This window comes from Nocardiopsis synnemataformans, assembly GCF_965343085.1.
GTDB lineage: Bacteria > Actinomycetota > Actinomycetes > Streptosporangiales > Streptosporangiaceae > Nocardiopsis > Nocardiopsis alborubida.
Genome location: NZ_CBDRFA010000061.1, coordinates 1 through 51676 on the forward strand (window position 1 = coordinate 1; position 51676 = coordinate 51676).

The 51676-nt window shown below is 73.6% G+C and carries 46 protein-coding genes and 1 pseudogene; 16 read left to right on the plus strand and 31 right to left on the minus strand.

Features of this window, described 5'->3' with window-relative positions; genetic code table 11:
• Positions 1-1398, minus strand: a 1398-nt coding sequence (locus tag ACSIH6_RS28195) for an ATP-binding protein (protein WP_435111368.1), incomplete at its 3' end; no start/stop codon positions are given.
• On the minus strand, positions 1395-2069 hold the full coding sequence (locus tag ACSIH6_RS28200) for a response regulator (RefSeq protein ID WP_435111369.1): 675 nt from the start codon (positions 2067-2069) through the stop codon (positions 1395-1397). The genes ACSIH6_RS28200 and ACSIH6_RS28195, both read right to left, overlap by 4 nt.
• Before the next feature lie 113 nt (positions 2070-2182).
• On the opposite strand from ACSIH6_RS28200, the gene ACSIH6_RS28205 reads away from it, so the two are divergent.
• From ACSIH6_RS28205 to ACSIH6_RS28230, 6 genes are all read left to right on the plus strand, one after another.
• A complete protein-coding gene (locus ACSIH6_RS28205; RefSeq protein WP_435111370.1) occupies positions 2183-2971 on the plus strand; it encodes an SGNH/GDSL hydrolase family protein in 789 nt (262 codons plus the stop codon).
• A gap of 503 nt (positions 2972-3474) precedes the next feature.
• On the plus strand, positions 3475-5163 hold the full coding sequence (locus ACSIH6_RS28210; protein WP_435111371.1) for a pyridoxal phosphate-dependent decarboxylase family protein: 1689 nt from the start codon (positions 3475-3477) through the stop codon (positions 5161-5163).
• The gene (locus ACSIH6_RS28215; RefSeq protein WP_435111372.1) at positions 5160-6653 is read left to right on the plus strand and encodes a lysine N(6)-hydroxylase/L-ornithine N(5)-oxygenase family protein; all 1494 of its coding nucleotides are present in this window, start codon (positions 5160-5162) and stop codon (positions 6651-6653) included. The genes ACSIH6_RS28210 and ACSIH6_RS28215 overlap by 4 nt, the downstream gene beginning before the upstream one ends.
• Positions 6650-7282 carry a GNAT family N-acetyltransferase gene (locus tag ACSIH6_RS28220; RefSeq protein WP_435111373.1) on the plus strand — a complete coding sequence of 211 codons (633 nt, stop codon included), beginning with the start codon at positions 6650-6652 and terminating at the stop codon, positions 7280-7282. Before ACSIH6_RS28215 ends, ACSIH6_RS28220 begins: the two co-directional genes overlap by 4 nt.
• Positions 7279-9120, plus strand: a complete 1842-nt coding sequence (locus ACSIH6_RS28225) for an IucA/IucC family protein (protein WP_435111374.1) — start codon at positions 7279-7281, stop codon at positions 9118-9120. Before ACSIH6_RS28220 ends, ACSIH6_RS28225 begins: the two co-directional genes overlap by 4 nt.
• A gap of 208 nt (positions 9121-9328) precedes the next feature.
• Complete coding sequence (locus ACSIH6_RS28230; RefSeq protein ID WP_435111375.1) at positions 9329-9868, plus strand: hypothetical protein; 540 nt, start codon at positions 9329-9331, stop codon at positions 9866-9868.
• A gap of 69 nt (positions 9869-9937) precedes the next feature.
• Here the strand turns inward: ACSIH6_RS28230 and ACSIH6_RS28235 are convergent, their stop codons facing one another.
• The 3 genes from ACSIH6_RS28235 to ACSIH6_RS28245 all read right to left on the minus strand — a co-directional run bounded on the left by ACSIH6_RS28235 (position 9938) and on the right by ACSIH6_RS28245 (position 12630).
• Positions 9938-10564 (minus strand): TetR/AcrR family transcriptional regulator, encoded by a 627-nt coding sequence (locus ACSIH6_RS28235; protein WP_435111376.1) that lies wholly within the window; start codon positions 10562-10564, stop codon positions 9938-9940.
• Positions 10565-10579: 15 nt separating this feature from the next.
• Positions 10580-12070, minus strand: a complete 1491-nt coding sequence (locus ACSIH6_RS28240) for an MFS transporter (RefSeq protein WP_435111408.1) — start codon at positions 12068-12070, stop codon at positions 10580-10582.
• Between the two features lie 368 nt (positions 12071-12438).
• A complete protein-coding gene (locus tag ACSIH6_RS28245) occupies positions 12439-12630 on the minus strand; it encodes a DUF2795 domain-containing protein (protein WP_019610892.1) in 192 nt (63 codons plus the stop codon).
• 269 nt (positions 12631-12899) lie between these two features.
• Between ACSIH6_RS28245 and ACSIH6_RS28250 the strand changes: the two genes are divergently transcribed.
• Positions 12900-13907, plus strand: coding sequence for an NAD(P)/FAD-dependent oxidoreductase (locus tag ACSIH6_RS28250; RefSeq protein ID WP_435111377.1), 1008 nt, complete (start codon positions 12900-12902; stop codon positions 13905-13907).
• Between the two features lie 59 nt (positions 13908-13966).
• Here ACSIH6_RS28250 and ACSIH6_RS28255 read toward each other — a convergent pair whose 3' ends face one another.
• Positions 13967-14389 carry an ArsR/SmtB family transcription factor gene (locus ACSIH6_RS28255; RefSeq protein WP_435111378.1) on the minus strand — a complete coding sequence of 141 codons (423 nt, stop codon included), beginning with the start codon at positions 14387-14389 and terminating at the stop codon, positions 13967-13969.
• Positions 14390-14577: 188 nt separating this feature from the next.
• Here ACSIH6_RS28255 and ACSIH6_RS28260 point away from each other — a divergent pair, with 188 nt between their 5' ends.
• The gene (locus ACSIH6_RS28260; protein WP_435111379.1) at positions 14578-15699 is read left to right on the plus strand and encodes an NADH:flavin oxidoreductase/NADH oxidase; all 1122 of its coding nucleotides are present in this window, start codon (positions 14578-14580) and stop codon (positions 15697-15699) included.
• 176 nt (positions 15700-15875) lie between these two features.
• Here the strand turns inward: ACSIH6_RS28260 and ACSIH6_RS28265 are convergent, their stop codons facing one another.
• The 3 genes from ACSIH6_RS28265 to ACSIH6_RS28275 form a co-directional block, all read right to left on the minus strand.
• Complete coding sequence (locus ACSIH6_RS28265) at positions 15876-16226, minus strand: hypothetical protein (RefSeq protein WP_435111380.1); 351 nt, start codon at positions 16224-16226, stop codon at positions 15876-15878.
• A gap of 133 nt (positions 16227-16359) precedes the next feature.
• Complete coding sequence (locus ACSIH6_RS28270; protein ID WP_435111381.1) at positions 16360-16599, minus strand: hypothetical protein; 240 nt, start codon at positions 16597-16599, stop codon at positions 16360-16362.
• Between the two features lie 10 nt (positions 16600-16609).
• Entirely contained in the window at positions 16610-17044 is a 435-nt protein-coding gene (locus ACSIH6_RS28275) for an ATP-binding protein (RefSeq protein WP_435111382.1), read from the minus strand.
• A 344-nt stretch (positions 17045-17388) separates the two neighbouring features.
• Here ACSIH6_RS28275 and ACSIH6_RS28280 point away from each other — a divergent pair, with 344 nt between their 5' ends.
• The 4 genes from ACSIH6_RS28280 to ACSIH6_RS28295 are packed head-to-tail and all read left to right on the plus strand — an operon-like array spanning position 17389 to position 18850.
• Entirely contained in the window at positions 17389-18210 is an 822-nt protein-coding gene (locus ACSIH6_RS28280) for a helix-turn-helix domain-containing protein (RefSeq protein ID WP_435111383.1), read from the plus strand.
• A complete protein-coding gene (locus tag ACSIH6_RS28285) occupies positions 18197-18382 on the plus strand; it encodes a DUF397 domain-containing protein (protein ID WP_435111384.1) in 186 nt (61 codons plus the stop codon). Before ACSIH6_RS28280 ends, ACSIH6_RS28285 begins: the two co-directional genes overlap by 14 nt.
• Positions 18383-18439: 57 nt before the next feature.
• The gene (locus ACSIH6_RS28290; RefSeq protein WP_435111385.1) at positions 18440-18616 is read left to right on the plus strand and encodes a DUF397 domain-containing protein; all 177 of its coding nucleotides are present in this window, start codon (positions 18440-18442) and stop codon (positions 18614-18616) included.
• A gap of 57 nt (positions 18617-18673) precedes the next feature.
• Positions 18674-18850, plus strand: a complete 177-nt coding sequence (locus tag ACSIH6_RS28295) for a DUF397 domain-containing protein (protein WP_435111386.1) — start codon at positions 18674-18676, stop codon at positions 18848-18850.
• 46 nt (positions 18851-18896) lie between these two features.
• Here ACSIH6_RS28295 and ACSIH6_RS28300 read toward each other — a convergent pair whose 3' ends face one another.
• A complete protein-coding gene (locus ACSIH6_RS28300) occupies positions 18897-20600 on the minus strand; it encodes a RelA/SpoT family protein (RefSeq protein ID WP_435111387.1) in 1704 nt (567 codons plus the stop codon).
• A gap of 82 nt (positions 20601-20682) precedes the next feature.
• Positions 20683-21450, minus strand: coding sequence for an enoyl-CoA hydratase/isomerase family protein (locus ACSIH6_RS28305; RefSeq protein ID WP_435111388.1), 768 nt, complete (start codon positions 21448-21450; stop codon positions 20683-20685).
• A gap of 320 nt (positions 21451-21770) precedes the next feature.
• On the opposite strand from ACSIH6_RS28305, the gene gcvH reads away from it, so the two are divergent.
• Entirely contained in the window at positions 21771-22169 is a 399-nt protein-coding gene (gene gcvH, locus ACSIH6_RS28310; RefSeq protein WP_435111389.1) for a glycine cleavage system protein GcvH, read from the plus strand.
• Between the two features lie 80 nt (positions 22170-22249).
• Here gcvH and ACSIH6_RS28315 read toward each other — a convergent pair whose 3' ends face one another.
• From ACSIH6_RS28315 to ACSIH6_RS28330, 4 genes and pseudogenes are all read right to left on the minus strand, one after another.
• A complete protein-coding gene (locus ACSIH6_RS28315) occupies positions 22250-24217 on the minus strand; it encodes a M3 family metallopeptidase (RefSeq protein WP_435111390.1) in 1968 nt (655 codons plus the stop codon).
• 138 nt (positions 24218-24355) lie between these two features.
• Positions 24356-24808: pseudogene (locus tag ACSIH6_RS28320) on the minus strand (TetR/AcrR family transcriptional regulator C-terminal domain-containing protein); the annotation flags it as partial.
• 127 nt (positions 24809-24935) lie between these two features.
• Positions 24936-25226, minus strand: a complete 291-nt coding sequence (locus ACSIH6_RS28325; protein ID WP_435111412.1) for a hypothetical protein — start codon at positions 25224-25226, stop codon at positions 24936-24938.
• Between the two features lie 91 nt (positions 25227-25317).
• Positions 25318-25974, minus strand: a complete 657-nt coding sequence (locus tag ACSIH6_RS28330; RefSeq protein WP_435111391.1) for a flavin reductase family protein — start codon at positions 25972-25974, stop codon at positions 25318-25320.
• Between the two features lie 147 nt (positions 25975-26121).
• Here ACSIH6_RS28330 and ACSIH6_RS28335 point away from each other — a divergent pair, with 147 nt between their 5' ends.
• Genes ACSIH6_RS28335 through ACSIH6_RS28345 form a run of 3 tightly spaced genes read left to right on the plus strand, consistent with a single transcriptional unit; the run spans position 26122 to position 28634 of the window.
• Positions 26122-26670 (plus strand): hypothetical protein, encoded by a 549-nt coding sequence (locus ACSIH6_RS28335; protein WP_435111392.1) that lies wholly within the window; start codon positions 26122-26124, stop codon positions 26668-26670.
• A gap of 60 nt (positions 26671-26730) precedes the next feature.
• Positions 26731-27345, plus strand: a complete 615-nt coding sequence (locus ACSIH6_RS28340; RefSeq protein ID WP_435111393.1) for a TetR/AcrR family transcriptional regulator — start codon at positions 26731-26733, stop codon at positions 27343-27345.
• The gene (locus ACSIH6_RS28345) at positions 27342-28634 is read left to right on the plus strand and encodes a nucleotide disphospho-sugar-binding domain-containing protein (protein WP_435111394.1); all 1293 of its coding nucleotides are present in this window, start codon (positions 27342-27344) and stop codon (positions 28632-28634) included. The genes ACSIH6_RS28340 and ACSIH6_RS28345 overlap by 4 nt, the downstream gene beginning before the upstream one ends.
• Positions 28635-28801: 167 nt before the next feature.
• Here ACSIH6_RS28345 and ACSIH6_RS28350 read toward each other — a convergent pair whose 3' ends face one another.
• From ACSIH6_RS28350 to ACSIH6_RS28425, 16 genes are all read right to left on the minus strand, one after another.
• Positions 28802-29947, minus strand: a complete 1146-nt coding sequence (locus tag ACSIH6_RS28350; protein ID WP_435111395.1) for an L-talarate/galactarate dehydratase — start codon at positions 29945-29947, stop codon at positions 28802-28804.
• 239 nt (positions 29948-30186) lie between these two features.
• Positions 30187-31500, minus strand: a complete 1314-nt coding sequence (locus tag ACSIH6_RS28355) for an ABC transporter substrate-binding protein (protein WP_435111396.1) — start codon at positions 31498-31500, stop codon at positions 30187-30189.
• 564 nt (positions 31501-32064) lie between these two features.
• Entirely contained in the window at positions 32065-33264 is a 1200-nt protein-coding gene (locus ACSIH6_RS28360; RefSeq protein WP_435111397.1) for an MFS transporter, read from the minus strand.
• 119 nt (positions 33265-33383) lie between these two features.
• Positions 33384-34202 carry an ATP-binding cassette domain-containing protein gene (locus tag ACSIH6_RS28365; protein WP_435111398.1) on the minus strand — a complete coding sequence of 273 codons (819 nt, stop codon included), beginning with the start codon at positions 34200-34202 and terminating at the stop codon, positions 33384-33386.
• Positions 34199-35236 (minus strand): ABC transporter ATP-binding protein, encoded by a 1038-nt coding sequence (locus ACSIH6_RS28370; RefSeq protein WP_435111409.1) that lies wholly within the window; start codon positions 35234-35236, stop codon positions 34199-34201. Before ACSIH6_RS28370 ends, ACSIH6_RS28365 begins: the two co-directional genes overlap by 4 nt.
• A gap of 80 nt (positions 35237-35316) precedes the next feature.
• The gene (locus ACSIH6_RS28375) at positions 35317-37146 is read right to left on the minus strand and encodes an ABC transporter permease subunit (protein ID WP_435111399.1); all 1830 of its coding nucleotides are present in this window, start codon (positions 37144-37146) and stop codon (positions 35317-35319) included.
• Positions 37146-38639, minus strand: coding sequence for an ABC transporter substrate-binding protein (locus tag ACSIH6_RS28380; protein ID WP_435111400.1), 1494 nt, complete (start codon positions 38637-38639; stop codon positions 37146-37148). The genes ACSIH6_RS28375 and ACSIH6_RS28380 overlap by 1 nt, the downstream gene beginning before the upstream one ends.
• Before the next feature lie 728 nt (positions 38640-39367).
• Positions 39368-40681, minus strand: a complete 1314-nt coding sequence (locus ACSIH6_RS28385) for an HNH endonuclease signature motif containing protein (RefSeq protein ID WP_435111410.1) — start codon at positions 40679-40681, stop codon at positions 39368-39370.
• A 494-nt stretch (positions 40682-41175) separates the two neighbouring features.
• Positions 41176-42696: an ABC transporter ATP-binding protein gene (locus ACSIH6_RS28390; protein WP_435111401.1), complete on the minus strand. Its 1521-nt coding sequence runs from the start codon at positions 42694-42696 to the stop codon at positions 41176-41178.
• The gene (locus ACSIH6_RS28395; RefSeq protein ID WP_435111402.1) at positions 42689-43573 is read right to left on the minus strand and encodes an ABC transporter permease; all 885 of its coding nucleotides are present in this window, start codon (positions 43571-43573) and stop codon (positions 42689-42691) included. The genes ACSIH6_RS28390 and ACSIH6_RS28395 overlap by 8 nt, the downstream gene beginning before the upstream one ends.
• The gene (locus tag ACSIH6_RS28400; protein WP_435111403.1) at positions 43570-44601 is read right to left on the minus strand and encodes an ABC transporter permease; all 1032 of its coding nucleotides are present in this window, start codon (positions 44599-44601) and stop codon (positions 43570-43572) included. The genes ACSIH6_RS28395 and ACSIH6_RS28400 overlap by 4 nt, the downstream gene beginning before the upstream one ends.
• Entirely contained in the window at positions 44601-46112 is a 1512-nt protein-coding gene (locus ACSIH6_RS28405; protein WP_435111404.1) for an ABC transporter substrate-binding protein, read from the minus strand. The genes ACSIH6_RS28400 and ACSIH6_RS28405 overlap by 1 nt, the downstream gene beginning before the upstream one ends.
• A gap of 103 nt (positions 46113-46215) precedes the next feature.
• On the minus strand, positions 46216-46536 hold the full coding sequence (locus tag ACSIH6_RS28410) for a ferredoxin (protein ID WP_435111405.1): 321 nt from the start codon (positions 46534-46536) through the stop codon (positions 46216-46218).
• Positions 46530-47759, minus strand: a complete 1230-nt coding sequence (locus tag ACSIH6_RS28415) for a cytochrome P450 (RefSeq protein WP_435111406.1) — start codon at positions 47757-47759, stop codon at positions 46530-46532. The genes ACSIH6_RS28410 and ACSIH6_RS28415 overlap by 7 nt, the downstream gene beginning before the upstream one ends.
• A gap of 233 nt (positions 47760-47992) precedes the next feature.
• Positions 47993-49732: an ABC transporter ATP-binding protein gene (locus tag ACSIH6_RS28420; protein ID WP_435111407.1), complete on the minus strand. Its 1740-nt coding sequence runs from the start codon at positions 49730-49732 to the stop codon at positions 47993-47995.
• Positions 49729-51633, minus strand: a complete 1905-nt coding sequence (locus tag ACSIH6_RS28425; protein WP_435111411.1) for an ABC transporter ATP-binding protein — start codon at positions 51631-51633, stop codon at positions 49729-49731. The genes ACSIH6_RS28420 and ACSIH6_RS28425 overlap by 4 nt, the downstream gene beginning before the upstream one ends.
• Positions 51634-51676: the final 43 nt, after the last annotated feature.

Genomic DNA, 51676 nt, shown 5'->3' on the forward strand with positions numbered 1-51676 from the left:
TTCCCTGGGCAGTCGCAGCACGAACCGCGCGCCGCCACGGTCGGTGTTGTCCGCGGTGAGGTCACCGCCGTGCAGACGGGCGTTCTCCAGCGCGATCGCCAGCCCCAGCCCGCTGCCCGGAGTGCGGGTACGGGCGGCGTCGGCCTTGTAGAAGCGGTCGAACACGTGCGGCAACACGTGCTCGGGCACCCCCGCCCCGCCGTCGGTGACGGTGATCCACACCTGTGCGGGGGACGCGCGGACGCGCACGCGCACCGGCGGCGCGCCGTGCCGCAGCGCGTTGCCCACCAGGTTGGCCACGACCACGTCCAGTCTGCGCCGGTCCGCCCGCAGCAGCACACCGTCCGGCGCCGCCAGTTCGACCCGCTCCAGCCAGTCACGGACGCGCAGGGAGTCCCGCACCGCAGCGGCCGCGTCGACCTCCTCCACCCGCAGCGGGGCGGTTCCGGCGTCGAAGCGGGACACCTCCATCAGGTCCTCGACGAGCCGGACCAGCCGCTGGGTCTCGGTGATCGCCATCCGCGCGGACTCCCGGGCGTCCGGCTCCATCCCCTCGGTCGTGTCCGCCAGGACCTCCACCACCGCCGTCAGCGTGCTCAACGGGGTGCGCAGCTCGTGGGAGACGTCCGCGGCGAACCGCCGGGCGTCGGCCTGCATCCGCTCCATCTCCGCCATCGACGCCTGTACCGACGCGGCCATCCCGTTGACGGTCACGGTCAGCTCGGCCAGCTCGTCGGCGCCCTGGGGCGGGGAGCGCGCGTCCAGGTCACCGGCGGCCAGCCGGTCGGCGGTGTCGCGCAGCTCGCGCACCGGGCGCAGCACGCTGCCCGCGGCCAGCAGCGCCGCCAGCACGGCCAGCGGCAGGACCAGCGCGGCGGTGGTGATCGCGGACCTGGTGAGGCCGTCGATCTCCCGTTCCACGTCGGCGAGGTCGCGCACGGCGTACACCTCGATGCCGGAGGGGGTGCGCGTACCGTCGGGCGCGGTGATCATGACGGGGGTGCCGACCAGGAGCCAGGATCCGCCCTCGGCGCTGATCCGCTGGGTGACGAGCCGGTGCCGGGTACGCACGGCCGAGCGCAGCTCGTCGGTGACCAGGGCGGTGTCGGCGCCGTCCGCCGACCACAGGTCGTCGTAGACCACCAGCGTGTTCGCACCCACCACCGCGCGCAGCCGGTCGAGCGCCCCCTGGTCGGGCGGATAGGTCAGCTCCGGGGCGACCGCGCCGACCTGCCCGGCGATGGTCCCGGAGAGCTGGCGTTGGTAGGAGGTGACCAGCGCGGTGCTCGCCGACCCGGCGCTCGACCAGACCGCCGCCGCGGCCCCGAGCACGGTGACCAGCGCGAAAGCGACCAGCAGCCGGGCACGCAGGCCGCGCAGCCACAGCCGCCCGGTCATACCGGCCCGAACCGGTAGCCGAACCCGCGCACGGTCTGCACGTACTCGGGGGCGGCCGGATCGGCCTCGACCTTCGCCCGCAGCCGCTGCACGCAGTTGTCGACCAGCCGGGAGTCGCCGATGTAGCTCTGCTCCCACACCTCCTCCAGCAGTTGCTGGCGGCTGAACACCCGGCCGGGGGCACGTGACAGGGTCAGCAGCAGACGCAGCTCGGTCGGGGTGAGCCCCACCGGCTCGCCGCGCAGCGACACCATCAGCGACGCGGTGTCGATACGCAGGTCGCGGTGCACGCGCACCCCCTCGTGGGTTCCGGCGCCGCGCCGCAGCACCGCGCGGATCCGCGCGTCGAGCACGGTGGGCCGTGCCGGTTTGACCACGTAGTCGTCCGCGCCCGCCTCCAGGCCGCCGACGACGTCGAAGTCGTCGCCGCGCGCGGTGAGCATGATCACGGGCACCTCTCCGGCCCTGCGGATACGGCGGCACACCGTGAACCCGTCCACGTCCGGCAGCATCAGGTCGAGCACCACCAGGTCGGGGGCCGAGGCGTGGAACGCACGCAGCCCCTCCTCGCCGCCGTCCGCGGTGCGCACGTCGTGGCCGTGCCGGTGCAGCGCGAGTTCGAGCCCGCGCCGGACCAGGGGGTCGTCTTCGATGAGCAGGATCGCCGCCATCGCGCCAGTATGGGCCATGCCGGTCCGCCACGTCGGCGGCCGCGGTCCGTCTGCGACACAACCGCGACACGGCGGCGGCGGGACCGGGAAGCGGCGGCGGCACGATCGGGGCCATGATCACCAGACACCGACCCCTCCTCGCCCTGACCGGCCTGCTGGCCCTGCCGGTCGCCGCCTGCTCCGCCCCCTCAGCCGACACCGACGCCTCCGAGCACCCCGACACGGCCGACACGTCGGCGGCACCCGACACGTCGGCGTCGGAACTGTCCACGGTGCTCCTGCTCGGCGACTCGATCGCCCAGGGCCAGGCACAGCCCCTGGAGGCCGCCTTCGAGGCCGGTGGCGTCGACTTCCGGTCGCTGGCCTCCGCGGGCGGCGGGAACGTGGTCGGACCGACCTCCGAGGAGCGGTGGGAGACACTGCCCGACCAGATCGCCTCAGCCGAACCCGACGCGGTCATCTACCAGATCACCACCTACGACTGGGGCGGCGAACAGGAGCAGAGGGACGCCTACGAGCGACTGCTGACCACGGTGACCGAGGCCGACGCCAGGCTGGTCTTCGTCACCATGCCCCCGATCAAGCCCGACGACTTCTACGAGCCGCACATGGAGGAGCTGGACCGGGCGCCCGACGTCGCGCGGGCGGTCGTCGAGGACGCCCCGGAGCACGCCGTCGTGCTCGACGCCGGTGAGGTGTGGGGGGAGACCTACCAGCGCGAGCGCGAGGGTGTGGCGGACCGCAGCTCCGACGGCATCCACACCTGCCCGCAGGGGGCCGCCCGCTTCACGAGCTGGCTGCTCACCGAGCTCACGACGCTCTACCCCGACTTCTCCCCGCCCGCCGCCGACGAGTGGGCCAACACCGGCTGGTCCGCGAGCGAGCAGTTCACGGGCTGCTGACACCAGGACCGCCGAGGCGGCGCGACGGCGCGGTCCCGGGCCCCGTCCGGGCGCGCCGCCCCGTCGCGGGCCGGGCGTGGGGAGGACCGGGGCGCGGCGAGGACCGGAACGCGGGAAGGGAAGGGCCGGTCAGGACGCCGACCGCTCCCCCGGGCCGGGCGGGGCTGCCCAGACGTCGACCTCTCCCGAAGCGCCGCGAGAGTCCCGGGAGAGGACAAACGTCATTCCCACCGAAAACGCCCGACGCCTCGGGCGTTCGGTTTTCGCGAAGACCACACCACTCCGCTCCACCGGCGTTCCTGCTGGTCAGCGGACTTTGGTTACTCCAAGAAACCACCAGGGTCGCTGCTGTAACTCTCCTCACACTGTACGGACTCGAACACTTAGGCTAGCCTCCCCTTAGTTAGGACGCCCTACATAAGAGTGTTCGCGAAGTTCCTCACCCCATGCCCACATCCGGCTCGCGGATGCTGTCGGCATGCCCGTTTCCAGGAGGATGATCCATGAGCTCCCTCGCGCGGTCCGCACCGGGCCCGCTGCACGGGAACGCCGGTGCCCTCGGCACCAGGCCCGAGCCGACACCCCCTGCCGACCAGGACCCCGACGACCCCCGGACACAGCTGTTCGACGCCGGCAGCGCCGAACGCTACCGCGACCTGACCGGCGAGGCCGCAGGCCGGGTCGCCCGGCGGATCGCGGGGGTCGACCGGCCGCTCACCGGAGCCACGGCCGAGGACCTGCGCCCCCGGATCGACAAGGTCGACCTCGACCAGCCGCTCCACGACCCCACCGCGGCACTGGACGAACTCGAACGCGTCTACCTCGACGACGCCGTCTACTTCCACCACCCCCGCTACATGGGACACCTCAACTGCCCCGTGGTCCTGCCCGCCCTGCTCGGCGAGACCGTCCTGTCCGCCGTCAACTCCTCCCTCGACACCTGGGACCAGAGCGCCGGGGGCACCCTGATCGAACAGCGGCTCGTCGACTGGACGTGCGAGCGCATCGGCTTCGGCGAGACCGCGGACGGCGTCTTCACCAGCGGCGGCAGCCAGTCCAACCTCCAGGCCCTGCTCATGGCACGCGACGAGGCCCACCAACGCGCCAAGGCGGACGGCGGCCAGGACACGCGCCTGGCCGAACTCCTGCCCAGGATGCGCGTCCTGACCTCCGAGGCCGGACACTTCAGCGTCGCCAAGTCGGCCGCCCTCCTCGGACTGGGCTACGAATCCGTCATCACCGTGGCCTGCGACGACAGACGGCGCATGCGCCCCGACGCCCTCGCCGCCCAGCTGCGCGGATGCCGCGCCGAAGGGCTCCTGCCCATCGCCGTCGTCGCCACCGCCGGAACCACCGACTTCGGCAGCATCGACCCCCTGCCCCGCATCGCCGACCTGTGCGAACAGCGCGGCGTGTGGATGCACGTCGACGCCGCCTACGGCTGCGGCCTGCTGGTCTCGCGCCACCGCCACCTGCTGGAGGGCGTCGAACGCGCCGACTCGGTCACCGTGGACTTCCACAAGTCCTTCTTCCAGCCGGTCAGCTCCAGCGCGATCGTGGTCCGCGACCGCGCCGTCCTGCGCCACGTCACCTACCACGCCGACTACCTCAACTCGCGCTCGGACGGCAGCACCCCGCTGCTCTCCCCCAACCAGGTCGACAAGAGCCTCCAGACCACGCGCCGCTTCGACGCCCTCAAACTGTGGCTCACCCTGCGCGTCATGGGAGCCGACGGCGTGGGCGCCCTCTTCGACAGCGTGCTGGACCTGGCCGACACCGCCTGGACCCTGCTCGACGCCGACCCGCGCTTCACCGTGGTCACCCGGCCCAGTCTGAGCACCCTGGTCTTCCGCTGCGCCGCGCCCGGCACCGACCCCGACACCGCCGACGCCGCCAACCGGTACGCACGCGAGGCACTGCTCGCCTCGGGCCGCGCCTTCGTCGCACGCACCACGGTCGACGGCAGGCCCCACCTCAAACTCACCCTGCTCAACCCCAGGGCCACCCGGGAGGACGTCGCCGAGGTACTGGACCTGATCGCCGAACACGTCGACCGCTTCACCGCCGGACGCGGGTTCCACGACCACCCGGCCCCGCCCGACCAGCCCACCCCGGCCGTGGCCCACGCGGGCCACGCGGAGCCCGCGGCCCACGCAGCCCTGCCGACCACCGCCACCGGGAGGTCCCGTTGACCGCCAGCCCCCGCCCCGCCCCGGCCGCCGACCCCGACCGGATCCACGACTTCGCCGCCGTCGGCATCGGCCCCTTCAACCTCGGCCTGGCCTGCCTGACCGCGCCCATCCCCGGCCTGGACGGCCTCTTCCTCGACGAGAAACCCGAGTTCTCCTGGCACACCGGCATGCTCCTGGAGGAGGCCGAACTCCAGACCCCGTTCATGTCCGACCTGGTCACCCTCGCCGACCCCACCTCGCCCTTCTCCTTCCTCAACTACCTCAAGGAGTCCGGCAGGCTCTACCCCTTCTACATCCGCGAGCGCTTCTACCCCCTGCGCGCCGAGTACGACGACTACTGCCGCTGGGCGGCCCGGCGCCTCGGCGACGCCGTCCGCTTCGGCCAGCGCGTGGAGTCCGTGGAGTACGACCCCGACCAGTCCCTCTACCTGCTGCGCAGCACCGAGACCGCGACCGGCACCCGGCACACCCACCGCGCACGGCGCCTGGTGCTCGGCACCGGCACACCCCCCTACCTGCCCGAACCGTGCCGCGACCTGCCCGGCGACGCCGTGCACAGCTCCGGCTACCTGCCCGCCAGGCAGCGCCTCCGCGGCAAACAGAGCGTGACGGTCGTCGGCAGCGGACAGAGCGCCGCGGAGATCTTCCACGACCTGCTCCAGAACCTGGACGGCCACGGGTACCAGCTGAACTGGGTCACCCGCTCCCCGCGCTTCTTCCCGCTGGAGTACACCAAGCTCACCCTGGAGATGACCTCCCCCGAGTACGCCGACCACTTCCACGCGCTGCCCGGCCCCACCCGCGACCGGCTCGTGGCCTCACAGAAGAACCTGTACAAGGGCATCGACTCCGACCTCATCAACGCCATCTACGACCTGCTCTACGTCAAGAGCCGCCTCGGCCCGCCGCCCGTACGCCTGATGACCGGCACCGAGGTCACCGGCGCACGCCACGACGCGGCGCGCGGCGCGTACACCCTGGACCTGCGCAACACCGACCAGGGGCGCGACTTCACCCTCGACACCGAGGGCCTGGTGCTCGCCACCGGCTACCAGTACCGGATGCCGGACTTCCTGGAACCCATCGCCGACCGGCTGGCCTGGGACGACTCCGGGCGCTTCGCGGTGCGCCGCGACTACCGCGTCGACCGCGAGGCGCCCACCTCCGGGGAGGACGCGCCCGGCGCGGGAGGCTCCCCCGACGACGGCCGCGGACCGGAGTCCGCCCACGGCGCCGTCTTCGTGCAGAACGCCGAACTGCACACGCACGGCTTCGTCGCCCCCGACCTGGGCATGGGCGCCTACCGCAACTCCTGCATCCTGCGCGCGATGCTGGGCCGCGAGCCCTACGCCGTCGAACGCTCGATCGCCTTCCAGGAGTTCGGCGCACCCCAGCAGGGCACACCGGGCACCGGCGCGCGGGACGGGGGCGGCGCGGCGGAGGAGGCGGTCCCGGCCTCCGGCCCGGCGCGGAAGGCGGCGCGGAGATGAGAGGCCAGGCACCGGAGCAGGCCCCCGCAGCGGACCAGGCCCCCGCACCCGTCTTCACCCGCACCGACCCCGAACTCGGCGAGTTCCGCGTCCGGCCCGTGGACCCCGGCACCGACGTCCCCCTCCTACACCGCTGGCTCACCCACCCCAAGTCCCGTTTCTGGCTCATGTCCGAGGCCACCGAGGACGACGTCGCCCACGACTACCGCGCCATGGCCGCCTCCGAACACGAACACGCCTACGTCGGGGAGTGGCGCGGGTCCCCCCGCTTCCTGGTGGAGCGCTACGACCCCGGGCACAGCGAACTCGCCGCCCACTACCCCGTGCTCCCCGGCGACACCGGCATGCACTTCCTGGTGGCGCCCACGGACACGCCCGTACACGGCTTCTCCCGCGCCGTGATCACCACCGTCATGGAGCTGGTGTTCTCCGACCCCGCCACCGAACGCGTCGTCGTCGAACCGGACGTGCGCAACACCGCCGTCCACACGCTCAACGCCGCCATGGGGTTCCGGGTCCTCACCACCGTGACGCTCAGGGACAAGGACGCCCGCCTGAGCACCTGCACCCGCGCCCAGTTCCGCGCCACCGTCGCCGCGGCCCCGACCACAGGAGGCATCGCCAGATGACCGCGCCCGCCACCGGACCCGACACCCGCCAGCCCCACCTCCAGGACCCCCGCGACGCGGCCGCCCACCTGTCCCCCGGGACATGGGACCGCGCCAACCGGCTGCTCGTGCGCAAGGCCCTGGCCGAGTTCGCCCACGAGCGGCTGATCGGCCCCGAGCCCGGCCCCGACGGCCTGTTCTCGGTTACCAGCGACGACGGAACCGTCGAGTACCGGTTCGCGGCCCGCGTCATGGCCCTGGACCACTGGCGGATCGAGGCCGACAGCATCGTCCGCCGCGACCTGCGGCGCGACGGCGCGCGCCTGCCCCTGGACGCGCTCGACCTGGTCCTGGACCTGCGCAAGACGCTCGCGCTCGACGAGGACGTCCTACCCGTCTACCTGGAGGAGATCACCAGCACCCTGGCCAGCAGCGCCTACCGCATGTCGGGCGCGCAGCCGAGCGCCGCCGAGCTGGCGCGCGCCGGGTTCCAGGAGATCGAGGCGGGGATGACCGAGGGCCACCCGTGCTTCGTCGCCAACAACGGGCGCCTGGGCTTCGACGCCGCGGAGTACCGGGCCTACGCCCCCGAGGCCGCCGCCCCGGTGCGGCTGGTGTGGGTCGCCGCGCGGCGCGAGCGCACGACGTTCAGCTGCTCGGCCGACCTGGACCGCGAGGAACTGCTGCGGGGCGAACTCGGCGCCGAGACCCTGGCCGTCTTCGACGCGCAGCTGACCGGCATGGGCCTGGACCCCGGCGACTACCACCTGATCCCGGTCCATCCGTGGCAGTGGTGGAACCGGCTGGCGGTCACCTTCGCCGCCGACCTCGCCCGCCGCGACCTGGTGTGCCTGGGGCACGGTCCCGACGAGTACCGCGCGCAGCAGTCCATCCGGACCTTCTTCAACACCTCGGCGCCCGAGCGCCACTACGTCAAGACGGCGCTGTCGGTGCTGAACATGGGCTTCCTGCGCGGGCTCTCCGCCAAGTACATGGAGGCCACCCCCGCCATCAACGACTGGGTCGCCGCGCTCGTGGCCGACGACCCCGTCCTGCGCGGAACGCGCGTGGAGATCCTGCGCGAGCGGGCCGCGGTGGGCTACCGCACCACCCACTACGCGCAGGCCTCCACGGAGGGGTCGCCCTACCTGAAGATGACCGCCGCGCTGTGGCGCGAGAGCCCGGTGGGGCGGCTGCGGTCGGGCGAGCGGCTGGCCACGATGGCCTCGCTGCTGCACACCGACGCCCGGGGGAGGTCCCTCGCGGGAGAGCTCATCGCCGAGTCGGGCCTGGAGCCCGCGGACTGGCTGCGCCGCTACCTCGACGCCTACCTCGTCCCCCTGCTGCACTCCTTCTACTCCCACGACCTGGTGTTCATGCCGCACGGGGAGAACGTCATCCTCGTCCTGCGCGACGGGGTGCCCCAGCGGGTCCTGCTCAAGGACATCGCCGAGGAGATCGCGGTGATGAGCCCGGACGCCGAGCTGCCCGCCGAGGTCGAGCGCGTCCGCGCCGAGGTGCCCGAGGACATGCGGGTGCTGTCGCTGTTCACCGACGTCTTCGACTGCTTCCTGCGCTTCCTCAACGGCGTCCTCGCCGGTGAGGGCGTCCTGTCCGAGGCCGACTTCTGGCGCACCGTGGCCGCCTGCGTGGCCGACTACCAGGCGTCCGTCCCCCATCTGGCCGACCGTTTCGCGCGCGACGACCTGTTCGCGGAACGCTTCGCGCTCTCGTGCCTGAACCGGCTGCAACTGCGGAACAACCGTCAGATGGTCGACCTCCAGGATCCGTCCGGGGCCCTGCAACTGGTCGGCACGCTGGAGAACCCCATCGCCGGGTTCCGTCCCGCGCCCCGGTAGGCAGCGCGGTTCGGTGGACGCCGCATTCCGATGGGTGCTGGGATCCGGTGGGCCTCGCGGTCCGGTGTGTCCCGCGCACGTCACGTCCGTCCCGGGGGAAGGGGTCGCGAGCCCCCTCCCCCGGCGGTCCGCGCCGCCGGACCACCCGGGTGTCGTGGTGGCGCGGTACGTTCTTCGGGCCCGCAGACCGTACCGCCCAGGAGGCGACGTGGCCCACTACTCACCCGTGCCGGAGCTGAACCTGCTCAAGGAGCTGGAGGAGCGGGCCGCCGGTGACTTCGTCGCGGACGGCTTCGAGATGCTCGACTACGACGACCCCGAGCTGCTGTCCGGCTGGCCGGAGGATCCGGCGTTCCGGTCCCGCCTCGTCCCCTTCGCCCTGGCCAACGGCTCCGGCTCCGTCTACGCCCTGTGGCGCTGCGACGACCGCGAGGACCCCGCCGCCCTGCCCGTCGTCGTCCTCGGTGACGAGGGCGCTCTGGCGGTGGCGGCCGAGGACCCCTGCGGACTGGTCCTGCTCCTGGGGGCGGACTCCGAGATCGGCGCCGACCACGGCTACCCGCCCTACCTGCGCGGCGATCCCCAGGACGAGGACGGGCCCCGTCGCGCCCGGTACCGCGCCTGGCTCCGGGAGCACTTCGGACGCGGCCTGCCCACGGATTCCGAGGTCGCCGCCGTGCTGGACGGCGCGCAGGACCGCTACGGCGAGCGGTTCGCACGATGGACAAAACGCTATCTGGTCCCGTGATGTCCACATCACGTCACTCGTCTAGTCCGAAACGCCGCTCCTTTACGGCGTAGATTCACTTTTGTCCGTTTATGCCGGCGGGCCCGGGTTCCCGTCTGGAGCGTCCGGGTGGGGAACCGGTTCGTCCCGGTCCGGCCCCGGGTCCGGGCTCCGGTCCTGCTCAAGCGCGATGGCGCGGGCCAGGTGTTCGGCGACCTGTCGGCGCAGCGGGGGCGGGAGCGTGCCGCTGGACAGCGACTCGTACATCCACAGGCCGTCCGCGGCCAGACGCAGGACGAACAGCTCCATCTCCTCCGGCGTCATCGGCGCGGCGGACGGTTCGGACGTCCAGCGCCTCATGACCTCCTCCCAGGGGGCGCGCGTGGCCGGTTCGTTCGCGGTCTCCAGCAGGAGCAGCAGCTCGGCGCGCGTGGAGCTGTGCGCGGCCACCCGGGCGTAGGCCGCCAGGCGCTCGCGGGGCGTGGCCCGCTCCGCGCTCCTCCCGGCGGCCTCCGCCAGGTGGTCGTCCCACCCCTGGGCCAGGTGTTCGTGCAGGGCCTGGAGCAGGGCCTCGCGCGAGGGGAAGTGGTAGAGCAGCCCTCCCTTGGTCAGACCCGTCTCGGCCGCCACCGACTCGTAGGTCAGGGCCGTGACGCCGTCGCGCTGGACGACGCGGAAGGCCGCGTCCAGGATCTGTGTCCGGTTGCTCTTGCGCATGCTCTCCCCCCGGTGTCAGTGGTCCGCGTACGCCGACGAGGGCGTGCCGGGACCGTGGTGGCGCAGCAGCCGCCAGGTGAGGGCGGCACCGCACGCCAGGACCGCCGCGACCACGACCATGACCACCAGGTAGCCGGTGTCGAAGGCGGCGTGGGCCGCCCCGACCACCGCGCCGTCGTTCCCGGCCGAGGCCAGGGCGTCGGCCAGGCTCCTCCCGGCGGCGGCCGGGGCGCCCTGCGGCAGCTGGACGGCGGCCGCGTAGACGAACGTGACCAGGCTGCCCATCAGCGCCACCGCGGTCAGGTTGCCGAACTCGTAGGAGACCTCCTCCACCGAGGAGGCCATCCCGGCGCGGCTGGCGGGCGCGTTGCCGATGATCGCGGTGGAGGCCACCGACATCGCCGCCCCCAGTCCGGCACCGGTCAGCAGCAGCCCCGCGACGAGCCAGCCGATGCCCGCCTGGAAGCCCAGGACCGAGACGACCACACCCGCCACACCCGTGGCGAGTCCTCCGGCGATCAGGGGCAGCAGGCCGGTCCGGTGCAGGAACGCGCCGCCCAGCAGCGCGGTCGGCAGCGAACCCGCCGCCACGGCGGCCACCAGCAGCCCGGCCTCCAGCGGCGTGAAGCCCACGACCAGCTGGAAGCGCTGGGTGGTGACGAGCTGGATGCCGCCGATGGCGAACATCGAGAACGCCGCGGCCAGCACGCCGGAGGTGAAGGCGGGGTTGCGGAAGACCGCGAAGTCCAGCAGCGGGTCCTCCAGGCGGCGCTGGCGGCGCGTGAACAGGACGAAGGCCACCGCGGCGACGACCACGGCGACGGCGAAGAGCGGCCAGCGCGGCGGCGTGTGCGCCAGCTCCTTGATCGCCAGCACCGAGGCGACCAGCCCGGCCATGGCCTGGAGGGAGGAGAGCAGGTCCCAGCGCTTGTCGGGGTCGGGGACGTTGGGCGGCGCGATCAGCGCGGTCGCGACCAGCGCCGCGAGGACCACGGGCACGTTGAGGAGGAAGACCGACCCCCACCAGAAGAACTCCAGCAGGGCCCCGCCCACGATCGGTCCCAGCGCGCCGCCGACCACCGAGACGCTGCCCCAGACCGCGATGGCGATGTTGCGTTCGCGCTCGATGGGGAAGGCGATCCGGATCAGCGCCAGGGTGGCGGGCATCATCGCCGCCGCGCCCACCGCGAGCAGCGCACGCGAGGCGATGAGGATCCAGGCCGTGGGGGAGAACGCGGCGACCAGCGAGGCCAGACCGAAGACCACCAGTCCGACCACGAACATGCGCACGTGGCCGATCCGGTCGCCCAGCGTGCCGCTGCCCAGCAGCAGACCGGCCATGACCACCGGGTAGGCGTTGATGATCCACAGGCTCTGCGCGCCCGTCGCCCCCAGCTGCGCGGTCAGGGTCGGCAGGGCGGTGTACAGGATCGTGTTGTCCACGGTGACGAGCAGCAGTCCGGCCGCCACGGTCACCAGCAGCATCCACCGGCGTGTCGCCGTCATGGTCGCCGCGTGCGTCTGTTGTGAGCCCATGGGAAAAATGTACCTTACATCCGGTACAGTTTCGCGTCCGCTCCCCTGACGCGGGCGGGCCTCCTTCCCTTGCCACACAGTCGTTTGCGCGCACGCGCCGCGCGTCGTCCGGAGGTCGTCCGGTGGCCGGGACCCGTGAAACGACGCCGCGCGACCGCTCTGGAGAAGCCTCTGCACGAACGCTCCGGCAGGACCGCCGCGACCCGGTCCGCGACGCGCCGACGGTGGAGGGGGGTGGAGCATGGCGGGAGCGGTGGGGGCGGGCTCCTGGGGCTGCTGACGGGCCGTGGGGAGCCGCCCAGGTCGGCGGCTCCCCGTGCCCCGTTCGTCGGCCGCCGCTACTTGCCGAAGAGGGCCTTCTGCACGTCGTCGGGGCCGTCGAACCGGCTCGTACCGGCGTTGGAGAGCTTCTGGACCAGGTCGTCGCCCGCACCGTTGCCCTTCGCCAGCGACACCAGGTCGTCGCGGCTGGCGGGGTAGTCGGCTCCCTTGAGCGCCTTCTGTAGTTCGATGGGGTTGAGGTCGGCCATGGGTTTCTCCCGGTTTCGCGTGCTGGTGCAACGGACTCCCGTCGGCTACCCGGACGGCGCGCGCGAAATACCACCGGAGGGCAAAGAGGAGGCGTCCCGGGGCGGGGTCCGCGCCCGGGGGCCGCCCTCAGTGGCGGGGCCTGACGACAGGGAGGGACCGCCGGGCGGCGAGGAGGACCGGGCGGCTCCGGTACGGGTTCGCCGATGCGGGTTTTGCCGGAACGGCAAAGAAGTTTGTCAACGCTGCGCCGGGGTCGCATCGTGGCGGTATGAACGAGAACGAGTTGGTACGGGCATCCGGTGAGCCGTGGGACGTCGTGGTGGTCGGGGGCGGCGTGGCGGGCCTGTCGGCCGCGCTGACGCTGGCCCGGGTCCGCCGTTCGGTCCTGGTCGTCGACGCCGGGGAGCCGCGCAACGCCCCGGCCGCCGGTGCGCACGGCCTGCTGTCCCGGGACGGGATCCCGCCGCTGGAACTGCTCGGGCTGGGGCGCGAGGAGGTCGCCTCCTACGGCGGGCGGACCGTGTCCGGTCGCGTCGCGGGCGTGCGCCGGGAGGACGGGAACCTGGTGGTGGGCACCGAGGACGGGGGTCGCGCGGTGGCCCGGCGGCTGCTGTTGACCACGGGGCTGGTGGACGAACTGCCCGACGTCCCCGGCCTCGCGGAGCTGTGGGGGCGGGACGTGGTGCACTGCGTGTACTGCCACGGCTGGGAGGTGCGCGACACGGCCGTCGGCGTGCTGGGGACCGGCCCGGGGGCGTTCCACCAGGCGCTGATGTTCCGGCAGCTGTCGTCACGGGTGACGCTGTTCCTGCACACCGGCGCCGACCTGACCGACGAGCAGTGGGAGCGGCTGGCCGCGCTGGGCGTCGGGGTGGTCGACGGTAAGGTCGGCGGCTTGGAGGTCGACGGCCGGGACAGGCTGGCGGGCGTGCGCCTGGCCTCCGGGAAGGAGTTCGCGGTGGACACGCTGGCGGTGGCACCGCGCTTCGCGGCCCGCGCGGACTTCCTCGCCGACCTGGGGCTGGAGTTGACGGAGCACCCGACGGGGATGGGTGTGCAGTTGGCTGTCGAGGCGGGCGGGTTCACCGGCGTCGAGGGGGTGTGGGCGGCGGGCAACGTCGCCGACGTGATGGCGAACGTCCCGACCGCGGCCGCGTCGGGGACGCAGGCGGGGGCCGCGCTCAACGCGGACCTGATCGCCGCCGACGCGGGGGCCGCGGCGGCCGCGCGCGCAGCCCTCGGCGCCCCGGACGCGCGACGGCGCGTCGCGGGCTGAGCCCTTCCCGCGTGGCCTGGGACCGGTACCGCCTTCCCTCCGACCCCTCCGGCCCGGCCTCAGGACACCGCGCCGGAGGGGTTCCTCCCAGCCGTGGCTTCGGAGGGGACGTCATCGTCGGGCACGCTGACGGCGTCGCCCTCGGCGATGCGCGCGGCGCGTAGGACCGCCTCCAGGAGCCCGGGCATGCGTGCGCGGAGGTCCTCCTCGCGCAGACAGCTCATGCGCGAGGTGCCCTCGTAGTACTGGCGGATGACGCCCGCCTCGCGCAGCACGCGGAAGTGGTGGGTGGAGGTGGACTTGCTCACCGGCAGCTCGAAGGCGATGCAGGCCATGTCGTCGTGGCCCCGGGCCAGTTCGCGCACGATGCGCAGGCGCACGGGGTCGGCCAGGGCGTGCATGACCGTCTCCACCCGGATCTCCTCCGCGGGCGGGTGTTCCAGTTGCCGACCGCTTCCGGTCCTTCGTTCCCTGTCGGGCATGCCGTGACCTCCGCTGCCGTGCGCCGTGCGACTTCCACCACAAAGTACGAGAGCGTTCGTAGTTTGACAATCTTCGTAGTACGTTTCTTACCGTAGTACGTCATTCATCGTAGTAGAACCCGGCCACCGTGCGCCGGACCCGCTCCCCGATGGACGCCGACCACATGCCGCCGACGGAAGGACATCCCTTGAGCACGCTGTTCACCCCCTTGAAGCTGAGGTCGCTGGAGATCCCCAACCGCGTGTGGATGTCCCCGATGTGCATGTACTCGGCCGCCTCCGAGGGACCCGACACCGGCGCCCCGACCGACTTCCACCTCGCGCACCTGGCCGACCGGGCCGCGGGCGGGGCCGGTCTGGTCATGGTCGAGGCCACTGGTGTGCGGCCCGACGGGCGGATCAGCCCCTGGGACCTGGGTCTGTGGAACAGCCGCCAACAGGAGGCCTTCACACGCGTGACCGCGGCGATCAGCGCCCACGGCGCGGTACCGGCCATCCAGCTCGCGCACGCCGGGCGCAAGGCCTCGGTGGACAAGCCCTGGCGGGGCGACCGGCCCGTCCCCGAGTCCGAGGGGGGCTGGCCGGCGGTGGGCCCCGGCACCGAGGCCTACCCCGGCTACCCCGCGCCGGTCGAGCTGACCGCCGACGGGATCCGGCAGCTGGTCCGCGACTTCGCGGCCTCGGCCGAGCGGGCGCTGACCGCCGGGTTCCAGGTGGTCGAGGTGCACGGCGCGCACGGTTACCTGCTGCACTCCTTCCTGTCGCCCGCCACCAACCACCGCACCGACGAGTACGGCGGCAGCCCCGAGAACCGGATGCGCTTCGCGCTGGAGGTCGTCGAGGCCGTGCGCGAGGTGTGGCCCGAGCACCTGCCCGTGCTCTTCCGCACCTCGGCCACCGACTGGCTGTCGGAGAACGAGGCCGACGAGCGCGAGGGCTGGACCGGCGAGGACACCGTCCTGCTCGCCAAGGAGCTCCAGGCCCGGGGCGTGGACCTGCTGGACGTGTCCACCGGCGGCCTGGTCGCCGACGCCCGCATCCCCGTGGGCCCGAACTACCAGGTGCCCTTCGCCGAGCAGGTCCGCGGTGCCACCGGCCTGCCCACCGGCGCGGTCGGAGCGATCACCGAACCCGCCCAGGCCGAGGAGATCGTCGCCTCGGGCCGCGCCGACGCGGTGTTCCTGGGACGGCAGCTGCTGCGCGAGCCCTACTGGGCCCACCGCGCGGCCCAGGAGCTGGGCGCGGAGTCGCACTGGCCCGAGCAGTACGGTTACGCCGTCGGCCGCCCGCGCGTCACCGGCGGGGCCTGAGCCGTTCGGCACCCGGTGTCCCCCGGAGTCGGGAGCGTTCTTCCCCTGCGCTCCCGGCTGCGGGGAACACGATCGTGGGCGGCGCCTGTCACGGGCGCCGCCCACGGCGGTCAGGGGCCGGAATCGGCACCGGTCAGCCCGTCAGCACGGGTCTTTGCGACCCGGGGGCGTGCGCGTCACGGTGTTCGTCCGACCCGGTCGAGGTAGACGCGGATGACGGCGGCCAGATCGCCCATGTCGTCGGCGACCGCCCGGACCGGGATCGGGGTCGGGGTCGGGAGTGGGACCGGTTCGGCCAACAGGTCACCGATGGGCACACGCGGGGCCGGGACAACGGGCCGCCTGGGTACGGGCGGCAGCTCCCGGCTGCGGGGCGGCGGCGTGATCGCGACCCGCTCGCGCCGGGGGCGTTCGGGAACGAACACGTAGGCCAGGGCCATGGCCAGCACGGTCGCGGCCAGCGCCCACACGCGCCCGGCCAGGCTCCGGCAGGGCCTGCGGTGCCTGCCGCCGGTAGGGTGTTGCACGGTCTTCCTCCTGGTGTTGTCAGGTGGTGGATCGCGCCCCGGTCCGGTGGTCCTCACACCGGTCGGGGCACCTTGTTTTTTGCCGCGTTCGCACGCGGGTGTCATTGGCCCTGGTAGGGGCCGCGCTTCCCTCTCACGCTCGCGGCCGGAAGGGCCGGAAGGATCGGAGTTCGCGCTCGGTGGCGCGGATGGCCGCGTCGAGCAGTTGCGGTGTGGTCGCTCGCAGCGGCGCGACGCGGTGCGGGCCGAGATGGAAGGCCCAGAAACGGCGTGAGGCCGGTCCCCACAGCACCCACCACGACGGACTGTGCAGTTGTTCCAGGAGGCGGGCGGCCTCGTACTGGGCGGCGTCCTGGTTGCGGTCCCATGCCATCCCGGAGCGCTCAGGCCGTGACCGCGCCGGGTTCGGGAACGGGCGCGTAGGGGTCGACGCGGGCCCACACCGTCAGCGGCTCTCCGGGGTGGCCGTTCCAGCCCCATTCCACGGACAGGCGGTCCACGAGGTGGAGGCCCCGCCCGCCGATGCGAAGGTCGTCGTCCTGCGGTGACAGGCGGGGCAGCTGAACGGGCTGGCCCGGCCGGGGCCCGTCGTCGGTGACCGCCAGGTGGATGACGCGGTTCGGTAGGTGCCGCATCTGGATCCTCACCCGGCCGCCCCGATCGCCGGAGGCGGTGTGCGCCCAGGCGTTGGTCACCAGTTCGCTCGCCACGAGTACCAGGGAGAAGGCTCGGTGCGCCTGAACCCGTGCGCCCCGCTGGCACCAGCTGCGGATCTGTGCCACCTGATTCACCTGGGACCCGAAGAACGCCGTGCGCACCCCGGTTCCCGTCCTTCCCCGGCGCGGCAGCCCGTTCCCGGTGTCGCGCCTGCCGTCCTCCCCCGCCCGCCTCGGTCGCGGTATGCCAAAACCGTGCACACTACTCAACACCTTTCACTTCATCACCGGGAGCACTCAGCACTCCATGGATGAATTGCCCGATTTCTCGGAATTTGAGAGCTATATCGCCGGACGCTCAAACCACCGGCGCGGAACAACCTTGACCCCGCCAGCAAAGCAAGCGCCATAGGTGCCAACTCTTTCTCGCGAACTCTCACCCACAATGGCCCCACATGGCAGTACGCTCAATGAGAATCGAATCCGCTTGATTCCTTTGGAGAATCATGCCCAAGGAGCCCAACCCCGCTTACCATAAATTCGCCTCTGAGCTGCGCAAACACCGCAAGGCCAGGTCCTGGACCCAGGGACGGGTGGCTGAGCAGCTGAGCTGCTCCACATCTCTCGTCTCTTACTGGGAGCTGGCCATCTACGCCCCGCAACTCAAGGAATGCCAGTCTCTGGACCGGATCTTCGAGACCTCCGGGATCTTCGAGAGGTCATGGAGCAGCTTCAACAGTGAGAGCATCTACCCCGCAGGCGCGCAGACGGCTGTGGATTTTGAGCGGGCCGCGACCGAGATCCGTCAATACCACGCCATGCTCATTCCCGGACTGGTGCAGACGCCGGACTACGCCCGTGCCACCTACATGGCGATGCAGCCGTTCGCCGACGAGGACGCCCTCAACCGGCTGGTCGAGTCACGGATGAAACGGCAGGCCATCCTCGGCGGTGCCGACCGGCCGCTATTGTGGATGGTGCTGGACGAAGGTGTCATCCGACGGGTTCTCGGCAGCAAGGCCACCATGAGGGAGCAACTGGGCCGCCTCCTCAAGATGTCTGATCAGCGAGTCCTCAAGCTCCAGATCGTGCCGGGACGGTGCGCGCTTCCCCCCGGCCTCTCCGGTCCCTTCAAGATCCACGCCTTCCCCGACCGCCCGATGGTCGTCACGGCCGAGTACGTGGTCGATGACCTGATCATCGATGATGTGGAGCAGGTGCGTTACTGTGCCAGCCTCTTCGGGGCCATCCAATCGGAAGCGCTGTCGACCAGCGACAGCTGTGAGCTGGTTCGACAGATACAGGGAGAACTTGATGAGCAACCGTGAATGGCATAAGAGCAGCTACAGCAGCGGGGTGAACAACGACTGTGTAGAAGTCGCCGAAGGTCGGACCGGAACCTGGGTGCGTGACACCCAGAACCGCGAACTCGGCCACCTCACCTTCACCACCCCAGAATGGACCAGCCTCCTCAACACGCTGAAGACGCGTCAGCCATAGCCGCACCGGGTACCCCGCAACCACCGGGGTACCCGGAACAACGCGGAAGGACAGCACATGAGGTGGCGCAAGTCCAGTTACAGCAACCCTGACGGCCCCCAGTGCGTCGAGGTGGCGGACCTCCCCGGCGAAACGGCCGTACGCGACACCCAGAACCGCGAACTCGGCCACCTCACCTTCACCACCCCAGAATGGACCAGCCTCCTCAACACGCTGAAGACGCGTCAGCCGTAACCGCACCGGGTACCCCGCAACCACCGGGGTACCCGGAACAACGCGGAAGGACAGCACATGAGGTGGCGCAAGTCCAGTTACAGCAGTCCTGACGGCCCCCAGTGCGTCGAGGTGGCGGACCTCCCCGGCGAAACGGCCGTACGCGACACCCAGAACCGCCGACTCGGCCACCTCACCTTCACCACCCCTGAGTGGACCGGCCTCCTCAACACCCTCAAAACGCGTCAGCCGTAACCGCGCCGGATCACCGCCAGGCCGGTGGTACTCAGACCAGTCGTGCTCAGGCCGACGCGGGCAGGTGGGCGGCCACGTCCTCGGAGCTGACCTGCTCGTACCCCAGGGCCACGTAGAGCTCCTCCAGGGACGGGTACCCCGAACGGCGCGCCACCCCGGTCATCGCCCCCGACGACTCGGCCTCGATGAGCCGGTCCGCCCCCACCAGGGCGATCATCCTCTCCCGGCCAGTGCGCTCCGCCTGCTCGTGGGCGCGCGTGCGGTGCCAGGCGGCGATCGCGACCCGCGCCCTGCCGGTCCTGACCGAATCCAGCCACGCGCGGTCCGGCGCGGGTTCGGCCTTGGTGATCACGTGCACCGTGTCCCCCTCGCGGACCCGGGTCGCGGGGCTGACCAGGCGGCCGTCGATGGCCGCCGCCGAGTAGCGGTCGCCGGTGTCGGCGCCGAGCGCGTAGGCCACGTCGACCGGTGTGGCGCCCTCGGGCAGGGTGAGCACCTCGCCCTGCCCGGTGAGCACGGTGATGCTGTCGGCCAGGTCGGTGCGCACGCCCTCCAGGAGTTCCTCGGCCGTGGCCTGCTCCTGCCACCCGAGCAGCCGGGTCAGCCACTCCGGGTCGGTGGTGCGCTCGGTCGTCAGGCGGCCGTCCCTGCCGGTGGCCTGGCGGATGTCGGCGATGATGCCGTACTCGGAGACCCGCTGGGCGTGGGAGTCGCAGATGATGATCTGCACGCGGCGGCCGGACTCGGTGAGGACGGTGGTGTGCAGCGCCCGGTACAGGTTGTACCGGGGGGTGGCGATGAAGTCGCGGAACTTCGCCGGGTAGGGCTTCCACCTCCCGTGGACAGCCCCCAGGGCCAGGTAGGCGTTGCGCTCGTCCCCCTTGACCACGACCACGTACCGGACGGTGTCCAGCGGGTCGGGGTCGGCGGCCAGGCCGGTGCCGGAGGTGAACACCGAGTACGGGTGGCGGGCGCGCACCTCCACCCGCGCCTTGACGCGGAAGGAGGCCAGGCCGTCGCGCAGGGAGACGCGGAGCGCGTCGATCTCGTGGGCGGAGTTCTCACGGACCCTGCCCACCCGGGTACTGACCCGCTCGAAGTCCTCCCCCTCCAGGTACTCGAAGCACAGGTCCTCCAGGTCGCGCTTGAGCCGGTACACGCCCAGCCGCTCCGCGAGGGGGATGAGGAGTTCCCGGGTGCCCTGGGCGATCTTGACGCGCTTGTGCGGGGGCTGGAACTGGAGGGTGCGCAGGTTGTGCAGCCGGTCGGCGAGCTTGATCAGCAGCACGCGCAGGTCGTCGCGGGCGGCCACCACCATCTTGCGGAAGGTCTCCCCCGCCGCCGCGCTGCCGTACATGGACCGGTCCACCTTGGTGACGCCGTCCACCATGACGCCGACCTCGGTCCCGAACTCCGCCGCGAGATGGGCCAGGCTGAACGGGGTGTCCTCCACCGTGTCGTGCAGGAGCGCGGCGACCAGCGTCGCGGTGTCCAGGCCCATCTCGGCGAGGATGGTGGCCACGGCCACCGGGTGGATGATGAACGGCTCGCCGCTCTTGCGCTTCTGCTCCTTGTGCAGGTGCTCGGCGACGGCGTAGGCCCGGCTCAGCAGCGCCACGTCGGCCTTGGGGTACCAGCGCTGGTGTTCCCTGACCAGGGCACGGACCCGGTCGGCGGGGGTGGATGTGGCCTTGGCCGCGTTGAGTCCCTGCCACCACTGGGTGGACGCCGTCACATCGGGTGCGCCCATCGGGACCCCCTGTCCGCACGCTGTTCCGGAGCGATCAGTGTACTGACCGGCGGCCGCCGTGGGGCCGGAAATCCGAAGTCGGCTACTCGCCGGTGAAGGCGGGCCAGACCCGGGCGAGGGAGGCGCTGACCCCGGCCTCGTGGTCCTTGGTGCCGAGCTGCTTGTTCTGCTCCACGATCTCCCGGTCCAGGGCGGCGGGCAGCGCGGCGAGCAGGTCGGCGCGGAGCGTGGCCTTCATCGAGCGCACGGCCAGCGGGGCGGAGGCGGCGATGCGGTGGGCGTGGTCCACTGCCGCCCGCCGCAGGGTGTCCTCGTCCGCCAGCAGGTCGGCCAGGCCGATGGCGTGGGCCTCGGTGCCGGTCACCCGGCGGGCGCTGTAGAACATGTCGGCGGCCTTCTGGCGACCGACGATCGCGGGCAGGGACACGCTCAGCCCGAAGCCCTGGTGCAGGCCCAGGAGTCCGAAGTTGGCGTGGAAGCGGGTGGAGGGCGCGGCCACCCGGAAGTCCGCCGCGCAGGCCAGGCCCAGGCCCCCGCCCACCGCCGCGCCCTGGACGGCGGCGACCACGGGCACCGGCAGGGAGAACAGGCGCAGCGCCTCGCCGTAGATGGCGCCGAGGGTGCGGACCGGGGTGTCGCCGACCCCGCCCGCCGCGAAGTCCACCCCGGCGCAGAAGTTCTTTCCCTCCGAGCACACCACGAGGGCGCGGCGGTCCCCGGTGGCGACCAGCTCCTCGGCGGTGTCCGCCAGTTCCTTGAGGACGACGTGGTCGAAGTGGTTGTTGGGCGGCCGGTGGATCTCCAGGACGGCGACGTGGCCGTCGAGGCGGACGGACAGTTCCTCGCTCAACGGACGCCTTCCCGTGTGTTCGGTGTGACCGGCAACGAGGTTACCGCCCAGTACACCGCTCGCGGACGGCCGCCCCTCCCCCAGGGCTCCCGGGCTCCCGCGCACCCCGGCCGGACGAACCAGACGAAACAGACGAACCCGGCTCGGGAGTCCGCCCGCGCCGCGCCTTTGGCGTGTGCCGGGGACCGCCGGGCCGACACCCCTCCACCGGTTGCGTCAAAGGCGCCCCTGGGCGCCCGCCGGTCCAGCACACTGGCCTTGCCGGTCTCCCACCAGGGGGGATCGCGCTTGGCACACGTCAAGACACGAAGGGTTCTGCCATGGCCAGCATCCCGGGCGACCTGCTCTACACCACGTCCCACGAATGGGTCCGCCGCGAGTCCGGCGGCACGGTCGCCGTCGGGCTGACCGACTACGCCCAGCGGCAGCTGGGCGACGTGGTCTTCCTGGAGCTGCCCGAGGTCGGAGCGCGGGTCGACGCGGAGGAGGCGGTGGGAACGGTGGAGTCGGTCAAGGCCGTGTCGGAGTTCTACGCGCCGTTCAGGGGTGAGGTCACCGAGGTCAACACCGAACTCGCGGAGGAGCCCGAACAGGTCAACGACGACCCCTACGACTGCTGGCTCTTCCTGGTCAGGCCCGCGGACCCGGAAGCGGTGGACGCGCTGCTCGACGCCGAGGCCTACGGGAAGCTGATCCGCGAGGAGGAGGACGAGGGGTAGGACCCGCCCCCAGAGCGGCCGCGCGGGGCGCGAACGGCCGCTGCCCGGGCACACCGCTTCCCGGTGCGCCCGGGCCCGGGTCAGGCCAGCCCGCGGCGGGCCAGCAGGGGCTCCATCCGGGGCTCGCGACCCAGGAAGTCGCGGACCGCCTCCATGGGGTCCACGCCGCCGCCCACGGACAGCACCCTCTCCCGGAAGCGGTCCCCGCCCTCCCTGGTGAGGCCGCCGTTCTCGGTGAACCACTCCACGCTCTCGGCGTCCAGGACCTCGCTCCACACGTAGGAGTAGTAGCCCGCGCTGTAGCCGTTGGCGAACACGTGCATGAAGTACGCGGACCGGTAGCGCGGGCGGACCAGGGGGTGCAGGGCTCCCGCCGCTTCCAGGGCGCGCGCCTCGAAGGAGGCGGGGTCCTCCACGGCCTCGCCCGGGGCCAGGCGGTGCCACGACCAGTCCAGGAGCGCCGCGGCCAGGTACTCGAAGGTCGCGAAGCCCTGGTTGAACTGGCGGGCGGCCGTCAGGCGCTCCACGAGTTCCGCGGGCACCGGCTCACCGGTCTCGTGGTGGCGGGCGTAGTGGGCCAGGACCTCCGGCCAGGTCGCCCACATCTCGTTGACCTGGGAGGGGAACTCCACGAAGTCGCGCGGCACGCTCGTGCCCTGCACGCGCGGGAACCGCACGGCCGACAGCAGCCCGTGCAGGGCGTGGCCGAACTCGTGGAAGGCCGTCTCGACCTCGTCGAAGGTGAGCAGGGTGGGGCCCGAGGCGGGCTTGGTGATGTTGAGGTTGTTCACCACCACCGGCCGCTCGTCCAGCAGGAAGGACTGGTCGACCAGGTTGTGCATCCACGCGCCGCCGCGCTTGATCGGCCTGGCGTAGGGGTCCAGCAGGAACAGCCCCAGGGGCGAGCCGTCCCGGTCGAACACCTCCCACACCCGCACGTCCTCGTGGTAGCCCCGCAGGTCGGCCCGCTCGGCGAAGGTGATCCCGTACAGCAGCGTCGCGGCGTGGAAGACGCCGTCCTCGACCACCCTGCCCAGCTCGAAGTAGGGGCGCAGGACGCTGTCGTCGAAGTCGTAGCGCTCCCTGCGCACCTGCTCGGCGTAGAAGGGCCAGTCCCAGGGCTCGATGTCGTGCCCGGCGTGCTCGGCCAGGGCACGGGCCTCCTTCTCGACGTTGCGCCGGGCGGGCCCGACCAGTTGGCCGAGCCGTTCCTCGACCGCGTCGACGGTCCTGGCGGTCTGGTCGGCGACGGTGTAGGCCGCGTGGTCGGGGTAGCCGAGCAGCGCGGCCCGCTCGGCGCGCAGGACGGCCGTGCGCGCGGCGATGTCGAGGTTCTCGGGGGCGCGCTCGGCGCTCAGGGTGTAGAGACGCTCGCGGGTGGCGCGGTCGGTGAGTTGGGCCAGCGCGGGCTGCACGGTGGTGTTGAGCAGGGGCAGGACGTACTTCCCGTCCCGCTCGATCGCGCTGATGTGCGCCTCGTCCAGGCCGTCGAGGTCGGAGACGTCGCCGGTGACGAGGGAGGCCTCGCGGGTGGCCCGGACCACGTTGCGGGAGAACTCGGTGCTCAGCCCGGCGAGTTCGGTGTTGAGCTCGCGCAGCCGGGCCTGCTGGTCGTCGTCCAGGTCGGCGCCCGCCTTGACGAAGTCGAGGCGGTACCGCTCCAGCAGCCAGGCCTCCTGCGGGTCGGAGGTGGTGACCTGCCGAACGCGCTCCCACAGGTCCCGGTTCAGCGAGACGGCGTCCCTGTGCTGCGCGGCCCTGGGGGCGACCTCCCGCTCGATCTCCTCGATGCCGTCGGTGGCGTCGGAACCGGCCAGGGTGTGCAGGACGGTCTCCACCCTGGCCAGGAGCGCGCCGGAGCGCTCCAGCGCCGCGATGGTGTTGTCGAAGGTCGGGGGCCGCGGGTCGCGGACGATCGCGTCCACCTCGGCGAGGTGCTCGGCCACGCCCTTGTCGAAGGCGGGCAGGAAGTGCTCCTCGCGGATGGCCGCGAAGTCGGGGAGCCGGTAGGGAAGCTCGCTCGGGGACAGGAACGGGTTGTCGGTCAAGGATCGTGCTCCTCGTTCGTCGGTACCGCCCCGCTCCCCCGCGGTCGTGTGCGGCGGAGCTCCGGGTGACGCGCCGGACTCCCCGGCGTCAGGGTTCTCGGCCGGGCGGGCTCCGGCGCTCGGGGCGCTCGTGCTGTTCTACCGTGCTCCCCGCCCCGTGTCACCCGCGCGCCCGGGGGCGTCGTCCGCGCGTTCTCCCGCCGACCTCTCGACCACCTCCAGCAGTCGGCCCAGCCCCTCCTCGAACTCGGCGTCCCAGTCGACCGGGCGGTCCAGCACCTCGCCGAGCCGGTGGTGCGCGGGCACCTGCCGGGAGTCCGCCAGCTCGCGGCGCCCGCGCGTGCCGAGGTTGCCCTCCCCGAAGCGGCCGTTGACCTCCGAGACCGCGAAGCCCAGGACGAACGTGCTGATCATCCGCTCCAGGGCCGCCACCCGCGCGTCCGGCACACCCGCGTCCAGCAGCGCCGCGTAGAGCGCGTCCACGACCCGCATCGCCTCCGGGAGTTCGGCGGGCCGGTCCAGCAGCAGGGGGAACGTCCGCGGGTACCGGTGCGCCAGCGCGCGGGCCCCGCGGGCGCAGGCCAGCAGCCGGTCGCGCCAGTCGGACGCGAGGGCGGTGGCGGTGGCAGGGGAGGGAGCGCGGTCGTGATCGTGGTCGGTCCGGGATCCGGAGTCGGGCGCGGAGCCGTGGTCGGGGTCGCGCTGGCGGGCCTCGTCCTCACCGCCGTCGGGGTGGTCGCGGGCGCCCTGGCCTGCGTCCGCGTCGGCCGTGGCCTCGGGGGACTCCGGGGGTAGTGGCGCCGGGTGCGGGGCGGGCGAGGTACTCGTCGTAGAGGCGCACGGCCCAGTCGGCCAGGTCCTCGGCGTCGATGGGGGCGACGTTGGTGATGCGCTCCGGCGAGGCGAAGAAGACCGCGTCGAAGAGCCGTTCCCTGCCGACATCGAACTGCTGCCGTCGTCCCAGGTGAACACGGCCCTCGAACGCCCGGAGCGCAACGACGTCCGCCACCGCTTCGTGCTCGACATGTCCGACCTGGACTGAGCGCGGGCCCGGCCGGGCCGGTCGGCTGACACCCCCGTGGCCGTCGGCAGCCGTCCACTCAGGAGCCGGGCGTCTCCGAGCGGTGGGAGTGCCCGTACTGCCGCCCCAACCCGAAGTAGTGGCGGAAGCTGTAGATCATCGGGTTCCAGCGCGCGGGGTCGACGTGGTCGGTGCCGGGCACCACCAGGCGCTCGTCCGCGTGCACCCGCAGCACCTCGGCCTGGACCACGGTGAGCTCACCCGAGGCGTCGGCGTCCACGCGCACCGCGCGGGCCTCCAGCTGCAACGGGCACTCGGCCACGCGGGGCGGCGCGACCCGCTGTGACTCCTGCGGGGTCAGGCCCGCGGCGGCGAACTTGTCGGCCTCGAAGCGGCAGCCCGGCGGCTTGCCCGGGGGCACGGGATCGCGCCCGGTCAGGGGTGCCAGCCGCTCGACGCTCGCCCAGTCCTCGGCGGCGGGGAAGCTGGCCACGAGTTCGGGGCGCGCCGCCAGGTTGCGCGCGGTCTGCCCGGTGGCCCCCAGTCCCAGTACCAGCAGGTACCCCAGGGCCCAGGCCGAGGAGATCGGGGCGAGGTTGGGGGTGCCGTCGTCGTTGACGGTGGAGATCAGCACCACGGGGGTGCCGAAGTAGAGGATGCGCGGTCGGATGGTGCGGTGGGCGAGAGGCGCGGCCGGGACGGCGTGCCCCGGGTCCGTTCGCTGGTCGGTGGTCATGACCGGGACTCTAGGAGGCCGACACTTCGGTCGCGGCCGAACTGTTCCCGGCCCCGGCGCGGAGGTCGCGGCGCCCGCTCCCGCCCTCTTGAAAACAAAAATCCAAAGTGTTTTCATGGTTCCAAGCAATCATCGAACGGAACCCCCATGGACCTGCTCACCGACTTCCTCTCCTGGGCCTGGCCGCGCCACCTCAACCCGCTGAGCTGGTACGTCCGACCGCTGTTCTTCCTGCCCATCGCCTACTTCTGCTGGACGCGCAGGCCCGTGCCGCTGGCGCTGACCATGGTGGCCATGCTCACCAGCTTCTTCTGGTTCCCCGCGCCCGAGGAGATCGACCCGGCCATGGCCGGGGTGCTGGAGATGGAGAGGGAACTGTTCACGGACCCCACCTGGGTCACCTGGGCCACCCTGCCGCTGGTGCCCGCACTGCTCGGCTCGCTGTGCGCGGCGTTCTGGTACCGCTCCCTGGGCTGGGGCCTGGTCGTCGTCAACGGCGGCCTGGTCGTCAAGATCGCCTGGACCGTCGCCAACTCCGGCGCGGACGGGCTGGCCACCGTGCTCCCCCTGGGCCTGGCCATGGCGCTGGTCACCGCGGTCGTGGTCGCCGTGGCACGCTGGCGTTCGCTCCCCCTGTCCCTGACCGGCCACCGGCGCGGCGGGCAGGACGGGCGCGCACCGGCCGCCGCACGCTGACCGGGAACCACCGTTCGCGGGCGCCGCCCGCGAACACCGCCGACCGAGGGAGGAACCACCGTGCCACCCGCGTTCTCCGCGCAGGAGAAGGAACGCATCACCGACCTGCTGCTGGAGTCCGGACGCGCCCTGTTCACCACCCGGGGGCTGCGCAAGACCTCCCTGGAGGAGCTGGTCGCGCCCGCCGGTATCGCCAAGAGCAGCTTCTACGCCTTCTTCGACTCCAAGGAGGCCCTCTACCTGGAGCTGATGCTGCGCCAGATGGCCGAGGTCAGGGAGCGCGTCATCGACGAGGCCCTGACCAGCACCGACGACACCCGCGAGGGACTGCGGCGGTTCCTGCGCGCCAGTCTGGACGAGCTGACCAGCAACCCCCTGTACGGACGGCTCGTGACCCACCCCGAGGAGATGGACGCGGTCGCGCGCAGGGTCGCCCCGTCCCGGGCCGCCTCCTCCCCCGACAACCCCGCCGTCGCGCTGGGCGCGTTCGTGGACGCCCGGCGCGCAACGGGCGAACTGGTGGACGCCCACCCGGCCGCCATCGTCGGCGTCCTCCAGGCCGTCCTGCTCCTGCCCGTGAACGCCGACCGGCTGGCGGCACCGGAGCACTACCACCAGACCCTCGACCTGCTGATCGACATCGTCGCGCGGGGTCTCACCCCCCGGAAGGAATGACCGGCGTGCACGCCCTCCTGCTCACCCACGGCACCCGCGGAGACGTCCAGCCCTTCCTGGCCCTGGCCAGGGCCCTGGGCGCGGCCGGGCACACCGGCGTGGTCGCGGGCCCCGCGTCCGCCGCCCCTCTGGCCGCCGAGTACGGCGTCGCCTACCGCCCGGTGGACGACGGCCCCAACGCCCTCATGGGCGATCCCGAGCTGAACGGCGTGATGGAAACCGGGCTGCGGGGGCTGCGCGGCGCCGTGCACGCCGCCGCCCTGCTGCGCAGGATCACCCCGCTCATGCGCAGGGTCCACGACGACATGGCCCTGCTCGCCGACGAGGACGCGGACGTGGTCGTGCACATCCCCGGCATGCCGGGAGGGCACATCGCCGAACGCCTGGGCGTGCCCTCCGTCCCGGTGGCCCTCCAGCCCTCCTGGGTGCCCACCCGCGCCTTCCCCGCCCCCGGCGTGCCCTGGCCGCGGTGGGCGCCCGCGGCGCTCAACCCGCTGACCTACCGGCTGACCGCCCTGACCCTGCGCGGACAGCGCGCGGTGGCCGAGGAGTTCCGGGACGGGCTGGGCCTGCCCCGAAGGGCCGGGCACCACGACCCGCTGCACCAGCCGGACGGGAGCCCCTCCACCGTGCTCCAGGCGTTCAGCCGCCACCTGCTCCCGCCGCGTACGCACTATCCGCCGCGGGTGCGCACCACCGGCTTCTGGTTCCCGCCGCCGGACACGCGGTGGCGGCCCTCCCCGGAACTGGAGGCGTTCCTGGACGCCGGGAGGCCGCCGGTGTTCGTCGGGTTCAGCAGCCTGCCCACCGCCGACCCCGCGGCCACCGGGCGCGTGGTGGGCGAGGCCGTGCGCCGGGCCGGGGTGCGCGCGGTCGTCGCCTCGGGCCGGGGCGGCATCACCGCCGGAGCCGGTGGGGACGACGTGCTGGTCATCGACGGGGCCCCGCACGAGCGGCTGTTCCCGCGGTGCTCGGCGGTCGTGCACCACGGCGGCGCCGGGACCACCGGCGCCGCGCTCGCCGCGGGCAGACCGCAGGTCGGGTGCCCCTTCTGGGGCGACCAGCCGTTCTGGGCGCAGCGGACCCACGCGGCCGGGGCCGCCGTCACCCCGCTGCGGGGCCAGCGCCTGACCGTGGACGCCCTGGCCTCGGCCCTGGCCCGCGCGGTCGGCGACCCCGCTCTCGCCGAACGGGCGCGTGTCCTGGGCGAACGGGTGCGCGCCGAGGACGGCGCGGGCACGGCCGTGCGGCTGCTGGAGGAGGCCGTCGCCCGGCGCGGGGGCTCCTGAGCCGGGCCCGCGGCGTCCGCGTTCCTCGTCGGCCACGGCTCCGGAGGGTCCGCGCCCGGCTTCGCCGCGGGCCGGGCCGGGGCCGGGCCGACCGCGCGGGTTCCGGCTCGGACGGCGGCGCGGTCAGGCCCGGACTGCGCCGCGGCCCCGGCCGGACGGCGCAGCGGTCAGGCCTTGACCTGGTAGGTGTCGACCGTCCACGCGCGCGCCTGATCGCTCAGGCTCACCCCCAGGCCGGGCCGGCCGGAGAGGTGCATGCGCCCGCCCGAGATCTCCAGGTGCTCGTTGAAGAGGGGGTCGAGCCACTCGAAGTGCTCCACCCAGGGCTCGTGCCGGTAGGCCGCGGCCAGGTGGATGTGGACCTCCATCGCGAAGTGCGGGGCCAGCTGGAGGTGGCGCCGGTCGGCCATCGCCATGACCTGGAGGAACTGCGTGATGCCGCCGATCCGGGGCGCGTCGGGCTGGATGATGTCCGCGCCCCCGTGCCGGATCAGCTCGGCGTGCTCGGCGACGCTGGTGAGCATCTCACCGGTGGCGATGGCGGTGTCGAACGTCGCGGCCAGGCGCCCGTGGCCCTCGAAGTCGTGGGCGTCCAGCGGTTCCTCGATCCAGACCAGCCCGAAGTCCTCGAAGGCCCGGCACATGCGCTGGGCGTCGGCGCGCGACCACTGCTGGTTGGCGTCGACCATCAGCGGCACGCCGTCGCCGAGGTGCTCGCGCACCGCCGCGACCCGGGCCAGGTCCGTGGCGCTGTCGGGGTGGCCGACCTTGAGCTTGATGCCGCCGATGCCGTCGGCCACCGCCGCGGCCGACCTCTCCATGACCTCCTCGACGGGCGCGTGGAGGAAGCCGCCCGAGGTGTTGTAGCAGCGCACCGAGTCGCGGTAGCTGCCCAGGAGCTTGGCCAGCGGCAGGCCCGCCCGCTTGGCCTTGAGGTCCCACAGGGCGATGTCGAGGGGTGCGATCGCCTGGGTGGCCAGCCCGCTGCGGCCCACCGAGGCGCCCGCCCAGACGAGCTTGTCCCAGATCCTGCCCGTGTCGCTGGGGTCCTCCCCCAGCAGGACGGAGGCCACCTCCCGGGCGTGGGCGAACTGCCCGGGGCCGCCCGCCCGCTTGGAGTAGCCGAACCCGACGCCCTCGTGACCGGCCTCGGTGGTGATCTCGGCGAAGAGCATCGCGACCTCGGTCATCGGGCGCTGGCGCCCGGTGAGGACCTTGGCGTCGCTGATGGGCGTGTCCAGGGGAAGGGTGACCGAGGAGATCGTGACGCTGGTGACGCGGTCCTGCGTGGCCGCTCCGGCGGGCGGGGTCATGGACGTCCTTTGCTCGTGGTCGTGCGGGTGCGTGTGTGCTGTCGTGCGGGCGCGTGTGGGGGTTTGCGTGCATGTGCGTGCATGCGGGCGCGTGTGCATGCGGGCGAATGCCTGTGCATGCGGGCGCGTGCGTGTGCGGGCGTGGCCGTGCGCGTTCGCAGGCGTGGTTCCGGGCCTCCCTGCCCCCCGGGTGGCGTCCGGTGTGGGTCTCACCCACACCGGACGCCGCGCCGGGCGGCTCAGGAGGTCTCGATGGCCGCCTCGACCTCGGTCATGAACTGCTCGGCGGCCTCGGCCGGGGTGAGGTCGCCGAAGGCGAGCCCGTCGCTGACGCGGCTGCTGATGTCCACGACCTGGCCCGCACCGATCGGCGCGGGCGGGTTGCCGTCCACGATCGTGCCCTCGATCTCGCCCATGAACTCGGCCATGCGGGCGTCGGACTCGGGCAGGTCGTCGAGGATGGCCTCGCGGACCTCGGTGTTGGCGGGCAGGCCCAGGTCGGCCAGGAGCAGCTCGGACGCCGCCGGGTCGTTGAGCATGTAGTCGACGAAGCGGGCCGCCTCCTCCGGATGCTCGGAGCCCGCGGAGATCGAGTAGAACATGGCCGGTTTGAAGAACAGGCCGGTCCGGTCGAACTCGGTCTCGCCCGGGTAGCGCAGGAGCTGGATCTCGCGCCCGGAGGCCTCGACCACGTTGCCGAGCTGGTTGCTCCAGAAGTGCGCCATGGCGCCCTCTCCTGTGGCCACGACCGACTGGTCGATGCCGCCCGCCTGGATCTCCACGCTCCGGGCCGCGCTGGGCTGGCCGCCGTTCTCCAGCAGGTCCTGGGTGATCTCGAACCAGGCCTCCAGGGTCTCCTGGGAGAAGCCGAGGCCGCCGTCCTCGCTGTAGAGCGCCTCCCCGTGCTGGCGGGCGAAGACCTGGAAACCCGCCTCGTTGTAGCTCATGCTCTGGGCGCCGACGAACTCGCCACCGCTGCCCTCGCTGATCTGTCCGGCGATCTCGACGTAGTCCGCCCAGGTCCAGGTGTCGTCGTCGGGCATCTCCACCCCCGCGGCGGCGAAGGCCTCGGGGTCGGCGTGGACGGAGTAGGCGTTGACGCCGCTGGCCGCGCCGAAGGTCTGCCCGTCCAGTTGGCCGCTCTCGGCGACCAGCGGGTCGATCAGCGACAGGTCCAGGCCCTCGGCCTCGGACAGGTCCATCAGGGCGCCGCGGTCGGCGTACTCGCGCAGGTAACGCTCCTCCTGCATGAGGATGTCGGGGGAGTCGTTGGCCGCGGTGGTGGTGGCCAGGCGGTCCCAGTACGCGGACCAGTCGGTGGTCTCCGCCGTGATCCGGATGTCGGGGTTGTCGGCCTCGAAGTTCTCGATGACCTGGAGCATGGTGGCCTGGCGCTCGTTGGAGCCCCACCAGGAGAAGCGCAGCTCCACGGTGCCGTCGTCGGAGCCCGAGCAGGCGGAGGCGAGCAGGACCGTCGCCGCGGCCGCGGCGGTCGCGGACAGGGCGGCGCCGCGGCGGCCGTGTCGGCGCCCTCGGCCCGGGGGTACGCGCATGGTGGTGTTTCCCTTCGGCTTCCGGCTCGCGCCGGTGGCGGCTGTGGCTTCGGCGGGGGTGTCCGCGCCCGGCCGTCCGGGGGGACGCGGGCACGGACGTGTGCGTGGGAACACAGGGGAGGAACGGCTCGAAATGGTTTGGTAAGCGCTATCCAAGGACTATGATGGTCAGTTTTTAGCACTGTGTTCACATGTGTGTCAACGGTTCACATCCATGGACCACCTGGTGGACCACACCGCCGCTCCGACAGCCCCTCTCACCATGGCTGCCACCGAAGTCGCACGCCCGAGCACGAAGGGCCACCGGGGGCGGCCTGGGCGCCGCCTCGGAGCGGACGCGTGCGGCAGCCCTTGCCCCTCGGCCCGGAAAACGCTTACCCTCCCCCGGTGCGCAGCGAAACCTCGCGGGGGAGGGATCCATCACCTGCGCCGGCGCGCACGCCCGCTCGTGGCGGGCCGCGCCGGTGGCGGAACGACCGCCGTGAACCCTCGGACGAAACCCCGCCGTGGTGAGGGCGGTGCCGCCCCCGCGCAGTCCGGTCCGGCAATCCTGCGCGGCCCGGATCAGGGGCGGCTCCGGCCGGGGACCAGCGCCGCTCCGGCGAGCGGCACCAGGGCGAGCAGGAGCCAGGGAAGCGGCCCGCCCAGGTCCAGCAGCGCCCCCGCGGGCACGCTGCCCAGGAGCACCACCAGCCCCGACAGCGAGGACAGCGCACCCGTGAACAGGCCCAGGTGGCGGTCCTCGACCAGGTCGGGGATCCATGCCCGCACCGTGGGCACGATGAGCACCTGGCCCAGGGTCAGCGCGGTGACGAACACCGCGGAGGGCACAAGCCCGCCCAGCGCGCCGACCGGCATCGACGCGGCGGCCCCGGCGAAGCCCAGGCAGATCAGCACCAGCCCCCACACCAGCGTCGCGCGCCGCGTCAGACGGGCGGCGGCCCAGCGCAGCACGGGCATCTGCGTGACGATGTAGAGCAGCGACGCCCAGGCCAGCAGCCAGCCCAGCGCCGTCTGGGAGCCGGTCGCCCGCTCCACCTCCGCGGGCAGGGCCAGGTAGAGCTGGTTGTAGGCCAGCAGGTAGCCGCTGTAGGCCAGGCTCAGCGCCAGGAACCGGCGGTTGCCCAGCAGCAGGCGCAGCCCCTCCCTCAGGTGCGGCGTCCCCCGTTCGACCGCCGCGGGCGCGTCCGGCGCGGTGCGGGGCATCAGCCGCAGGTGCCCGGCCAGCACGGCGGCGAAGACCGCTGCCCCGGCCAGGCATGCGGCGCGGAAGCCGCCGAGCAGCAGCAGGGCGCCCAGCGGCGGACCGACGAGGGTTCCCGCCTGTCCCGCGACGGAGAACAGGGCGAGCATCCGGGTGCGGGGTTCACCGGTCCGCCGCTCGTGCCGCACCGCCTGGCGCACGATCTCGGTCTCCACCGCCGGGGAGAACAGCGCGGCGGCGAAGCCGATGAGCAGGACCGAGGCGATGACCGATCCGGTGCCCTGTGCGAAGCCGAGCCAGCAGAACCCGGCCACGCGCAGCACGCAGCCCGCCAGCACCACCGGGCGCGCCCCGAACCGGTCGGTGAGCGTGCCGCCCACCACGAACAGGCCCTGCTGGCTGAAGGTGCGCAGGCCCAGCACGAGGCCGACCAGCCATCCGGCCAGGCCCAGGGCGCCGCCGAGGTGGTCGGCGAGGTAGGGCAGGACCGCGAAGAAGCCGACGTTGAACGCGAACTGCGAGCCGACCAGCAGCAGGGGCAGCGCGGGCAGGCCGCACACGTCGCGCAGCGCCGCGGCCCCGCGCGCGGTGGTCCGGGACAGGACGTTCCCGTTCCCGCTCCTGTTCCCGCTTCCGCTCCTGTGTCCGTTTCCGCGCCCGCGGGGAGGCCGTTCCGGGCTCACGAGGCGCTCGGCAGCGGCCGGTCCCGGGAGGTGCCGGGGAAGGCGGGAACGGCCTCCACCAGTTCGCGGGTGTAGGGGTCGGCGGGCTCGGAGCAGACCTGGCGGGCGGGACCGGTCTCCACCAGCCGCCCCTCGCGCATGACCGCCGCGCGGTGCGCGACGTGCCCGACGAGCGCCAGGTCGTGGCAGATGAACAGGTAGCCCAGTCCCAGTTCGTCCTGGAGGCCGGTGAGCAGGTTGAGCACCCCGGCGCGCACCGAGGAGTCCAGGGCGGACACCGGCTCGTCCAGGACCAGCAGCCGCGGCTCACAGGCCAGCGCGCGGGCGATCCCCACGCGCTGGCACTGCCCGCCGGAGAGCTCGTGCGGCAGCCGGTCGCCGTGCGCGGGGTCCAGACCGACCTTCTCCAGCAGCTCCGCCACCCGGGCGGGGCCGGTCGCGCGGTCCCAGCGGCCGTGGATGCGCAGGGGTTCGGCGACGGCGTCGCGCACGCGCAGGCGCGGGCTGAGCGAGCCGTAGGGGTCCTGGAAGACCGGCTGGAGCGCGGGGCGCAGGGCGCGCAGTTCCCTCTCGCCCATGGCGGTCAGCTCCCGGCCCTCGAAGCGCACCGTTCCGGCTTGGGGACGCCGCAGTCCGATCACGGCGGCGGCGGTGCTGGACTTGCCGCACCCCGACTCCCCGACCAGGGCGAGCGTCTCCCCCGCGTGGATGTCGAAGGAGATCCCGTCGACGGCCGTCACCGGGGCGGCCCGCCGGGTGCGGCCCGGATAGCGCACCACCAGGTCGCGCACGCTCAGCAGCGGTGGGGTGGTCATGCCGTCCTTCCTCGTGGTGTGTGCGCGGTGTCCGTGAACAGGGAGGACGCCGGATCGGGCAGGTCCTGCCAGCGGTGGCAGGACACCAGCCTGCCCGACTCCCCCGCCGTCACGGGTGAGGGCTCCTCGGCGTGGCACCGGTCCTCGGCCAGCGGACAGCGGGGCGCGAAGGCGCAGCCGCCGGGCAGCGCCTCCGGCGAGGGGGGCGTTCCGGCGATGGCGGGGAGGCGGCGGTCTTCGGCCCCGGGCCGGGGCAGCGCGGCGACCAGGCCCGCGGTGTAGGGGGCGCGGGGCCGGGTCAGGACCGGCCCCACCGGGCCCGACTCGACGTGGCGCCCGGCGTAGACGACCACCACCCGGTCGGCGTAGCCGCCGACGACGCCCAGGTCGTGGGTGACCAGGACGACCGCGGTACCGGTCCGCTCCCGCAGCCCGCACAGCAGTTCCAGCGTCCGGGCCTGCATCCTGGGGTCGAGCGCGGTCGTGGGCTCGTCGGCGAACACCAGGGCGGGTTCGTTGACCGTGGCCATCGCGATGACCGCCCGCTGGCGCATGCCGCCGGAGAACTCGTGCGGGTAGGCGTGCGCGCGCCGGGCCGCGTCGGGGATGCCGACCCGGTCCAGGGCGGCCACGGCCCGCTCCCACGCCGAGGCACGGCTCATCCGGCGCACGGAGCGCAGGGCGCGCACGAGCTGGGCGCCCACGGTGTGCACGGGGCTGAGCACCGCGAGCGCGTCCTGGGGCACCAGGGACATCCGCCGCCCGCGCAGGGGCCGCAGTGCCGCGGGCGGGGCGCCGACCAGTTCCTGCCCGTCCAGGCGGACGCTTCCGGTGACGGAGGCGCCGGAGGGCGCCATGCCCAGGACGGCGCGTGCGGTGACCGACTTCCCCGCCCCCGACTCCCCCACGAGCGCGAGCACCTCGCCGGGGCGCACGTCGAAGGCGAGCCCGCGCACGGCGCGGACCCCGCCACCTCGCCGTCCGGGCAGGGTGACCCGCAGGTCGCGCACCGACAGCAGGGCCTCACCGCTCACCGCTTCCCCGGTCTCGGGCACCCCGCCGTCCGGGAACGGAAGGCCGCGCCCGCTCGTCGTCGCTTCCTTGTCGCCGATCGTCACGTCAGGGCTCCTTGGGGTGGTGCGACCGAGGCGGAACGCAACGTCCGGCGCCGCGAGGGCGTCCACGCGCCCCGGGGAAGCGTGGACGAGGAGACGGCGAACGCGGCCAGCAGCAGGAGCATGGCGGCCGGGGCCAGGGCCGCCAGGGGCGCGCGCTCCACGTAGGCCAGGGACTCCGACAGGCTCAGGCCCCACTCGGCCGAGGGCGGCTGCGAGCCCAGTCCGAGGAAGCCGAGCGAGGCGATGGCCAGCGCGATGCCCGGCAGGCGCAGCACGGCGTGGCGGGTCACCGGCCCCAGGACCGCGGGCAGGACGTGCCGGACCAGGATCCAGCGGGAGTCGGCGCCCAGGGCCCGCTGCGCGGTCAGGTAGGCGGCCGCGCGCGTCTCCTGGACCAGCGCGGAGGTGTGCGCGGCGAGCGGGGGCCAGGAGACCAGGGCCACGGCCACGGCGGCGCCGAGGGGTCCGGGCCCGGCGATGGCGGCCACCAGGATTCCGGCGATCACCGGGGGCAGGGCGTTGGCCATCTCCGAGGCGCCCGCCGACAGCGCCGGGGCGAACCCGACCAGCAGCGCGACGGCCAGGCTGGCCAGGCACACCAGCGCCGCGGTGCCCACGGTGGCCAGGGCGCCGTGCCCGAGCCGGGCCAGGACGTCGCGGCCGACCGCGTCGGTGCCCAGGGGGTGGTCCCAGGAGGGCGCGGCGAGGCGCTGGGCCACCTCGACGGTCATGGCGTCGCGGGTCAGGCCCCACAGGCACACCGCCAGGATCAGCGCCGCGCACACCGCGGGCACCGCGCGGCGCACGGCTCCAGCGGGGGCCGTGGGCGACGGAGGCAGGGTCAGGGCCGCGTCGTGCAGGCCCGGGCCCAGCAGGAGGCGGCGCGCGGCCTGGGCGGCGATCCCGGCCGCGGTGCCGAGCAGCACCAGGCCGAGCACGGAACCCTGGAGCAGCGGCAGGTCCTGGGACTGGGCGGCGCCCAGGGCGGTGCGGCCGATCCCGGGGACGGCGAAGACGGTCTCGACCGCGACGGCGCCGCCGGTCAGGCCGACGACGACCATGGCGAACTGGGGGATGAGGGCGGGGGTGGCCCGGCGCAGGGCCGCGGCGGCGATGGCGGCCGGGGAGCAGCCCGAGGCCGTCCACAGCCCCACCCAGCGCTCGGTGAGGACGGCGGGCAGCGCGTCGTCGAGCAGCCGTCCCAGCAGTCCGCCCGCGGGCAGGCCCAGCGCCAGGGCCGGGAGCACGAGGTTCACCGGTCCCTGCCAGCCGTAGGGCGGCAGCCAGCCCAGCCACACCGAGAGCGAGACCATGAGCAGGACGGCGACGAGGAACTCGGGCAGGGCCGTGAGCATCGCGGCGGCGGCCCCGCTGCCCGACCCGCCCGGGCGCGGGGTGCCGCGCGCCCCGCGCACCAGAGCGGGGGCGCACAGCGCGGCCGCGACGAGCAGGGCCACGGCGAGCGCGGCGCCCATGACCGTCAGGGACACGCCCATGGCCGAGACGACCGAGGGCAGCACGGGCGCGTCGGAGACCCAGGAGCGGCCGAGGTCGCCCTGGAGGACGCCGCCGAACCAGCGGGCGAGCGTCACCGCGGGGCCGTCGGCCAGGCCGAGGTCCTCGCGGATGGCGTCGAGCACCTCGGGCGTGGGCGCCTGCTCGGCCGATCGGGCGCGCAGCACCGACAGGGCGGGGTCGCGCCCGGACAGCCAGGGCAGGAGTCCGACGACGACCGTGACCATGACCAGGGCGGCGACGCGGGAGACCAGGGGCAGGAGCCACCCGGCCCCGCGGGCGCCGGTGCGGGCGGGGGCGGCGGCGTCCATCAGCTCAGCCGGGTCAGCGGGGTGACGAGCAGGCGCTCGCGCGGGTCCTTGGCCGAGTCCACGACGTTGGCGGCGTCGCCCTGGATGACGCGCTCGTGCAGCATGGGGATGGCGGCGTCGGTGGCCAGCACGGCCGCCTCGGCCTCCAGGATCGCGGCGCGCCGCTCCTCGCCGGCCGGGGTCCGCTCGGCCTCCTCCAGCGCCGCGTCCACCTCCTCGTCGCACAGCTGGGCGATGTTGAAGGAGCCGTCGCAGGAGAAGTCGCTCGTCATGTAGGCGGCGGGGTCGCCGGAGTCCAGGACGGTGGCGCGGGAGAGGACGAACGCGTCGAACTCGCCGTTGAGGGCGTCCTCCTCGATGTTGGCGTACTCGCGCACGACCTGCTCGACCTCGAACCCGGCGTCCTCCAGCTGCTGCTCCAGGACGGTGGCGACCTCGGGCAGCTCGGCGCGGTCGGTGAAGGTGGCCAGGGTGATGACGGCGCCGTCGGGGTCGACGGCCTCGGTGGCCCCCGAGCGTTCGGGGCGGTCGGCGGCCCAGGGCAGCGCGGGGCCCAGGAGGCCCTCGGCCACGTCCGCGCGCTCCTCGTAGACGCCGTCCACCAGCTCCTGGCGGTCGACGGCCTCGCGTGCGGCGGCGCGCAGGCCGGGATCGGTGAAGGGCCCGTCCTGGGTGTTGAGGTAGAGGGTGTTGGTGCGCGGCATCGGCACCTCGGTGATGAGCTCCTGGTCCAGCAGGGCGGCCTGGGACGTGGGCACGGACTCCACGATGTCGGCCTCGCCGGTGCGCAGGGCGGCGGCGCGGGCGGTGCCGTCGGGCACGAAGCTGACGTCGATGCCCGGAGCCAGGGCCGTCTCGCCCCAGTAGCCGTCGTAGCGGTCCAGGCTCGCGGAGGTGGTGCCGTTGACCTCGACCAGTTCGAAGGGGCCCGAACCGGTGCCGACCGGGCTGACCGTGTCTCCCTCGTAGGCGCTCTCGGCCAGGATCGACAACTGCGGCGAGGACAGGCGCTGGGGGACGAGCGGGTCGGCCTCGGCGGTGGTGACGGTGACGGTGTCGCCCTCGGCCTCGATCCCGAGTTCGACGCCGTCGAGGATGCGCGGCTTGGGCGAGGCCTGCGCGGCGTACTCCAGGGAGTGGGCGGCCACGTCGGCGGTCAGCTCCGTGCCGTCGTGGAAGGTGACCCCGTCGCGGATGGTGAAGGTCCAGGTGGTGTCGTCGACCTGGGTCCACTCGGTGGCCAGGCCAGGCTGGGGGTCGCCGACCTCGTCCAGGACGACGAGGGTCTCGGCGGTGCTCCAGCGGGAGAGCTTGAAGGCGTCGTCGGTGAGCGGGGACAGGGCCGACCTGGGCGGCAGCATCATCGCCACCGCGATACGCCCCTCCTCCCCGGCGGAGGCGGTGGTGTCGCCGCCGGAGGGGAAGCAGGCGGTCAGCAGGAGGGCGGAGGCGGCGGCCAGGCAGGCGCCGGGAGGGATCTTGCGCAGGTGCACGGCGGTTCTTCCGGGTCGGGGGCGGGGAGGCCGCCGCGGCGCGCGGACGCCTCGGCGGACCAGAGAAGCATATGACAACCGTTTTCATTATTGATCCCCCCATCCCCCGCCGAACAGGGACGAGGCGGGACCGAGGGGGCGTCGGGCCGCCGCGCGTGGGGGACGCGGAAGCCCTGCGGGGAAGGGGATACCCGGTTTGCCCCGGGGGTCCCGGCCGCCGGGGTCGCGGTCGGGCCGGGTTCCGCCCGGGAGGCCCACGCCACCCATGCTTATGAGCGCCGTCACTCCCCCGCGCGCCGCACCGGCCGGTAGGTGACGTGAGCGGGTAACGCCTGCTGAGGTTGAGAGGTCCAGAGCACCAACAGCGGGCGCGGCTCCGGGAGGGCGGTCAACGCTTGCTGTTCGCGCGTGGTTGCCCGCTCCTGCGTCGGCGCCAACGGCAGCGGATGCCTGAGGGGCCCGCTCAACGCCCAGCTCGCTGATGGTGAAGGTATGCGACGTCGGCACCAACGGCGAGCGGGTCCTGACGCGGCGGGCAACGCCCAGCTCGCTGATGGTGAAGGTATGCGACGTCGGCACCAACGGCGAGCGGGCGCCTGAGGGCCCCGCTCAACGCCCAGCTCGCTGGTGGGGTGTCGGACACCGCAGTGGCGCGCACGGGTGCCAACCCCCTGCCGGGTCCGGGGGTCTGTCCCGTGACGCGTGGCGGTGGAGTGTGGTCCGGGGTGTTACTCCCGGGGCGGCGGGCGCTGGTCGGGAGGGTGTCCTCGTTCGCGGTGGCCCTTGTGGCCTTCTCGCCCGTTGCGGGCCTGGTGGTGTTCTCGTTTTTCGCGTTGGTACTTGGCCCGGTTGTGCGGGCCGCACAACGGTTGCAGGTTCGCTACCTCGGTGCGCCCTCCCCGCGAGAAGGAGGTGACGTGGTCGGCCTGGCACCAGGCCACCGGCACCTCGCACCCGCCCGGATGCGCACACGTGACATGCCCATGGAAAGCTGCCGTGCGCTGTCGGGCTGAGGCCAACCGGCGGCTGGGGGCCACGTCCAGCACCCGCCCCGTGGGCGGTGCGGTGAGCATCCGCACCACCTCCGCATCTGCGGAGAGCTCGTGCACCACCCCGGCCGGGATCACCCGGCCGTGCTCGTCCAATGCTGGGACCTCCTGGCCTTCGGCGTTCAGGTAGGTGTGCACCGGCACCAGGATGCGGATCTGCGCCAGCGGAGCGGGAGCGTTGTCGCACCCGGTGTGGGTGGTCGCATACCGCAGCGCCGCGATGAGCGCGTCATGCTCACGCTGGGACCGGGACCGGGTGTCCTCATCACAGGGCGGGGTGGTGAAGGTGTCGATGGCCGCGCGCACGATCAACGCGTCCCCGACCCCGCCCCAGGCCTGCAACTGGTAGCTGCCCTGGAACGTGTCATGCACGACCAGACCACGCCCGGCGTGGGCGGCCTCGTGATCGCGGTCCAGGCGGTGCGGGTCCAACCGATAAGCGACCTGGCGGGCCACCGACTGGAGTTGGTTGACCGACAACGCGGGCCGCTCCTGCTTGGCGGCCACCAACGCCGACTCAAACCCCTGCCGGTACTCCACCGCGTCCGGAAAGTGGTCCTCATCCCGGGCCTGGACGGCTTTGTCGGTGGCCTTGGCGATCGCGACCGCCTCCCCCAAAGCCACCGTGCCCTCGCCCACAGCCTGAACCGTGGCCGGCAACGTCTCCTCGTGCACGTGCTGGGCCAGACGAGCCAAATCCTTGGCCTGGCCGGTAGGCATCTTGCCGTGGTGTACCAGCCACTTGTCCAAGGTGGTGTAGCCGCTGTAGCGGGACACCTCACCCCGCGCGTACAGACGGGCCATGCGCACCAAGGCGTCAAAGCGGATTCGTTCCGTTTCGGCCCACAGCGCGGCGATCTCCTCGGCGGCTGCTTCGTCCACCCCGGGCGGGATTTCCCCGTTCCACGCTTCCTCGATAATGGTGCGCGCACCGGCCAGCGCGGCCACGGCCGGGGAACAGTCCCGGGGGCTCACACTGGGTGCTTCGCACATCATCTCCATGCTTCTTATTATAAGCCAGCGTCCGCCATTTCGCCAGCCTTTTCGAGTTCGGTAACATTCTTTTTCCGATCCGTTCCGGGGGTTTATTTGGACCCAGTAAACCACAATGGTGGTGTCCGAAAATGCGCGACCAGAATGATGGCTTGCCGTTGGTGCTGCCGTCACCCGTCCCGACCACAGGGGCCAGGGGCGTTGCCCGAGGCTGGAGAGTCCGCCTGCCCTTGGTGCCGCTTTTCGTCGGGCGCTCGACCCCGCCAGAAACCGGCCGTTCTCCGCCGCCCCAACTCCTTCGCGGCAGCGGGTGCGCTTTCGTCGCCACCAACGACCCCAGACGGGAATGGCGTAGGGAGAAGACCTGATGACGGCCCCTCCCTTCCCCTTATTTCCTTCTCCCACCCCCTTTCCCCTTCCTCCCTTTCCTCCCTTTCCTCCCTTTCCTCCTTCCCCCCTTTCCTCCTTCCCCCCTTTCCTCCACTCGCGACTTCTCACGTTTTCGCAGTGGAGGACACTTGCCGACCACCGTCCAGTTCCCGTCGCTCGGGATTCAGCTCCCGGTGCTCGGGATCCAGCACGAGCACCCGGTCGGCACGGGCGGCGACGTCGCGGTCGTGGGTGACCATGAGCACGGACAGCCCGTGCTCCTCGCGCAGGGAGTCCAGCAGCTCCAGGACCGTGCGGGCGCTCACCGCGTCCAGGGCCGAGGTCACCTCGTCGGCCAGCAGGAGGGCGGGGCGCGCGGCCAGGGCGCGGGCGATGGCCACCCTCTGCCGCTGCCCGCCGGAGAGCCGCCCGGGGTGGGCGTCGGCGACGCTGCCGGACAGCCCGACCCGCGCGAGGAGGTCGGGGACGCGGGCGCGGGCCTCGGCGCGCGAGAGCCCCAGGAGCACGCGGGCGGGGCGGGCCAGCGCCGGGCCCACGCGGTGGGCGGGGTTCAGCGCCCCCACGGGGTCCTGCCCGACGAACTGGACCGCGCGCAGGATCTGCCGGTCCCGGTCTCGCAGGCGCGGCGGCAGCGGCGCACCGTTCAGGGCCATGCTCCCCGAGACGGGCGGGTGTAGTCCGGCGACGGCGCGCAGCAGCGTGGACTTACCGCTCCCGGAGGGGCCCAGGACCGCGACGCACTCGCCGCGGCGCACCGACAGGTCCGCCCCGGCGATCAGCTCCCGCCCGCCGGGCGCGGCCACGCGCACGCCCCGGAGCCCGAGCACATCGGCGCCGCCGGAGGGGCCACCCAAGGGATCACGGACGGTGCGCCCCGCGTCCGCGCCCGGCTCGTGCGGAGCGCTCCCCAGCACGAGGCGGTCGTCGGCCACGCGCTCCGCGAAGGCGCGGTCGTGCGTGACGACGATCGTCACCCGGCCTGGCTGCCCGCGCCTCCGTTCCAGCACCTCCACCACCAGCTCCACCGTGGCGGGATCGAGCCCGCTGGTGGGTTCGTCCAGCACCAGCACGCGGGGGTCGCCCACGACCGCCCTGGCCAGCGCCACGCGCTGGGCCTGTCCGCCGGAGAGTTCGTGCGGGCGGCGGAGCCCCACAACATCGGGGTCCAGGCCCAGGTCCGCGAGCACGCCGCGCACGGCCCGCCGCACGGCCCGCCGCGCGTCCCGACCTCCGGAGCCCGGCGTCCCCTCCGCCGACGGGACAGAGCTCGACAGCCCCTCCCCCACCAGTGCGAACACCGTGCGCAAAGGGTGCAGGTCCGAGGCCGGGTCCTGGCCGAGGATCCCGGCGTGGACCAGCCGCCAGCGGCGCGCCGCACGCCCGACGGGGATCGGCGTCCCGTGCCAGCGCACCTCCCCGGCCTCGCGCACCAGCCCGGGCGGCAGGGCGTCGAGGGCGGCCAGGACGGCACTCGTCTTCCCACCGCCGGACCCGCCCATGACCGCCAGGACCCGCCCGTCCGGCACGCGCAGGTCCACCGGACCGACCACCGCCGCGCCCTCCAGGTTCCGCACGCGGATCCCCAGGGCGCTCAGCCCCCCGCCCAGCCCCTCCTCCTCAGCCACCGAACCCACCGAACCCACCGAATCCACCGGATCCACCGCCACCGAGGGCCTCCTTCTTCCTTCTCGCGAGGCCCCGGCCTCGACCCCGCCGCCAACGCCGGACACCGTCACGTCGTGGGGAGAACTGGGCGGACAGGGCGAGGACGACCGTGGTCGCGCCCAGGGCGGCGGCCGGTGCGGCCACGGCCCAGGGGTTCATCGCCGCACCGGCCATGTTCTCGCGGAGCATCAGCGCCCAGTCGGGCTCCGGAGGGGAGGCGCCGAAGCCCAGGACGCCCAGCGCCGAGGCGACCTGGAGGGCCACCACGAGCCGCAGCCCCAGGTCGGCGGCGACCAGCCCGCGCACGGCGGGCAGGACCTCCCTGAACAGGATCGACGCCGGGCGCTCGCCCCGGCACAGGGCGGCCTCCACGTACCCCGACGCGCGCACCGAGCGGACGGCGTCGCGGACCACGCGCAGGGTGAGCGGCGCCCCGCCGCACACCGTGGCGACCACGACGGCCGCCCGGCCGGGCAGCGCGACCGCCGCGACCAGGGCCAGCAGCAGCGAGGGGACGGCCAGCATGAGGTCGGCCGCCGCGGTGAGCGCGCGGTCGACCGCGCCCGCGGCCCAGCCCGCGGCAAGCCCGCCGACGACACCGACGGCGGAGGCGCACACGGCGGCCGCCACCGAGACGGCCAGGAGCTCCCCTCCTCCGGCGAGCACGCGCGACCACACGTCGCGGCCCAGGGCGTCGGTGCCCAGCGGGTGGCCGGGGACGGGCCCCTGCCAGGGCACGCCGAGGGGCTCGGTGGGGTCGTGGGGCGCCAGCCAGGGCCCCAGGAGCGCGGCGGCCAGCACCGCGACGAGCAGGACGGGCAGCAGCGCGCGGCTCACGGCGTCCTCCCCCGGGGATCGACCACGGCCGCGACGGCGTCGGCCACGAGCAGCCCCGCCAGGACGACCGCCGCCGCGAGCACCGCCGTGGCCTGGACCACGGGCAGGTCGCGCGAGGCCAGGGAGGCGACCAGGAGGGAACCGAGCCCGGGATAGCCGAAGAGGGTCTCCACCACGGTCGCGGCGGCCACGAGCCCGCCCGCGCTGACGGCCAGGACGCGGGTGAGGGGGGCGAGCAGGAAGGGCAGCACGTCCACGGCCGCGACCCGCCAGGCGGGGCTGCCCCGGCGCCGGGAGTCGGCCACGTGGGGGCGGCGCAGGGCGTCGGCCACCGCGCCCGAGAGCAGGCTCGCGCCGAACAGGGCGGTGGGCAGCGCCAGGGACAGCACCGGCAGGACCAGCAGTTCGGGGCTGTCCGTCGGCGGCCTGCCCGGGGGCAGCAGCGACACCGGCGGGACCAGGCCCAGGGCCCCGGAGAGCAGCGCGGCCAGCCCGCTGGCCACCACGGCCGAGGGCAGGGCGGCGCCGCCGGTCAGGAAGGCGGTCGGTGCTCCCCCGCCCCGGCGGGCCGCGCCCGCCCACCAGCCCAGGGCGAGCATGACGGGCGCGGCCAGCAGGAGCGCTCCCCCGACGAGCGCGAGCGTGGCGGGCAGCCGCTGGAGGAGGGCGTCGGCGACGGGCCGCCCGTTGACCAGGGAGACCCCGAGGTCGCCGGTGGCCAGGGAGCCCGCCCACGCGGTGTAGCGCAGCCAGGCGGGTGCGTCCAGGCCCAGTTCCTCGCGCAGCCGGTCGACCTCCTCCTGCTCCGCCCCGGGGACCGCCCGCAGCTGGGCGGCGTCGCCGGGCAGCAGTTCGGTGGCGGCGAAGACCGCGGCCGAGACCGCCAGCAGCAGGAGCAGGGCCCGCGCGGACGCGAGGAGCAGGGCGGCGCCCGTTCCCCGCGTCCGCGGTGCGGCACCCGTTCCCCGCGCCCCCGTTCCCCGCGTCCGCGGTGCGGCGCCGGGCGGCGCCGCGGGGGTCGGGTCCATCAGCCCGGCACCCCGGCCTGTTCGACGCGCAGCCGGTGGAACCCGGGGCCGGTGGGCAGGTCGGTCACGCCGGGCGCGGTGAGGTCGATGCCGTCGCCCACGCCCCAGACCACGTAGCCGCCCTCGTCGGCGATGCGCTGTTGGAGGTCGCCCAGGGCCGCGTGGCGCTCGGCCTCGTCCTCGGTGGCCAGGGCATCGGCGAAGTCGGCGTCCCACTCGGGGTCGTTCCAGCCGGTCTCGTTGATGGGGCCCTCCGCCAGCAGCGCCATCCGGGAGAAGTCCACGAAGCCGTTGCCGCCGAGGCTGTTGAGGTAGAAGGGCTCGACGTTCCAGACCTCGGTCCAGTAGGTGTCGGGTGCCCCCACCTCGATCTCGACCTCGATCCCGGCCTCGGCGAGCTGCTCGGAGACCAGCACGGCGGCCTCCTCCATGCCGGGGTAGGAGTTGGTGGCGTGCAGGGTGAGCGACACCCCGTCGCCGTGCCCGGCCTTCTCCAGCAGTTCGCGCGCCCGATCCAGGTCGCGCTCCACCGGGGGCGCGTCCGGGGCGAAGGGCTCCAGGGGGCTGAGGACGTCGGCGCCGGGCTCCCCGTAGCCCAGGAAGACGGTCTCCACGAGCTGCTCGCGGTCCAGGGCGAGCTTGACCGCCTCGCGCACGGCGGGATCGTCGAAGGGTTCGGTCTCCGTGTCCATGACCAGGGGGTAGTTGACGCCCCCGGGCCGGGTGACCACCTCGACCTCGCCGCCGTCGGCGTACTGCTGGGCGGTGGCCGGGGCGACGCTCCCGGCGACGTCGGCCTGACCGGAGGCGACGGCGGCGGCACGCGCGGCCGGGTCGGGCATGGCGGTGATCTCCAGCCTCTCGTACCCGGGCGCCTCACCCCACCAGTCGTCGTTGCGGCTCAGGACGGAGGTGGTGTCGTCGCCCTCGTCCAGGACGAAGGGGCCCGAGCCCGCGACCGGCTCGGTGATGTCCTCGCTGCCCTCGGGGACGACGAAGGTGAGGGAGGCCAGGGCCAGGCCGACCTCGGCGTAGGGCTGGTGGGTGACCAGTTCCAGTTCGTGCCCGCCGGTCGCGCTGGAGGACTCCAGGTCGAACATGGACAGGCGGCCGTTGTTCTCCGCGCCCTTGCCCTGGATGCGGCGCAGCGAGAACAGGACGTCGTCGGCCGTGACGGACTGGCCGTCGGAGAAGGCGGCGTCGTCGCGCAGGGTGACGCGCCACCGGGTGAGGTCGCCGTCCACCGGCTCCCACGCCGTGGCCAGGCGCGGCTGGGCCGCGCCCTGCTCGTCGGTGACGGTGAGGACGTCGTAGAGCATGGCGAAGCGCAGGTAGTCGGCCTCGTTGCCGACCCGTCCGTGCGGGTCGTGGGTGGTGGCGGCGGGCGCACCCACCGCGGCGTAGCGCAGGGCCGACTCCGCGGAGGCGGCGGTCTGCTCCCCTCCGCCGCCGCAGCCGGTCGCGACCAGGGCCAGTGCGCACGCACCGGCCAGGAGGGATCGTCGTCTCATCGTCGGGCCTTTCGGTTCTGGGCCGTGTCCTCCACGGCCCGGGGGATGGTGCCCTGATACCGGGTCAGGAGGTAGGGCCAGGAGGTCGGGTCAGGAGGTCGGGTCAGGAGGCTTCGTGGACACTGACGGCGCCCGAGGGGCACCAGTCGGCCGCCGTCAGGGCGAGCTCACGCGCCTGTTCGGGAACGTCGGCGCGGAGCAGGACCACCAGGCCGTCGTCGCCTTGGTCGAAGAGGTCGGGGGCGGCCCGCACGCACTGTCCGGCTCCGGCGCACACACCGGTGTCGGCGTGCAGGCGCAGCGGGGCGGACGCGGGCGGTGCCGTCTTCGAGGGGCTTCCATGCGTCGGGCCGGGTTCGGACGGGTTCCCGGGTCGGTCGGGGCCGGTCGGCTCCCCGGGCTGGTCGCGGTCGGGGCTCACCACGACACCGGCACCTCCTCCAGCCCGAAGATCGCCGAGGCCGAACGCTGGGGCATCTCCTCCAGCGGCACGGCCCGGCGCAGGGTGGGCACCTGCTCGAACAGCGTCCGCAGGGCCACCTCGATCTCCAGGCGCCCCAGGTTCTGCCCCACGCACTGGTGGGTGCCGTAGCCGAAGGCGACGTGGCCACGCTGCTGGCGGGTCACGTCCAGCGTCCCGGGGTCGGGGAAGGCGGCGGGGTCGCGGTTGGCCGCGCCGAGCAGCGCGATGTAGCCGTCGCCCGCCGGGATGGTGGCCCCGTCCAGGGGGATGTCCTCGGTGGCCACGCGCAGGGTGATGACGTCGGCCACCGACAGGTAGCGCAGCAGTTCGTCCACCGCGCCCGGCCACAGCGAGGGGTCCTCGCGCAGCAGGGCCAGCTGGTCGGGATGGTCCAGCAGGGCCAGGGCCGCGAGCGGGATCATGTTGCGCGAGGTCTCGTGCCCGGCGTTGAGGGTGATGCCGATCTGGGAGAGCAGGGACTGGCGGGTGATCTCCCCGCGTGCCAGGGGGCCGGTGACCAGGCGGCTGATGAGGTCCTCCTGCGGGTCGTCGGCCTTCTCGTCGATGAGCCGGTTGATCAGCCCGAACAGGTCGGCGAGCGCGGCGCCCACCTCCTCCTCGGTGCTGTCGCGCCCTCCCGAGACCGTGGTGATCCGCCGGAAGAACTCCAGGTCCTCCAGGGGGACGCCGAGCAGACGGCAGATGACGGTCGTGGACACCCGGTTGGCGTACTCGCCGACCAGGTCGGCGGGGGTCGGCAGGGAGAGCAGGTGGCGGGCCTGCTCGGCGCAGATCCGCTCGATCTCCGGGCGCATCTCGCGCACCCGGCGCACGGTGAACTCGCCCACGAGCATGCGGCGGACGCGGGTGTGGTCGGGCGGGTCCATGCGGATGAACGGGCGCAGGTCGGCGGCGACCGCCTGCTCCCCCTTGCCCAGGGCCGGGAACGCGGGGTGGCGCGCGTCGGAGCTGGAAGCGGGGTGGGACAGCGCGGCGCGCACGTCGTCGTAGCGGGTGAGGAGCCAGGCCTGCTTGCCGCTGGGGATCGTGACCCGCGTCAGGGGGGCGGCGGCGCGCATCCCCTCGTAGGCCTCGGGCGGGGAGAAGGGGCAGGAGCGGGCCACGGGGAACTCCACCGGCGGCGGGGTGGCGGAACCGGACTCCTCGGGCGCGGATGCGGTCATGTGCGTCGTCTCCTCAGGGGAACGAAGGGGAAAGGGGATGGCGGGGGGTGGCCCGCGCGCGGCGGTGTGCCGCTGCGAGCGCGGTTCAGGACGGGGCGTGTGGGACCCGCGCGCGGCGGTGGGGACGCCGCGCGCGGACGCGGTTCGGGACCGGTCCGGGTCGGACGGTCAGCTCGGCCAGGACGGCTAGGTCAGGACGGCTAGGTCAGGACGGCTCGGTCAGGACGGCTCGGTCAGGACGGCTCGGCGGTCAACCTCCAGCCCCGGGCCCGCTCGCGCGCACGGGCGAACTCGGCGTGGCGCCCTCCCGCGGCGAGGAGTTCGGCCGGGGTCCCGGTCTCGGCGACGCGCCCGGCGTCGAGGAAGACCACCCGGTCCGCGGCGGCCACGGTGGCGGGCCGGTGCGCGATGACGAGCACCGTGCGCTCCCGCGCCAGGGAGACGGCGGTCGCGGTCAGCAGCGCCTCGTTCTCCGCGTCCAGGGCGGCGGAGGCCTCGTCCAGGACGACGACCGGCGCGTCCTTGAGCAGGGCACGGGCGATGGAGACCCGCTGCTTCTGCCCTCCCGAGAGCGAGGCGCCGCCCTCGCCGACGCGGGTGTCCCAGCCGTCGGGGAACTCGGCCACCACCGCGTCGAGGCCGGCGGCGACGGCCACCCGGTCCAGGTCCTCGCGCGTGGCCCCGGGGTCCGCCAGGAGCACGTTCTCCGCGATGCTCGCGTCGAACAGGTACACGTCCTGGAAGACCATCGCCACATGCCGGGACAGCTCCTCGCTGCCGACCGAGCGCACGTCGGCCCCGCCGAGGCGCACGCTGCCCGCGTCGGCGTCGTGGAAGCGCGCCAGCAGCCGGGCCACCGTGGTCTTGCCGGAGCCCGAGGGCCCGACCAGGGCGGTGAGCGTCCCGGGCTCGGCCCGGAAGGAGACCCCGTCCAGAACGCGGGGCCCGTCCGGGGTGTAGGAGAAGGACACGTCGTCGAACTCCACGTCCGCGCCCCGGGGCGGGACGGGGACGTCCGGTTCGGGGAGGGGGCGCGCCTCCAGGACGGCGTTGATCCGGTTGAGCCCGTTCGTCGCCATCCTCAGGGCGGCCCCCTGGTCGGCCGCGCCGGACAGGGGGTGGACGAACCTGGCCACGAGCACGAGCAGCGCGACCGCCAGGGGCGCGTCGAGGGTGCCGCCGAGCGCGAGGAACACGGTGGCGACCAGGAGCAGGCCGAAGACCAGCCGCACGGCGAAGGAGTAGCCGAGCAGGGCGGGAACCGCGCGCAGCAGCAGGCGGCGGGCGGCGCCGTGCTCGGCCTCCAGCGCCGCGTCGAGCCGTTCGCCGCCCTTGTCCGTCCGGCCGAAGGCCCTCAGCACGGGCTGTGCGCGGGCGTACTCCAGCACCCGGTCGGCGGCCTCGTCGGTGACGGCGTCGCGTGCGGCGTCGTTGCGCCCGACCGCCTCGCCGGACAGGGTGAAGACCATCCACAGCAGCGGCAGGCAGGCGGCGGCCGCGAGTGCGATCCGCCAGTCCCACACGAACAGGGCCAGGACCGAGACGACGGGGGTGACCACCGCGTCGGCCAGGGGCGGGTACAGGTGCACGGGCAGGTTGGTGGCCCGGGAGACGCCGTCGGTGGCGATGCGGTTGAGCTCCCCGACCCGGCCTCCGGTGAACCATCCCAGGGGCAGGCGGACGACGTGGTCGCCGAGCCGGTGGTGCAGGGCCCGCGAGAGCGCGCCGCCGACGCGGAAGTTGAGAAACAGGCTGCCCGCGCGCAGGACCGCGTAGGCGGCGGTGGCGGCGAGCAGCACGGCCACCCAGGGCCAGGCCCGGTCCGGGTCGGGGCCCAGGAGTTCGGTCAGGACGGGCACCAGCAGGGCGAACAGCACGCCCTGGAGGGCCGAGACGACGGTGGTGAGCGCGAGGCTCGTACGCATGGGCCCGGCCTGCTCGGGGCCCAGGGCCTTGAGGAAGGCTCGGATCACTGGTCTTCTCCCGGTTCGTCTCGTGCGTCCCCGTCACGTGCGTCCCCGTCACGTGCGTCCCCGTCACGGGCGTCTCCGTGGGCCAGGTCCCCGTCGCTGGCGTCCGGGTGCTGGGCGCGCCACAGGTCGGCGTACCGTCCGCCGCGCGCCAGGAGCTCGCCGTGGGTGCCGCGCTCCACCACTCGCCCCTCGTCCATGACCGCGATGAGGTCGGCCCCGGCCACGGTGCTCAGCCGGTGCGCGATCACCAGGACCGTGCGCCCCCGGGCCAGTTCGCTGAGGGCGTCCTGGATGGCCGCCTCCGACACCGGGTCCACGGCGGCGGTGGCCTCGTCCAGGACCAGCACGGGGGTGTCGGCGAGCAGGGCGCGGGCGATGGAGACCCGCTGGGCCTCACCGCCGGACAGGTCGGCGTCCTCGCCCACCACGGAGTCGTAGCCGCGCGGCAGCGCCTCGATCCGCTCGGCGACGCGCGCGGCGCGGGCGGCCCCCTCCACCTCCCCGCGGGTCGCCCCGGGACGGCCCATGGCGATGTTGTCGGCCACGGTCTCCCGCAGCAGCCGCACGTCCTGGAAGACGAAGCCGACCGTGCGGTACAGCTCCTCGGTGGGGATGTCGCGCACGTCCGCACCGCCCACGGTCACCGCGCCCGCCGTGACGTCGGCGAAGCGGGCGGGCAGGGTGGCCAGGGTGGTCTTGCCCGCGCCGGAGGGGCCCACCAGCGCGGTCACGGTGCCCGGTTCCAGCACCAGGTCCACGCCGCGCAGGACCTCCTCGCCCTTCTCTCCCCCCTCGGCGCCGTCCTGGGCCGGGTAGGCGAAGCGCACGCCCTCGAAGGCCACGCGGGCGCCCCGTGGTCCTCCACCGGAGCCCTCGGGCAGGGGCGGGGTGGCGAGCAGGTCGCGGACCCGTCCCGCGGCGGCCCGCGCCGTCTGGATCTGCTGCACCCGTGAGCCGATCACGTTCATCGGCGCGCACAGCGCCGGGGCCAGCAGGGCGAAGGCCACCACCGAGACGGGCTCGCTCCACCCCAGGGCGGCGAAGCCCGCCCCCGCCGCCACCACGGTGACGGTGACCGTGGGCGCCGACAGCACCAGGAAGGAGGCGACCGTGAGCGGGGTGGTGGCGCGCGACCAGGAGACGAAGAAGTCCGCGAAGGCGTCGGCGGCCCGGGTGAAGCGCTCGTGGGCCCTGCGGTGCCCGTTGAAGTGCTTGACCACCTGGATGCCGTCGACGAACTCCACGGCCGCGGTGTTGATCGCGCCCATCGCCTCGGCGTACTCGGCCATCTTGTGCATCGACCCGGCCATGGCCCGCGCGAACAGCAGCACGCCCACGGCCACCGGCAGCACCGCGACCAGGGTCAGGCGCCAGTCCACGGAGGCGAGGTAGGCCAGGGCGACGACGGGGACCGCGACGACGGCGGCCAGGTCGGGCAGGGTGTGGGCGACCAGGGAGTGGACGTCCTCGATGTCGTCGTGCAGGGCCTTCTTGACCCGGCCCGAGCCGCGGCCGGAGAACCAGCCCAGCGGGACCCGTCCCAGGTGACGGGCCAGGGCGCGCCGCACGGACAGCTGCATGTCGTTGTCGGCCAGGTGGCCGACCAGGGTGGAGGCGGTGCCCGCGGCCAGGGCGGCGACCGCTCCGGCCAGCGCGACCGCGACCAGCGTCCACACCAGGGCGGTGTCGGTCGGCCCGTCGGCGAGCAGCGCGGCGGCCGCCTCGGCCAGGCAGATCAGGGGGACGAGGCCGAGCGCGCTGGCCAGGCCCTGGAGGACCACGGCCGCGCGGACACGCCCCCTGATGGGTTCCAGGAGGACGCCGAGCGGGGAGGTCGCGCGCCCGGTCTCCGGCTCCGGCGCGGCCCGCGTGTGCGGGGTGGTGTCCTGTGCGGTGCTCACCCGGCCCTCCCGGGGGATGCCCCGGCCTTCAGAGCGGGGAGGT

Coding starts and splice junctions, on each gene's coding strand:
- ACSIH6_RS28270 (WP_435111381.1), bottom strand. CDS start 16,599: ATGGCATGGGACCGCAACCAGGACGCCGCCCAGTACGAGGCCGCCCGC.
- ACSIH6_RS28415 (WP_435111406.1), bottom strand. CDS start 47,759: ATGACCGCATCCGCGCCCGAGGAGTCCGGTTCCGCCACCCCGCCGCCG.
- ACSIH6_RS28245 (WP_019610892.1), bottom strand. CDS start 12,630: ATGGCCGACCTCAACCCCATCGAACTACAGAAGGCGCTCAAGGGAGCC.
- ACSIH6_RS28280 (WP_435111383.1), top strand. CDS start 17,389: ATGCCCAAGGAGCCCAACCCCGCTTACCATAAATTCGCCTCTGAGCTG.
- ACSIH6_RS28205 (WP_435111370.1), top strand. CDS start 2,183: ATGATCACCAGACACCGACCCCTCCTCGCCCTGACCGGCCTGCTGGCC.
- gcvH (WP_435111389.1), top strand. CDS start 21,771: ATGGCCAGCATCCCGGGCGACCTGCTCTACACCACGTCCCACGAATGG.
- ACSIH6_RS28285 (WP_435111384.1), top strand. CDS start 18,197: ATGAGCAACCGTGAATGGCATAAGAGCAGCTACAGCAGCGGGGTGAAC.
- ACSIH6_RS28210 (WP_435111371.1), top strand. CDS start 3,475: ATGAGCTCCCTCGCGCGGTCCGCACCGGGCCCGCTGCACGGGAACGCC.
- ACSIH6_RS28400 (WP_435111403.1), bottom strand. CDS start 44,601: ATGGACCCGACCCCCGCGGCGCCGCCCGGCGCCGCACCGCGGACGCGG.
- ACSIH6_RS28225 (WP_435111374.1), top strand. CDS start 7,279: ATGACCGCGCCCGCCACCGGACCCGACACCCGCCAGCCCCACCTCCAG.
- ACSIH6_RS28330 (WP_435111391.1), bottom strand. CDS start 25,974: ATGACCACCGACCAGCGAACGGACCCGGGGCACGCCGTCCCGGCCGCG.
- ACSIH6_RS28345 (WP_435111394.1), top strand. CDS start 27,342: ATGACCGGCGTGCACGCCCTCCTGCTCACCCACGGCACCCGCGGAGAC.
- ACSIH6_RS28255 (WP_435111378.1), bottom strand. CDS start 14,389: ATGCCCGACAGGGAACGAAGGACCGGAAGCGGTCGGCAACTGGAACAC.
- ACSIH6_RS28350 (WP_435111395.1), bottom strand. CDS start 29,947: ATGACCCCGCCCGCCGGAGCGGCCACGCAGGACCGCGTCACCAGCGTC.
- ACSIH6_RS28385 (WP_435111410.1), bottom strand. CDS start 40,681: ATGTGCGAAGCACCCAGTGTGAGCCCCCGGGACTGTTCCCCGGCCGTG.
- ACSIH6_RS28355 (WP_435111396.1), bottom strand. CDS start 31,500: ATGCGCGTACCCCCGGGCCGAGGGCGCCGACACGGCCGCCGCGGCGCC.
- ACSIH6_RS28220 (WP_435111373.1), top strand. CDS start 6,650: ATGAGAGGCCAGGCACCGGAGCAGGCCCCCGCAGCGGACCAGGCCCCC.
- ACSIH6_RS28290 (WP_435111385.1), top strand. CDS start 18,440: ATGAGGTGGCGCAAGTCCAGTTACAGCAACCCTGACGGCCCCCAGTGC.
- ACSIH6_RS28365 (WP_435111398.1), bottom strand. CDS start 34,202: ATGACCACCCCACCGCTGCTGAGCGTGCGCGACCTGGTGGTGCGCTAT.
- ACSIH6_RS28405 (WP_435111404.1), bottom strand. CDS start 46,112: ATGAGACGACGATCCCTCCTGGCCGGTGCGTGCGCACTGGCCCTGGTC.
- ACSIH6_RS28250 (WP_435111377.1), top strand. CDS start 12,900: ATGAACGAGAACGAGTTGGTACGGGCATCCGGTGAGCCGTGGGACGTC.
- ACSIH6_RS28200 (WP_435111369.1), bottom strand. CDS start 2,069: ATGGCGGCGATCCTGCTCATCGAAGACGACCCCCTGGTCCGGCGCGGG.
- ACSIH6_RS28375 (WP_435111399.1), bottom strand. CDS start 37,146: ATGGACGCCGCCGCCCCCGCCCGCACCGGCGCCCGCGGGGCCGGGTGG.
- ACSIH6_RS28240 (WP_435111408.1), bottom strand. CDS start 12,070: ATGACGGCGACACGCCGGTGGATGCTGCTGGTGACCGTGGCGGCCGGA.
- ACSIH6_RS28295 (WP_435111386.1), top strand. CDS start 18,674: ATGAGGTGGCGCAAGTCCAGTTACAGCAGTCCTGACGGCCCCCAGTGC.
- ACSIH6_RS28235 (WP_435111376.1), bottom strand. CDS start 10,564: ATGCGCAAGAGCAACCGGACACAGATCCTGGACGCGGCCTTCCGCGTC.
- ACSIH6_RS28335 (WP_435111392.1), top strand. CDS start 26,122: ATGGACCTGCTCACCGACTTCCTCTCCTGGGCCTGGCCGCGCCACCTC.
- ACSIH6_RS28300 (WP_435111387.1), bottom strand. CDS start 20,600: ATGGGCGCACCCGATGTGACGGCGTCCACCCAGTGGTGGCAGGGACTC.